The following is a 57,671-nucleotide window of genomic DNA, read 5'->3' on the forward strand; positions in this document are numbered from 1 at the left end:
TCAATTTCAAACGGTATTGGTGAACTATCTAATTCATAGCCAGCAATTGTTTCTGTCTCAACCAACTGATAATTACCTGGTTTGAGATCCTCTATCAATAGAATACCATTTTCATCGGTTACGAGATTTTCCTGAAGCGTTTCTCCCTCGGCATTTTGTAGCTCAAAGACCACACCTTCTAAGTTGTTGCCATCTTCACCTATTTTCGTTAATTCAACAGAACCGGTTGTTAGGCTATTTTCTACCTCCATTGAAAGCATTTCTTGTTGATCAAATGCTATTTCAAATTCAATAGGTGTCGCATCTAACTGATAACCAAAAGGAGCTTCCGTTTCGATGAATGCGTAATTCCCTGGTTTCAAATCCTCGACAACTAGTATTCCCTCTTCGTTGGTGGTAAGGCCTGTTTCTAGTTCTTCGCCCTCCCCATCAACTAAGGTGAATACGGCACCTTCAAGGGTTTCTCCTTCTTCACCTACTTTGGTTAATTCTACAGAACCTGTACTTAATGGATTCTCAAAACTAACTTCTGTCACTTCTGTTGGACCGAATTCAATTTCAAATTCTATTGGTGTATTGTCTAACTCATAACCCGCAATTGTTTCTGTTTCAACTAGCTGATAGTTACCTGGTTTCAGATCTTCTATGAGAAGAACACCATTTTCATCGGTAGCTAAATTTTCCTGAAGCGTTTCTCCTTCAGCATCTTGTAGTTCAAAGACCACACCTTCTAAGTTGTTACCATCTTCACCTGTTTTCGTTAATTCAACAGAACCAGTAACATATTCATTTTCCTTCGTTAATTCGATTTGTTCTTGTTGAGCAAACTCTATCTCAAACGGAATAGGTGTCTCATCCAATTGGTAACCTTCAGGTGCTTGCGTTTCTACAAATTCATAAGTTCCTGGCAGAAGATCCTCTACAAGAAGAATGCCATTTTCATCAGTAGTTAATCCCGTTTCTATTTCTAGACCTGCTTCATTTAATAGGGTAAACTGTGCTCCTTGTAAAGTTTCACCTTCTTCCCCTATCTTCGTTAACTGTACAGAGTTATTTAAATCCATATATACGCCTACTCGAAGTGGTTCGACTGGTTGTCCATGATCAGTAGCCATTGCAAATGAATTCCATGCTGCTCGTTGCTCAGGATCTATGGTAGAATCTAATACTTCCATGTCAACCTCAGATGCTTCAGGAGCCTGCATTGTAAATTCAATCATCAAATCTTGGCCTTCCAACCAATCTACATCTTCTTTCATTTCAATTTTAAAAGAATGAATAGAAGACCAATCCGTTACTTCTGCCTCAGTCATCCAATCAGGCGCTTCTGCACCGGGTGGATTGGAAAGTTGTGTTGTCGTATCTGGATAGTCCGTATGTCTTATCAAGTCATCTCTTTCAGGATTTTTAGCAGTGCTATAAAACACATCTACTTTATCCTGCCACTCTGCAGGTAACACGATAGAGTCCGTCATGATAGGTGTAAACATACTACCTCTATTCACATTATCTGTAATACCTAAATCACCAACTGATGGTAACACATCCATTAAGGTCATTTGGGAAATGTCATCACCAGTCGTGTTCGTGAATTTTAACTGATAATCAATTTGACCACCGGGAATAGTTTGGCCGAAATAAGTAAATTCTTCATCTAGCTCACCTTTTACTAATTTTTCCGTTTCCAAATTGTACTCGCCACGAATGGAATAAACATTACCAGATTTTAATCTCGGCTCCTCTGTATCACCGTTTTGATTCAAGTCTTCTTCATCTGTTTGCAAGGTTGTATCGGTGATCGCAGAACCAGTACTGTCAGGAACAAGCAAGTCACTTTCTCCAGAAAACCCATAAACATCAAATAATAATGTATTAGGCGCTGCTTCTGAAATATTCACATCTAATTCTGCATATAAACCGTTCCCAACTCGTAATAAGTCATCGTTCCAGGTTACTTTTACTAATTGACGCCCACTGTTATTATAATCATCACTGAGAATTTCATAGTTTCCTCCTTGAGCAGAGGAAGTTTCTATGCTTGAACGTCCATCACCGTCAATATAATCCGGATTTGAATCATCCTTTAATGTAACACCTGCAGGTAATAATACAGCTGTCTCTAAAGGTCCATCCATTGCTCTACTCGAACTATCAATATTATTTAAATTGATTCTCATCCGATTATCGCCAGAAGTAACTTCGCCTCCATGGTGTTCTAATAATTCGATACCAACATATGCTGTTGGTGGAGGAGAAGTTGGTGTATCCGTAATTTGAGCTGTTCTAGGACCAGCAATATGATTTAAATCTTCTTCATCATAATGGTGATCAAAACTATCGCCATTACCATCTACACCAAAAACATTGAATTCGTTTCTTACTTCACCAGTGTAACCAGAGACAACTTCAAAGAAATATTGTGGGTTCCCGACATTCAACATTCCTGAAGGAGCATAAGTAAAATCATATTTAATCATACTCACTTCATCATCTTCCGCTAATCCTAGATCTGATCTTGTATAGATTGTGTCGATATCTGCATCTTCAACCAATAGCTCTTCCGTTCCGTTCACAACCGCTAAAATATTAAATACCGGATCATTTTCTAACGGAACATCTTTTGGATGATCTGCATTTGGTCTATAAATAAAACCACCAGGCGTTTTTAATTCTTTAAAAAGCAAATTAGGATCAATATCGTATGAAGTAGTATACTGCTCGAAATCTCCATACTCACTTTCAGGTAACGGGGCAATACCATGTCGAAAACCTAATAACGCATCATCATATACAACAGGATTCGGGTTTTTCGTCTGATTATTTCCAAAATTACCCTGACCATCTGATGGTCCGATGTGATTCGGTACATACCAATTCCCCTCAATATCACCAGAAGCTGAGTCAGAATCTACAATATCAATAAAGTCAAAGGCTTCAATCGTTTCCGTTGAATCATCAATAAACGGAATATCAGCGCTGACATCATTTTGTTGTGTAGTATCTTCGGTCCCTTCATCTACCGTTAATAATACTTCGATTGTTGTAGCAAACAATTCTGAATCAGCTTGCTCTTGTTCGTTTAATGTTGATACATCAAATGTCCAAGTTAAGCTATTACCGTCTTCTTGTGGCTCTGGTCCAGTTATAGTAGAATCATAGCTTAGACCATCAGGTAATGTATCGGTAATGCTAATTTCGCCATTTTCATCTAAATACATTTGTCCAGTGGAATTTTTAGGTATATCTAATTTGATTTCCCATAACGTAGTTGAACCTGGATAAGCTAAATTCAAATCACTATCAACTACTTCTTTAAAGTTTTTAGAAATATCCATAGGACTAGAAGTATTGATAGCAACCATTGCATCATCTGAAATATTTGCTTGTTGATCTGCCTCAAACGCCGCATTAGCAGTTAATTCAGCACCATCCGGTGATATGCCATTTAATGTATCCACTTCTATTTCTGTTTCATATGTTCTCCCAGTCTGAAGAGAATCAAATTGGTATGTTAATGTATGTTCTTCTTCATCATAAACTGGCGTTACACCACTAATTGTAAGTTCATCTACATTTTGTGTGAATTCCGTATAAGACGTAATAGGTAAATCTACTTTTATTTCAGCATTAGTATAATTAGTGGTAGAACCAGTTAATTTTAATACCAAATTATAACTGGCTTCATTACCAGATAAAGTGGTACTTCGAACAGGAGAAATATCAATATCAGCATTTAAATTACCAGCCATGGGTGTAATAATACCCGATGGTTCGGTGGAATTTTGTTGAATCTCTGTATCATTATTTTCTTCTGTTCCTTCTTCTTGAGTCGAACTTTCTTGTTCCTCAAGATTTTTTGTCTCTTCTTGATTTATTTCTGATTCTTCAACTTGCTCGTCTACTTGTTCATCATTTGTTTCTTTTATCTCATTACTTTCTGGGTCATTAATAGTAAAATGAAACTCTTCAAGACTATCATCACTCTCTCCCACTTTAATGGAAGTTTGATTAGGTAATTGAGATAACACTACATCGAAATTAGTTGTAATTGGTTCCTCTTCTATGTCTCGTTCAATTAATATAGTATTATCTTCTTTAGAATACGTGAAGTCAACGCTTTCATCATTCTGTTCATTTGTGAGCTTTTCCTCGTATGAGGATTCCTCTGGTAAAACGAATGTGATTACTTCTGATTCGGTATTTTCATTGATAATGTTAAACGTTGCTTGTTCAGTAGTGGAATCTGGATCTAGCGTTACTTCAATACCTTGTGTACTTGAGCCTGATGAATTTCCAAGAAGGATTGTTTGTCCCCATTGTGTGAATACAAGGACAAAAGTCATCATCAGCAAACAGAATTTTTTCAAAGAGTAACCCTCCTAGTTGTTACAGAACTAATCACTTTAGTTGATTTTGATGAAAAGTTCCTGTACTCTATTATAGTTGAAACAATGGTTCCCCCTGCGCAAACATTCTATTTAACTATCCTCCTTCGCAGTAAAAAGATTATAGTTTTGCACTTCCAATATTATTCCTTATAACTAAACTATTTCTTAACAATATATGACAAATAGTTCCATAGTTCTGGTGAAAACGTTATCTTTTTGTGTTTTGTTGTAAAATTTTAGGTTTTTATCTAGTTTTTTGGTAGCGTAAAATAGGTGGGATTAATTGTAAAATGATTAAATAAGACCATTGGTAAATAGTGTATAACTTTGACATGACTAACGTTCCCCAACTCTGTCTTATAACTGACCAGATTGAGGAATTGTTAAGAAATTTTCATATATTCATTTATACGTTACAAAAACTACCCAAACACATCAGAGCACGATGAAATTCGATAGTTTCCCTTCTTCGTTATTTTATTGAATTACTTCTAGTTCTACACGAACAAATTCTTCTAACTTCACCCATATTATTCACCTTACATAGCGTTATCACTTGTCTAACACCTCCACCAATTCATATAACATTGTATAATGGATTCAGGAATTACTATCACTATTTCCTACCAATCCCATATACAGGTGGTGTTTAACGTGAAATTAAAAACTTTTCCAGAATCAGTTTATTATTATTACAAGGAATGGCAAGAATACAACATGAATTTACATGAACATCGTGCGATCGAAATTATGTATGTAATCAAAGGAAAGTGTAAGGTGGAGATAGATAATAAAATTGTTGAACTACGTAAAAATCAATATATATTTATCCATAGTAATGTCCCACACCGGTTAATTGTAGAAAAAAAACATCCCTGTCGAATGTTGAATGTAGAATTTGAGTGGAGAAAAGATAGAAATCATTTTACAAATATTAATACTTTAATGAAGCATGATGAAAGATTAATGGAGATGTTTTTGGATGATGAAAAGTATTTTGTTTTAAAAGATGTCGATTATGTTTACAATCATTTACGCTCACTTGTTTTAGAACTGGACCATAAAATACCCGGAAATGAGTTAATTATAGATATTTTATTTATTCAATTATTAACCTCCGTGGCCAAAAATAGAACAGATCAAAAGGAACATATAAATGCAGCAAATGAGTATTTCATTAATCAAGTACTTGCTTACATCCATGAAAATTATGATTATGAAATAAAAGTACAAGATTTAGCAAAAGTCGTACATTTGCACCCGAGCTACTTGCACCGTATCTTTAAGCAATCTATGAAAATAACCATTACCGAATATATAACAAAGCTACGGATTGAAAAAGCAAAGATGCTGTTGGTAAATACAGAGATACCAGTAACGGAAATATCAAACTATGTGGGGATTAATACTAGTCAATATTTCAGCAATATATTCAAAAAATTCACTGGTTTATCCCCTTCTAAATATAGAGAGTACTTTCAAGATTTAAAAAGTTAGAATTTTATACAACTCTCCATTTTAATTGTCAGAAAAATGAAAGCGCTATTATTTAATCGGTGTTATATTTAGGTTAAACACATAGCAGGGAGGGATTTACCATCAATTTCAAAATTCCCCTTATCAGGAAAACAGTGTTGATTTTACAAGGGGTTAATAAGTGACATAGAATCCGTCCAAGAATTTCCGAATATCGCAGTAATCTTTACGAATAGACAATAAACTAAGTTAGAAATTTGTAAAGACATCCGGCATGGTGATTTCTAAAATAAAGTGGAGGTGCGAAAATGAAAAAATATCTTTTGTTATTATTGATTATTTTCATATCAGTTGGTTGCTCATCAAATGATAGTTCAAGTAGCGAGTCTAATGGATCAAGCGATAATGGTGACGGAACAACCTTAGAAGTCTGGTGGAATGTTGATCAAGGTGAAGATCGTAGCGGCTATTACGATGCAATTGAAAAATATCAAGAACTAAACCAAGAAGTGAATATTAATGTACAAGTACTACCATATGAACAGCTAAAACAAAAATTAACTACATCATCAGCAAATGGCAATCCGCCAGATATCGCTCAAGGATTAGCCGAATGGATGGCAGATCTTAATTCCATGGGCACACTACATCATTTAACGGATTTTGTTAATGAATGGGACGAAAAAGATAGTGTACCTCAAGCAGTGTGGGATAGTGTAACAATGAATGAAGAAATTGTCGCTTTTCCTAGTTATATTGGAACAAGAGCCAGAATGTATCATGAAGATATTATCAATGAAGCTGATGTTGCGTTACCTGAAACTTGGGAGGACCTTTTAACTGTTGGTAAGGAATTAAAAGAAGCTGGGATAGAGAATCCGTTCGGAATTAGTGCTACTTCAGCACGAGCACCTCAAGAACTAGCAGTTTATATGTGGTCAAACAACCTTGAAATTGCAGAGGAGATTAGTGACGGAGCATACCAGAACACTTGGCAAGAAGACGAAAGCCAATTAGAAAGAGCAACAGAAGTTTTCCAATTCTATAAAGATATGCTTGAACAAGGTATCATCTCACAAAATCAAACTAGTTGGGGTTATCAAGAACTAGATCAAAACTTTGCACAAGGAAGAGTGGCCATTACGCAAAATGGTCCTTGGATTCAAGGATATGAAGAAGAGCAACCTGAAGGCATGGAGGATGTTAGGGTTGATGGTGTACCTCCATACAATGAAACTCCTGCTACATTCCTGGAGGTTGCACAATGGTATGTTTTCGAAGATTCTGATCAAAAAGAAGCCGCTTTAGAATTTTTAAAATGGATGGGTTCTAAAGAAGGGCAAAGCATCTATGCTAAGGGGAACCGAACAATTCGCAACGATATGGATTCAGAAGGTGAATGGAATGTTGCCTTCACAGAAATCGCTGAACATGGAAGATCATGGCCAGCTGTACCAATGGGAGGTATCATTGATGCCATGACAGAATCTATTCAAAAAGTTTTATTAGGTGACACTACACCAGAAGAAACAGCTATATGGCTATCTGATCAAATTAACCAATCGCTTGAAGAAAATAATCTGCTAAGCGAATAACATGACAGATAGAATTCAGTTATCAAACTTAACTGAATTCTATCATTTCACTACTATGAAGGAGTGTTATAATGATCAGTTTTTTAAAAAAACATACAATAGCTTATGTTTTTATGTTGCCAGCTGTTGTCTTTTTAATTCTTTTACTATTAGTGCCCATTATCAATGTATTTATTAAGAGTTTTTATGAATCCAATTTACTCATTGTTGGGGACGATCTCTTTATTGGACTACAGAACTTTATCAATGTTATGCAAGACCCTCTCTTCTGGACAAACGTAAAAAATAGTATTGTCTATACCTTTGGATCGGTTGGTGGAGAATATGTTGTAGGTTTAGGGACAGCAATATTATTAAATCAGAATATTAAAGGAAGAGCATTTTTCAGAGGAGCTATGATTATTCCTTGGGTGGTACCAATCGTCGTTGCAGGTATGACTTGGAGATGGATGTTAAATCCAGACTATGGAATTATTAATGTTTTATTAATGAATATAGGAATTCTTGATCAAAGCATTAATTGGTTAGGAAGTGAAACAACGGCCATGTTTTCTGTAATTTGGGTCAATGTGTGGAGGAGCTTCCCCTTCTATACTATTTCTTTTTTAGCTGTATTACAAACCATCAATAAAAATGAACTAGAAGCAGCAGAAATAGATGGAGCCAACATGTTTCAAAAATTTTGGAATATTACATTCCCTAAATTAAAGGGTATCTCTATTATTTTAATAGTATTACATTTAATCTGGACATTTAATAATTTCGATTTCATTTGGATCCTCACGGAGGGTGGCCCATTAAATGCTACTGAAACTTTAGCTATTGCGACTTATAAAGAAGCTTTCATGAAATATCATTATGGAACTGCCTCAGCTATTTCCGTGCTAATGGTTGTCATTTTAATTGGGATGATGGCACTTTATTTCTGGTTACAAAATAAGCAAGAAGCAAAGGGTGATAATTAATGCATTTATCAAGAAAAACAAAGAAGAGATTATTGAGTACGGTAACTTACTTTTTTCTGTTAATTGCCAGTATTTATAGCTTATTTCCAATATTTTGGGCTTTTTTAACAGCGATCAAGCCGGCTGACGAGGTGAGATCTCCTACTCCAACACTGTTTACAGCAAATCCAACATTGGAAAATTTCCGATCTGTTTTATTTGAGACTCAATTTCCTCGTTATTTTTTAAATAGTGTCATTGTTTCGGTAGGAAGTGTATTATTGTCGATTTTTATCGGAGTGCTAGCGGCATATGCTCTGAGCCGACTAAGCAAATCTCCAGGTGTCAAAACACTCGGAGTTGGTATGCTATTAGCACAAATGGTACCTGTAGTATTATTAATGATCCCTTTATACCGAATCATGATGAATTTGGGTTTACTAGACTCATACACAGGCTTAATAATATCATATACAGTTTTTGCTGTACCTATTATTACATGGATGTTAAAAGGCTTTTTTGATACTATACCAATTGAAATCGAAGAGTCTGCCATGTTGGATGGATGTAATAAATTTTATTTAATTGTTCGCATCATGTTACCTTTATCTGTCCCTGCAATTGTTTCTGCTGGTATTTACGCACTAGTTCACGCATGGAGTGAATTTGTACTAACGTTCACATTTGTGTCAGACGATTCAATGAGGACTTTATCAACTGGTGTATTTAATTTTATGGGCTTATGGATTGTAGACTGGGGTCGTTTAATGGCAGCTGCTATATTAATTATTATACCGATTGCCATAGTTTTTACCTTTATTCAAAAATATTTAGTGAGTGGCCTTACTGCTGGTTCAACAAAAGGTTAGATGGAAAATTGTTTTTAGATAGAGACCAGAACAGAAGTACTCGAATTATGACAAAACACGAACATCAACTTGATGTTCGTGTTTTTGTTCCTGGGAAAAGTGTCATTCTTCCTTGGAATAATGAATATTTCCAAGGAACAGCAGCACTTTTCCCAGGAAGAGAAAGAGAATTCCCAGGAAGCGGTGCATTTTTCCAAGGAAGAGAACTAGAATTCCAAGGAAGAAGCAACAAGCCCACGAAAAAGAGCATTGGTTCCATCTTTAATCAGTGCCAAAAATAAAAGTAGACTTCCCTTTCCTTTTCGCTTCATACATAGCAGTGTCGGCCTTTTTTAATGCTATGTGGATATTTGTCGCATTATCTTCATTGATCATACATATTCCGATACTTGCAGAAATCAACACAGTAACAGGGAAATTGCTCCATTCCGATAAAACATCAATTATGTCGTTAGCAATATCTTCCAAAGTTTTGTTATTTTCCTTCGTAATCACAATGGCAAACTCATCCCCGCCAACTCGAGCTAATATATCATTACTTTCAATTTGCTTATTAATTCGACTGGCAACTTCTTTTAACACCAAATCGCCCACATCATGACCATATGTGTCATTAACTTCTTTAAAATTATCTAAGTCCAGTAACATGACTGCTTTTTTATTTTTCATTTTCGGGAAATTTTCATACAAATAATGTCTATTATGCAAGTTTGTTAAACTATCAATACTTGCTAATCTTTCAAGCTCTAGTACATAGGAAAATAGACGAGAGAATTTTTCAAGCGTCTCTTTATCCCTCTCTGAAAAGGATCCCGTTTCTGCGCCTACTACACAAAGAGTCCCAAACATTTCCCCATCTTTATAAAAAACAGGTACACCCATATAAGAGCCTACATTTGCTTTAGCTGTCAAAGCCAACTCACTCGTAACAGGATGTTTACTTATATCATTAATTATTAATGATTTTTGTTCACCAAGATAGATAAGCTGACAAAAGGATTCTTTAAGATCCATAGTAAAATTCCTAAACGCTTCTTGTTGGCTACCATCGTTTCCTAACATTTTCACTATCGAAAATGTTTCGTCTGTTGTTTTACCTAGATAAAGTTTTTTATCTTCAAATGATTGATTGACTAACTCTAGTAGATCCTGAACTACCTTTTCTTCCAATTAAATCACCTGCTTCCATCCATTGTTTTCTACCATAACTATTGTTACTTCTATATAATTCTTTTATAAATTACTAACCAGAGGATTCCTTACTCTTACTTATTCACTTATTATAACAAATTAACAAAAAGAAGATGCGACAATCCCTTTAAATCAGGGGGACATCTAGTTGATTATTTCCTTAAAATCCTAAGAAATCAACTTCTATTTTGCTAAACAGAAGAACAGATGTCCAAAATCAATGTCCGTCTTAATACTAATTACTATACGCTCTATTATGGTAAATTTTCAAACTACGTGCGAAAGGAGGTCATGTCCGATCCGAAGTTTCTGGCACAGTAAATATCATGGTTGTTCCCAAACCTGGTGTGCTATTAACATGCAGGCCTTTGCCATATAGCCCCTTTAAACGTTGCTCGGTATTGACTAGTCCAATACCTTTTTTTCGATCAGGTTGAATGTTGAAGATTTCATTAATCTTTTCTTCGTCCATACCAACACCGTCATCGGCCACGGAAATTTCCGTATAACCGTCTCCTTTAAGGATACGTATTGTTATGAGACCTCCACCGGATCGCTTTAACACACCGTGATTTACAGCATTTTCTACCAATGTTTGGATAGTTAAAGGCGGAATCATAACATCTTCCACTTCATCTACCTCCCAATTTATACGGAGTCGATCTTTAAATCGTTCTTTTTCAATATATAAATAAGACTCAACCAAATCTAGTTCATCTTTAAGAGGAAAGACCTTGTCTACGTTTTTTAGATAGAAACTACTCTGTAAAAAATGTGTGAAATTTTCAAGAAGACGGGTCATTCTCGACGTATCTATCTCACTCAATGAAACAATCGCATTCAGTGTATTAAACAAAAAGTGAGGACGAATTTGTGCTTGAAGCCATGCCGCTTCCATCTCTATCCGTTCATTGACGGATGCTTGTAAATTCGTTAAAGCTTGAACCCGAACATTTAACTCCACTGCATCGACTGGTTTGGTGACGTAATCATTTGCACCTGATAAAAACCCAGTATAGACATCCTCTTGGTTACTTCGTGCGGTTAAAAGAAGAATAGGCAGTTCAGATATGGAGAATTTCTCCCGAATAGAACCAGTTAAATCATACCCAGACATGTTCGGCATCATCACATCCGAAATAATTAAATCCCATTCCTGCCCTTCTAATTGTTTTAATGCTTCTTTTCCACTAGTAACGGTCTCTACCATATATTGATCTTTCGAAAGAATGTTCGTTAACACTTGTAAATTCACTGGATCATCATCGACAGCCAAAATTCTTGGTCTGTAAGAGACGGGAGTGTTCTTAATAAATGCTTTTATCATTGCATGATTCATAGCAATTGGTGTTTCTTTAATAGGAAATTCGCTCATATCCATTGGTGTAATTGTTGTTTTTTCTTCGCTCTCTTCAAAAGAGCCTTCCGCTAGAGGTAAGGTAAACGTAAATACGGAACCTTCACCCAAGACAGAACTTGCATTTATTTTCCCACCATGCATTTCCACTAACTGCCTGCAAATGTTGAGGCCGAGACCATGGCCACCTCCAATTGCTGTTATACTGGAATCACCTTGTTTATAGGCTTCAAAAATCGTACGTAGTGTTTTTTTATCCATTCCGATGCCTTGATCAGTAATATGAATTTGGGCTTTTCCCTCGTGTATCTCAGCTTCGATGGTAATGATGCCTTCATCGGTAAATTTCACCGCATTATGAAGAAGATTAAACAAAATTTGAATCAGCCGGTTTTTATCCGCTGCTACACCTGGAAAATCGCTCGGTATTCGGACCTCCATTTGGATATTTTTCTTTCCAATAAGAACTTTGAGCATATCTACAACAACGTTAGTGATACTTTGAAGGTCCAGACGCTCTTTTTGCAGGTGAATCCTATGTTCTTTCAAGCGGGTAATGTCTAATAAATCTTCCAAAGTCCGTGACATATGATGTCCAATTGTCAGTTGAAGTTTCAAATCACTTTGCGTTTTTTCATCCATCTGTTCAGGTCTGTTGTGCAAAATAGATTGCGCGATGTTAATAATGCCATGCAATGGATTCCGCAGTTCATGGGATGTATTGGCAAGAAAATCATCCTTTTGCTTAATTTCTTTTTGAAGTTCAACAGCAAGATCTTCATTTGAAGCATTTAGATCGATAAGTTGCTTGTTTTGCTGCTCTGTCTTCCGAACCGAATCTGCAAAGCCTTTACTCATCAAAATAACATGAATCATTACATAGGCACCAACCGCTGGCAACATCAATGGGAATGACTGATACCAATTCTGCCCTATCGCAAAGTCATTAAAAAACGCTAGAAATATGAGCCCCATTCCGATTAGATTTATTTTTGCATAGCGGTTGTTATTGCGAATACTCTTAGATATAACATAAATCACATAGAAAAAAGTAGGGATGGTTAGATAAAACACATTGAAAAATAGAGTTTGAAAAAATACAGGTTGTGTAAATAAGGTGATAACAATAAGCGATACATGTACAGCAACTAGCCCGTACATTATTTTCTTAGAAAACTCCTTTTCATGCCATTTCCATAATAAAATAACATAAAACATCGAAGTCGCCTCTGTTAAAATATATTCTAACCTAGTCCCCCAGAGCCAAGGCATGTCTAAAAATATCAACGTATAATAAAACGGAACAGAAAATAAAGCACGAACTGATATGAGCATAGCAAACAAGCCGAATATAAGAAACAAATGCTCCTGTCTGCGATACCAAGCAAATAAAACCATAAACAAACCTATGATAAATATACTGCCATTAATAAAAAGCGTGACGATCATCTTCGTATTAAATTTTTGAGCAACAACCGAGGCTTCCCCTAAATAAATCGAGTTCTCAAATCCACCTCGAATATGATCAAAGCTAGAAACTTGCATCGTAAGTAATACTTCATCCGATTGCGCAATAAAATAACCTGTTTCCGGAGCCATTTCAGCAGTATGTGAGGCTGAATTCTCTCCCACCACACCATTTTCAGAAATCTCTGTTTGATCAATATAAAGTGTATAAGCACTGTATTGATAGGGAATATAGATAGCTAATGTTTCCCCCACATATTCTTCAGGGATTTTGATTGTTGTGCTATATGTGCCAAATGAATTAACTTCCCCCGTTTGTGTCTCAAATGAATCTGGAAGTGTAACTGCTCTTCCATTTCCATTTATTAATTGTTCTTTCACTTCACCAGGAGTTAGCAATTTTTTTTCAAAGAAACTCCATTCTCCATCTAGATCTGTATAAAATTCATCCGTGTGAAACTCATTACTAAAATCAATTGCCCGCGATGAATCTATCTGTTCCGCGAAAATACTGCTATCATCTATCACCAATATCATGAATAAGGTAACGATAAAAACTAATAAGTATAGCTTATGTTTAAACTTCAACTGACTCTCCCCGCTTTTACTATCAGAGTTGCACCACGTACCGTCAATAAACTAATTCTATCATAATCACACTAATCAAACAGCCTTGAAATGACAACGAAAAAGCGTTTCCAAAAGAGAACGCTACTCGCGATTTATGACAAAACAAGGACATTAAGTTTGATGTTCGTTTTTGTTCCCCTTTTTCTAACCTTGCATAGAAAATCCCCTGCAAGGTTTTCATTCACCCAAAATAAAGTATGTATCCTATGAAATAAAATATAGCAAATGAAAAAAGTTGATTCATGATAGCCAATAGTACAACAGGACCTTCATATTTACGGGCTGCTGTAATGTTCGGAATCCACATTAATAAACTTGAAATTACAGCAAAAACTAATACTGATAGAAATTTCATTATGTTCAAATCACCTGTTAACGCATCAAGATATCTAGTTGCCAGAAGCGACGCAATAAACGCAAACAACATGACTAGTAGATTTGCTACATAAATATACCAGTATCTAACATGAGTTATAATGTAAAATTTTATATAGACTCCCAATCATAGAACTCCTTCAGTCTAATGTATTTTTAATATTACTATAACGTAGATTCGCATCGTAAGGGTACTTTAAACTCATGAACCAACAAGAATCAAAGCGAGATGCTGAGAAAAGTATTTCAATTTTATGCCTCTATTAATTATAAGCTGAGGCCACGTTAAAGACAATTAGCACCGAGATAAATTGGTGACAGCAGAGCTACTACCAAATTTATTATTGCATTAACAATTCTTCTATTTTTGCATGGTCTGTGGGTTGTCCTCATATGTTCCCGTGTTCCGATAGGTTAACTTAGAGCTTGTTAAACTTGATCTCCAAGCAAATTAATACTCTTCTATAACGGTTATTGTTACGATAGAACGGTAAGTTACTGAAGAAAGGAAATGAAGTATGACAAATATAAATATACCTGTTTCTGTCCTTAACCTAGTCCCGATTCGCAAGGGAAATGGACCGAAAGAAGCAATTGACCAAATGGTAGAACTAGCACAAGCTGTTGATGAAATGGGCTATGAAAGATATTGGATAGCCGAGCATCATAATACAACAACATTAGTTAGTTCAGCGACAACCATTTTAATGAAACATACACTTGACAATACTAAGAAGATTCGAGTTGGTTCAGGTGGTGTAATGCTTCCAAATCACGCACCATTAACAGTTGCCGAGCAATTTGGTACTATGGCAACGATATATCCAGATCGTTTAGATTTAGGATTAGGTAGAGCTCCGGGAACAGACCAGTTAACGGCAAGTGCCTTAAGAAGGTCTAAAGAGGATCCAGTCAATACGTTTCCAAAAGATGTACAATCATTATTAACCTATTTTGGTGCAGAAGAACAACAAGGATATGTCAAAGCATTTCCTGGCATTAACACAAATATTCCGATTTATATTCTTGGTTCATCACCTGATTCTGCTCATTTAGCAGCAAAACTGGGCTTACCTTATGTGTTTGCCTCTCATTTTGCACCAAGACACATGGAAGAGGCTATTTCTATTTATCGGAAAGAGTTTCAAGCATCCCAATATTTAAATAAACCATATATGATGGTTTGTCTGAACGTGATTGCAGCAGAAACAGATGAGGAAGCACAATTTGAATCAACTACCATGCAACAATTTTTCTTAAATGTGGTTCAAGGAGCAAAAACTCCATTAAGCCCTCCAGTGAAAAATATGGATGAGTTATGGACCATGCAAGAGAAGAACGTTGTTTCCTCTATGGCAAGTGCCGTACTGCAAGGTAGTAAAGAATCGATTCGCGAACAATTAACAAATTTCCAAGAGAAATACCAAGTAGATGAACTAATGGCCATTTCTTATATATATGATACAGAAAAACAAAAAAAATCTTATCAAATATTAAAAGAAGTGGTTGATGGTAACTAATAAAATCTAATCTTCATTAACAGGCGCAGAGTTGGAATGATAATTCCTTCCCTGCGCTCTTTTTAAACAATAACTTAACATCACAATTCCTAAATAAGTACCAAATTTACGTTTTGGTAACCTAATTTGGTACTTAACACAGTATTTAGTACCAAATTAAATTTTGATAGAGGAAAAATGGTACTTAAAGCTATTTTAAGTACTAAAAACATGGAATGTAGAGGCTATTTTGGTACTTATATAAAAAATGAATAGGTGATTACAAGCAATAAAATCATTTCAGTGAAGTCCTAATAAAGAAGCTCAATATTCTCTTTAATCGCACCTGAGCCAAATAAAAAATTGAAAGTATAATTCAACATGGTGAGGTGAATTACTTTATCTTCAAACGTGGGTACGTGGTTCTTTCTGCGGATTGTTTCTTCTCACGCGATGAGGAACAATTGGGACAAATGACAGCTCGATTTGGAATGGATAAGCAGCAATACGGGCATTCTTTATTAATCATCGAGTCTTATGGATGCTGATGTGGTTTCTTCCAGCGATTCATTTGCCTCACTACTAGAACCAATAAAAACAGAACCATTACCGAACCATTATTGCGTTGAATACTTATACATAAAACGAGAGAAACTCATTTTATCCCCCCTTTTTCCGATTTTAATGCAATTTCCCCTATCCATTGCCATTAATCTTTATTTTATCTTTACATTTTTTTGTTACTATTTGTTAGAATTAAAGCACTTAAAATACGGATAAAAGCAAAATATCTATAGGAGACATTTCAAATGAAAAAAACAATTTTAATAGTTGAAGATGAACATATTTTACGGGAAATAAGTAAAGATTATTTCTTAGATGCTGGGTGTGATGTTTTGGAAGCAAGGGATGGTACAGAGGCAATAGATTTATTTGAAAACTTCAGCGTTGACTTAATTATTTTAGACATTATGATGCCTAAGTTAGATGGATGGTCAGTCTGTAAAAGAATCCGTGAAAAGTCTGTTGTTCCTATCATTATATTGACAGCTCGATCAGATGAAGAAGATACATTATTAGGTTTTGAATTAGGTGCAGATGACTATGTCACAAAACCTTATAGCCCACGTGTATTATTGGCAAGAGCCAAACGATTACTGACATCTCATTCTCCCACTCCAAACAAAAACGAGCATACATTGACTAGTCAACATATTGAAGTAAATCTTCAATCTCATTCAGTAAAAGTTGATGGAAAACAAATAGCATTAACACATACTGAATTTGAAATATTAACGTATTTAATGATGAATAAAAATATTGTTATAACTAGGGAACAATTAATCAATCAAGTATGGGGATATGAGTATGATGGAGATGATCGAACAATCAATACACACATGCGAAATTTAAGAAATAAACTTGGGACAAGTGCAAAGCAAATTAAAACAATGGTACGAGCTGGCTATAAATTTGAGGAAAAATCATGAAAAATCGAATAGTAATGAAGTTATTCCTTTTAACATCAGGATTATGTTTGTTTATCATACTAGCTATATTTATCGGTCAAACTTTATTTTTTGAACGATTTTATGCCGAGAAAAAAGTCGACCAGTTAACCGAAGCTATTGCATCTTTTCGTCAAGAATATCTAAACATTGATGAGGAGGATAGGTTGCGACAATTGGAACAAGACTTTTACCAGGAGCACAATGCTTGGATTGTAGTGTTAGATGAAAATGGCAACATAAAAGGCACAGAAGACTATTTTATTGAACTAGACAGAGCATTTATATTTACAGATACAAGCAAAAGAAATACCGAAAGAAAATATATTGAAGATGAACCGATCAACATTCCTATTTATTATTTAATCAATCAGGAGGAGCTTATTGATCAAGAGAATATTCTCAATGAATATCCAACTGTTGAAGTTCAGGGCGTAAAGAAAGAAGATGTAATTTACCCTTTTCAATTGTTTTGGAGATCTGATGATACTATTGACAGCTTTTTTGATAGGCAAGGCTCCTATTCTTATACACTATGGGAAAATAAGCAACTCTTACAAGAAGCTGAAGAGTTTGATGAAGCTCCTCTTTCGATATATGGTCACGTCAAAGATATTCATATACCAGATGTAACACATAGTATACTTTCCAATCCAATATTGACCGACAAGCTAAAGGAATTTCAGATTAACCTTTTGTTAGATAATAACGTAGAGACAGAAGTACAGGATTTTGAGCAAGATAATATTCAATATAAGTTACTCGTCAATCCAGCAAAAAATAGCAATGGTGAAACGATTTATTTCTATACGTTAGCTTCCTTACAACCAGTAAATGAAGCCGTACAAATGATTAAAGAGTACTATATTTATATTGTTCTGTTTGCTGTAGCGTTAGTTTTGTTAGCTGCGTTTTACTATTCGAAAGGGATAGCAAGACCTTTATTACGTATAAATGATGCTACGAAAAGCATGAGAAATTTGGACTTCACCGAGAGAATTACCGTTCAATCAAAAGATGAAATTGGAGAACTTTCAAACAATATTAATTTTCTCTCAACAACATTGCAGTCCTATATTGATCAGCTGCAACAAGATGTTGAGATAGAAAGACAGTTGGAACAAACACGGAAGGATTTCATTGCAGGTGTATCACATGAATTGAAAACACCATTAAGTATTATGAAAAGCTGTATGGCAATTCTTCAAGACGGTGTTGCAACAGAGAAGAAAGACCATTATTTTAACGCGATGGAAAATGAAGTGAACCGCATGGATCGGCTGATTGCAGACATGCTCGAATTAGCAAAATACGAATCAGGAACATATAAGATCGAAATGAATGCCTTTTTCATTGATGAGTTAATTCGTTCGGTCTACAATCAACTATCATTAAAAGTAATCGATCAACAAATTGACGTAAATCTAAATCTTCATTCGGTAGAAGTAATTGCTAATCAAGATCGAGTGGAACAGGTTATTACAAATTTTCTTTCCAATGCGATTCAACATACACCTGACAAAGGGAAAATAGTAGTTACAACGCTTAGCGAAGAAGATAAGGTTAAGATCACTGTTGAAAACGAAGGAAGTCATATCGAAGAAGAACAACTAGAAAAAATTTGGGATCGTTTTTATCAAGGCGAAAAATCTCAACGTTCAAAACAAGGTACAGGTTTAGGGCTTGCCATTTCTAAAAATATATTAAAGTTGCATCATGTTCCTTTTGGCGTAATTAATACAAAAAAAGGAGTCTGTTTTTACTTTTACTTAAATAAAAAATAATAATCTTTTTGTGGATAAACCATTCCTTTAATACCTTTTGAAGTATTAAGGGAATGTTTTTTTTAGTTTGATTCAATCTTTAGCTTAAATACATTTTATCTTTATCTGATCTTTATTTTACTATACTAATCTATCAACAGAAGATAAACAACATAGAATTGAGGGTTTTTATATGAAGAAGATTAGTATTATTATCTACTTCGCTTTTCTAATTATTATTTCTGCCTGTCAAAGTGAAGAAGTTACGTATCAAATCGAACTTAAAGAGAATAACGAAATAATATCATCAGCAGGTAAACAACAATTGAATTCAGAAGATACAGGAAAAGGTGTTTACCTAACCTTTGATGATGGACCTACTTCTGTAACTAAGAATATTTTGGACACACTCAGTCAATTTAACGCCAAGGCAACGTTTTTTATGTTAGAGCCTGCAATGAGGAAGTATCCAGATGTAGTTAAACGAATCGCAGAAGACGGTCATGGTTTGGGAATACACGGTGTTACGCATGACGTAAATCAATTTTATACTTCGGAACAATCTGCTCTCGAAGAAATGATCACTGCTCAGGAAACCCTTCAAGATATTACCGACGTTCGTTCCAAATTGATCCGAACACCTTATGGAAGTATCCCTTATTTAACAGAATCTTATCGAGAAGTTTTAGATAGCAATGGATTTCATTTATGGGATTGGAATGTTGACAGTAGTGATTGGTCATTATCGGGGGATAAATATATAGATTCCATTGTGAATCAAATTGAAAATTTAGCTAGTGCAGAGGAAACCTCGATTGTTCTGATGCATGATCAAGAAGAGACTGCGAACCACTTGTCATTGCTATTAACCTATTTATCTGAAAACGGATTTCAAACAAAGAAAATCGGTGAAAACATCGAACCATATAACTTTAGCTGTTATGACCGTTGTCATTCACTGAACTCATCACAAAATTAAAATTACAAACAAGGAGCGAGTATTAAATGAAAAAATGGATTCGAATTTTTATATTATGTTTATTTGTAGGTATATTGTATTTTACCCTAACCGACAAACTAGAACCTGAAACATCCAATGAGACAGAAACTCCTAAGATTTCCTCAAAAGGAGAAAAATATAAAGTTGTCATTGACCCTGGACATGGCGGTGAAGATCCTGGTGCTATCGGTGCTAGTGGTTCATACGAAAAAGATTTTACATTAAGTCTAGCTAAAAAGATCTCATTTTTATTGGAAGATGAACCACAACTTGAGGCATACGTGACGAGAGAAGAAGATGTTTTTCTATCAGCAGAAGCTCGGGAAAGGCCTAATTTTGCCAATGACATAGGTGCCGATATATATATATCATTACATGGAAATACGTTTACAGACCCTTCTGTTTCTGGTACTGAATCATTTTATTACCATAAAAATTCGAAACGATTGGCGAATATAATACACAGACATGTTTCAGAAACAACAGGTTTTCAGAATCGTGGTGTGAAGAAAGAAAATTTTTTTGTGTTAAAAGATACTTCTATGCCTGCAGTTTTACTTGAAATAGGTTATTTAACGAACCCAGAAGAGGAAAAAATATTGCTAACAGAAGATTTTCAACAATCTGTGGCAGAAGCTATTAATGATGGAATCAAAGAATACTTAAAATAAAGGTAGAAATCATCTCAATATAATATTTGAAACTTCACAAAATTTTGTTCTTCTTGCTTGAGATGACTTTTGGACTTAATTGCTATGAGAGCGCAGAATTGAAATTGAATTTTCAGCCTGCGCTTTCTTTTTCAATAGAATTATTCATTTATTCTCTTTTGATGCATTCAAAAAAAGATACCAACCACAAAACCAAAGTGATTGGTATCCTTTATTTTCATTCTTAATTATTAGTAATTTTTGTTTTTTCGTCTTTCAAGTCTTGAATTAATGAACGAGTTGAAGAGATAAAAAACAAAATGAATGCTATTGTAAGTAACCCGAACCCAGTGTTATTAAAACTCAGAGTACCTAGTATTACTGATCCTATCATTGTAATAATACTTGTAACAATACTGACTTTGTTCATCATGATACGCAAGTCCTCCGAAACTCATATTAAACATCAATCTAATTAGCAACTTTCACAGTTTAATATAACAAAAAATGAAAAGGATAACAAAACTTTGAAAGTAAGGAGAGGATTACTATTTTTCAAAAAATAACACTTTTATTTGTAGCTGATCACTTCTGCATTCTTCAACAATTAGCGGTAAAGATAGGAAGAGTGAGTTAACTTCTATTTTTCCTTAATAATCTTCTGAAAAGTTTCTATTTTTTCGTCTAGTAGTTTACTATATTTTATAGTAGTCGGAGCTGTTAAACCATCTAAAAATCCTATATTTACCAATTCATCTCGCATCTGTTCTATTCGTTCTGAGAGCAATTTTAAATTAATATCATCTCGTTCACCCTTATTCATAGCTAAACAGCCCCTCGCCTATGATAAAAAATTTTTTTATTTACTTCTCACTTCAGGGATAATGTGAGAAATATGCTCTTCTATTTCTTCAGCACTTAATATTCCTTCTTTTATACAGAATAATCTCCAGAAATAATCCCAGGAAACATCGTTTAACTCTTTTCCTATTCATCCCCTGCTGTAATTTTATTTACAACAGGAATGCCATCTACGGTAGTAGAGAGTACAGGCTCTTTTGCCATAAGACCTCCAACTTTCCACTTATCCTTTACCTTACTCATTGAGTGAATTTCTTGGTTTATTTCCTGCTTTTACTTCCAAAATTGCTTTTGCTGTCATCAGACTAACGTTGTGATATACTTCATAAGTTTCTGCAGCAGTGTGTGGAGTTGTGATTACATTGTCCAACGTAAATAAAGGATTATCCTTACTTGTTGGCTCTTCCTCATAAACATCGATAGCTGCTGCGGCTAACTTCCCTTCATTCAACGCACGATATAATGCTTTTTCGTCTACTAAAGGGCCCCGTGACGTATTTACAAAGTAAGCTTCTGGTTTCATCTGACTAAATTTATCATCATCCATAAAATGGTGTGTATCATTTAATAATGGTAAATGCATGCTGACAACATCACATTTATTTAATATCTCTTCGTAATCGATAAATTGTACATTCAACTTTTTGGCAACATCTTCATTTGGAAATTTATCATAGGCATAAATATTTACATCAAACCCTTGTAATTTTCCCGCTATATTTTGGGCAATATTGCCAAATCCTAATAAACCGACACTTCTATTTTGCAGCTCCGTTCCCACAAAACGTTCCCAATTTCCTTGTCTAGTAGAAACGTGCAAATTTGATGTATTTCGTAATGCGTTTAAAATTAAATTAATAGTAAGTTCCGCTACAGCGTTGGAATTTAACCTTGGTGCATTTGTTACTTGGATGCCAAACTCCTTCGCTTTCTCAAGATCAATATTGTCAACGCCTACACCAAATCTGGAGATAACTTTTAACCGCGGAGCTAACCGAAACACCTCTTCATTCCAAGTATCTACTCCTGCTACGACAGCATCAATATCAGATACTACTTCTTGCAGTTCATTAAATGTCATCGGACGATCATGTGGATTTTCTACTACTTCACATCCGTTTTGTTCCAGTAATTGTTTAGCTTCGGCACATAATGTCGAATAATTCGTTGCTGTTACTAAGACCTTCATTTTCATTCCTCCAATTAATTATGGTAATAATAGATTGACCTGTGGTAAGAAAGCTACGATCACAAGTGCTAATATCATTAAGAAAAACATTGGTACAATGGCCTTACTCAACTCCCAGATAGATAATCTCGAGATTCCTATTCCAACGAACAAGCTTCCCCCGATTGGCGGTGTAATCAATGCAATCGCTAAGCTTACAACAAGAATGATCCCGAAGTGAATTGGATCGATTCCGATTTCCGTTGCAACCGGTAATAAGATAGGGGTAAGAATAATGATAGATGCAATAACATCCATAAATGTTCCAACAAACAATAGAAATAGGATGATTAACAATAATAAAACGGTTCGATTATCTGAAAGACTTGTTAGTGCTGTTGCTACCATTTCAGGTATATTTTCGATAGAAAGGATTCTACCAAAGAAAGTTGCGGTACCAGTAATGATTAAAATAACTGCTGTTGTTAATGACGATACTTTAAAAACATTGTACAATTTTGATAAATTTAACTCTCGATATACAAAGACACCAATGATCAAACCATACACTGTTGCCACTACGGCAGCTTCTGTTGGAGTAAAAACCCCACCATAAATACCACCAAGGATGATAACAGGCATAGCCAATGACCATGCTGCTTCTTTAAACTCGTTCCCTAACCGTTTAAAAGAAAAAGTTTCTACGTCTTTTTCATAATTATGAAGTTTTGAATAAAAGTAGCTATAAAGAATTAACAGTAATCCAACAATTAAACCGGGAATAATACCGGACAAAAACATATCTCCGATAGATGCTGAAGCTGATACACCGTAAATAACCATTGGAATACTTGGCGGGATGATAACCCCGATCGTACCTGCTGCTACAATAATTGCGGTAGCAAACTTCTTATCATAGCCGTGCTTAACCATTAGTGGAATAACCATGCCCCCAATTGCTGCAACCGTAGCTGGACCAGAACCAGAAATAGCAGCAAAAAAGATACATGTAATGACAGTAGCAATAGCTAGTCCACCGGTAATATTACCAACAAATATTTTGGCAAATCCGAACAATCGCTTTGATATACCACCCTGCGCCATTACTTCGCCAGCCAATATATAAAACGGTATAGCCATTAATGGAAAGGAATCAGCTGATGTTACTAAACCTTGCACTAAATATTGAGGTGATACAGAACCCGTGTAAAAAATAGTTACTAGACAAGCCAGACCAAGTGAAAAACCAATCGGAACTCTAACAAGCATAAAAATGATAAATGAAACAAATAACAATAATGCAGTCACTTTAACCCCCCCTTTTTTATAGCAATTCGTCCTCTTGTAATTCTGTAATGTCTCCATCTTTGATGACACGAATAATATTTTGAGTAACTCGTATTAACGTTAAAACCATACCAACTGGGACTGACAAATATACGTATATCATATTAATTCTCATTGCTGCACTTTTTTGCCCGAAGTTGGCTATTTGTTCGATCATAAAGTAGCTATAGTAAATAACGACAACAGCAAATAGACCAATCAGGATATAGGAAAGGATAATCATTATTTTCTTAACGGGAACAGGCACTAGGTCATATACAATATCTAAACAAATATGCCTCGATTTTTTAACACCATATGCGATACCTATATAGATAAGCCAAACAAAACAATATCTAGCTAATTCCTCAGACCATGCCAATGAATTATCAAAGATAAATCGCATACATATTTGTAAGGTAATGGAAGTCAATGAAATGATAAGTAACGTAACTAGAATCCATTCTTCAATATGTTGGTTCAATTTCTTTATAATGGTCATTTTTAGACCTCCTACTCAATCATGCTTTGAATCATTTGTAAGTCTTCGTTCTTCCTACAACATATTTTAAGAAAGAAGAATAGGAAGATCATAATACTTCCCATTCTTCTTTTTTATCTATTATTCACGAGAAGCTGCTAAGAATTTATCTACAATATCTGCGCCAATTTGGTCTTTGAATTCTTCATATACAGGCAATGTAATTTCTTGCATTTCCTCAAGCTGTTCTGGTGTGAACTCATAGACTTCCATACCTTCATCTTCCAATGCTTGTCTAGCAGTCACTTCTTCTTCTTGAGCTAGTTCTCTATTAGTATCGATGGCTGCACTTATCGCATCATCGAAGATAGTTTGCAGGTCATCAGGTAAAGAATCATAGAATTCATTATTTGTAATGACGACATTAGGTGCATAAACATGGTTGGTTACGGTTAAATACTTTTGTACTTCATAAAATTTATTAGCTAGAATTAATCCGAATGGATTTTCTTGACCATCCACTGTACCTTGTTGGAGGGCAGAATATAACTCTCCAAATGCTAGCGGTGTTGGATTGGCACCCAATAATTCCCATGCACTAATGTGTGTTTGATTTTGCATTGTTCTAATGGATAAATCATTAAAATCTTCAACAGATTCTATTGGTTGAAGATTGTTAGTTACGTTTCGGAATCCGTTTTCAAAATATCCAAGACCCTTAATGCCAGACTCTTCTAATAAATCTAAAATCATTTGACCTGGCTCTCCATCTAACACTTCATATGCAGTTTCGCGATTAGTAAAAAGGAAAGGCATATCCAAAATCGCAACAGAATCATTAAATCCACCTAATGCTGCAGGAGAAGGGGAAGCTAAATGTACTTCTCCCATCTGTATCGCTTCGATAATTTCTCTATCTTCACCAAGCTCTCCAGCTACATTTAAGTCTACTTTGAATCGACCATCAGATTTTTCTTCCAATTCCTCTTTTAGAAAGTTAAAGGTTTTTGTCAAAGAGTGTTCAGGGCCTACTGCTCCTCCAGCAATTCGTACTGTATACTGTTCTTGACCTTCTTGATCATTATCTCCAGCCGCACCACTTGAATCATTTGCTCCACATCCAACAACGAACAAAATTAGTGTGATAAATAAGACACCTTGAATTATTTTTTTCATTTTTAGCCCTCTTTTCATTTTTTATTTATATTAAGAAAAAACTCATTATCAATTTGCTCAAGTTGTATTTTTAATTTTTCAATTTCTTTATCATCAATATTGATATGAGGTGTTTTCATTTCACCTGCATCAACCCCACGTAATCGAAGACCCTCTTTGAAATATGACATATTGCTACCATTCTTTAATGCATTACAATATTTAGTTGCAATTCTTTGTAATGTTTTTGCTTTTTGGAGATCTCCCGCTTTGAATGCATTATATATCGCTACAAACGGTTCCGGATAAACACCAGAAATCCCTGAAACGGTACCTTCACATCCTAATGATAGAGCTGGCAAGAACAAGTGATCTGGACCAAATACTACGTCAAAATTACCTTTGTTTACTTCTAAATATTTACTTGTCAAAGTAAAATCCGGATAGCTGAATTTAATTCCAACAATGTTCTTACACTGTGCAGCAATCTTTTTCGTTACTTCAATGTTTAGCTCATTTGCAGCACATTGAGGAATACTATATAAGTAAATCGGGAAGTCTTCTGGTAAACTCCGCGAAATCTTCACATAAAATTGCTCCATTTCTTGATCATTCACACCAAAATAGATGGGTGTTACGACACCAATACCATCTGCTCCTATTTCATGTGCATGTTGTGCTAATTCTAATGTATTCTCAAAATTAACATCCCCAACATGGATATAAACAGTAACTCTATTGTTAGCGGTTTTTACAACTGTTTCTGCTATAGTTTTCCTTTGATCTACAGATAATTTAATCATTTCTCCTGTTGTTCCAAGTGGATATAAACAGTGAACACCTTTTTCAATTAAAAATTCTGTTAAGTTCGCCACTTTATTTAAGTTAACGCTTCCATCTTTGTTGAATGGAGTGACCATTGCAGTTGTTACACCATATAACTTTTTTTTCATTATAAAAATCTCCTCTATTATTGTTAAAGTTTCTCATTGTTCTTTATAAAATATTATTTCTTCTCAAAAACACTATCACCCCCTATTATAAAATATAAAACGATTTTGCTAAAACGTTATAGCTTTAGATATAAAAATGCTATATGCTAGCACTCAGCAACTTTTCCGTACGATTATATTTGTTTCATATTGTTCTTTAGTAGCTGTCTCAATCGTTTGGTTTATCTGACCTATCAACTGATTAACGCAGGCACCCGCCATTACTTCTACTGGTAGATGTACTGTAGTTAAGGATGGTGCAGTGTATGAGGTTTGCTCATCATTATCATGACCTATTATCTTCAAATCTTCTGGTATGCGTATTCCATATTCATGACATGCACTAAGAGCACCTACTGCCATTGGATCACTTAGAAAGAAAAGTGCTTCTGGTAATGAGTTGGTTTGTTTAATTAATGATTCCATTGCATCATAACCACCCTTCTCACTAAAATCGCCATACTTAACACATAAATTATTCATCCCCAAGGTATTTACACCTTCTAAAAACCCATCCTGTCTTAGAGAAACTGCTTGTGATGATAGATTTGGAACAACTATACCTACATTCTTTTGATTTTTCTCGTATAAAAATTCAGCAACATCTAAACCAGTTTTCTTTCCGTCTACATTAACGGTACTGTATTTATCTGATTTTCTCTGATACAAGACAATTGGCACTTTAAGATTAGAATCTTCTATATATCTCAAGTCTTCATCAGATGCATTAGCAATAATTGCTCCATTATACTTATTTCCTGTGTGTAGGCTCTCTACTTCACTTAGTTTCCCATTCTCATATGGTTGTATTAAAATTTCAAAAAGATTTTCTTTAAATAATGACTTATTTTGGATTCCTTTAAGGAACCTACTTATTAGTGATGCTCTTGTATCTAATGTCCATAAAATAGCTATGACAGGAACATTCTTTGATTCACTATTTCTCAAACGCCTTGCTGATATACTTGGGAGATAACCTAATTCTTTAGCGATTTTTAGTATTTTTTCTTGTGTTTTAGCTGCAATTCTCATATGGTCACCTTTACCATTTAGCACAAAAGAAACGGTACCAGGTGAAACCTCAGCTCTTTTAGCTATATCACGAATAGTTGCCATAATTATAACTCCTATTAATTCATTTTGCTATATCGTTTTAGCAATTCTTAATGTCTATTAATTTACTATATCTTCTTGCTATTGTCAACGCTTTCTTTCTATTTTTTGATTCTTTGAAGTTTATTTTTACCCTCATTTGGAACTGCCTGCTTTAATTTATGAGGACCATTTAGCCAATAGCGGGGGCTATTTCTATTTATCGGAAAGAGTTTCAAGCATCCCAATATTTAAATAAACCATATATGATGGTTTGTGTGAACGTGATTGCAGCAGAAACAACAGTGAAAGATATGGATGAGTTATGGACCATGCAAGAGAAGAGCGTCGTTTCCTCTATGGCAATTGCCGTACTGCTAGGTAGTAAAGAATCGATTCGCGAACAATTAACGAATTTCCAAGAGAAATACCAAGTAGATGAACTAATGGCCATTTCTTATATATATGATACAGAGAAACAAAAAAATTCTTATCAAATATTAAAAGAAGTGGTTGATTGATACATAATAAGATCTAATCTTCATTAACAAGCGCAGTCGGAATGATACTCCCTCCCCTGCGCTTTCTTTATGTAATAATAAATCCATCTCCTTACATAAATACAAAAAAGGAAGCCAATCACAAAACGAATGTGATTGGCTTCCTTTATTTTCTATCTTAATCTCTACTAAACAAATCCCTAGTAAAAGTCTTATCCGCTACATCCTTAAATCATCTGTCAATCGATTCACAACAATGACATCTGATATCTTTTTACACTCGTTAAAATCGTTCACCCACTCGTGAACCATAAAACTCTTCTTCATCCAATAATGGTTCATAGACAACAACATCTACACCTTTTGCCTTGATTCGTTTCATAACACCTTGAATGACAGATTGTCTAAAGTTATCAGAGTCTGAGACGGTAATACCGACAACAGACTAGAAGAATACTAATATTGATGGTTTGTAATTAGAAGCTTATCATTTCTACATGTTGCTGTTTTTATTGGCCCGTAAGTATAAAAAAAAGATCACACTTAAGGTCTCTTTCCCCAAACCGTTAAAATACCAGGGGAAAGTTCTGTAAAATCTTTATTAGACAGTATTTCCTCAGCTCTTTTCAAGGTATCCATATTAATACTCGGATCCTTCAATAACTCATCACGAAATTGATACCATGTCTTTTTCCAAAAAACGGATGAAGGAGACTGGTTGTCTAAAGAAGGTAAGTACGCTTCCATGCCAATGTTATGAAAGCCTGTATCACGTAATCGTTGCGGTACCGTAGGAGCCCATTCTATGTCACTACCAATTACCTCTTTTAATTTAGGCCACATTACAGACATTAATTTTCGATAAGGCTCATGATTAGAATTCTGTGTCGTTAAATCCAAACTATCAGACAAAATTATCCATCCACCAGGCTTAACCCATGAAGTAAGCTTTTTAAGAACTTCAGCACGGTTTCTTAAATGCATAAGGACCAATCTAGCATGGATCATGTCAAACATACCAAATGGATAACCTTCTTCATTCTGCGTAACATCATACTCAGCTATGCGTAGGTTCTCATACCTTTGACTAAGCGATTGCGTTTGAAGTTCACGTATATCTCGGTCAACTGCTACAACTTCTCCATTTCTCAACTCTGGTTGTTCTGCAAGCCATTTTGCTATACTGCCGTTACCTGCACCTACATCTAAATAACGTCCGCCTTCTATCAATCCTCGAGTTTTAAGGTAGGTAAAGCTTACATGATCGAAGGTTTCAGATATACTTTTGAGACGGTCACTTTCATCCTCATGATCCTGACTAAAAATCCCTACACCATACTGTTCCATTATTGTCATCCTTCCCCATAACTTTCGACTATCAGGCATATGGTTTTTTTGAATGATGTGATAACTCCTATTTTTAGTGATTATTAATCCTAACTTCCTGCTGTTTCGTTTTCAGGCACCTCCAACCATTTTTCATCATAAACAGAAAACCCATACTTGAAAAGTATCATAAAAAATAGTGTTGAAGATATTAAAATAATAAGCTAATTATAATTTAGTTAGTTAAATTTATTGATAATCGTAGGATTAAATGAAGTAACAAGTGAAAAATATATAAATGATTAAAAGAAAGTTAAATTAAGCATGAAAGAATATGAAGGAGCATGCAAAAGTGGCAAAGTCAATGAGACTTTCATTTATTGTGTAAATCATCCCTTCGATGGGTGATCATGATTTATTAATGACCCCTAAAAGGAGATTTCAAAATCTCTACAGTCCCTTTTGCGAGGGGTCCTAGAAATTCTCCAAGATCAAAGTTTATAGCTTTCTCATATTTGGTTGTTTTCTAGATCTTGCTCAATAAAAGTCATCATTTCACTTTTTAATGATTGTTGGTTGAACAGTACGTAAAGGTGGGGTGAATTATTTTATCTTCAAACGTGGGTACGTGGTTCTTTCTGCGGATTGTTTCTTCTCAAGTGATGAGGAACAATTGGGACAAATGACAGCTCTATTAGGAATGGACAAGCAGCAATACGGGCATTCTTTATTAGTCATCGAGTCTGATGGATGTTGATGTGGTTTCTTCCAGCGATTCATTTGCCTCACTACTAGAAAAACGACAAATAAAATGATAAGAAACCGTATCGATGTCGAGATAAACAATCCATAATTAATCGTTATTGCCCCAGCTTCCTTTGCCTCTGCTAAAGAAGAATACGTTCTTCCACTAAGACTTATATGTAAGTTTTCTATATTCATCCTGGAATACACCAGCCCGATAGGCGGAAGCAGAATATCTCGAACCAAAGAATCTACAAAGCTACTTAAAGCAGCACCCAGTACCACACCAATCCCCATATCAATCGCACTACCCCGCATCATAAACTGCCGAAACTCTTGAAATATTCCCATTCAAAATGCCCCCTCCTTACATATAGATATGAAAGACAGGGACTAGCTATGCAACAAAGGGACGGTTCTCTTGTTTTAGTTCAAGTGCCTTTGCATCCGTCCCTTACAATCTTCATCATCTTGAATTGTTTCACACGGATAGAGGAAGTGAGTTTAAGAACCAACTTATTGATCAGGCATTAGAAACGTTTGGAATCGATCGTTCATTAAGCGAAAGAGGCAACAATTTAAATCAATTAAATTAATCTAATTGTCTCCTAGCAATATAAGCAGCGCCTATTGCTCCTGCTTTATTTTTCAATTGTGCCAGTTTTATCTTTGTTTGTGATGCTGCTTTGTCGTTGACATTTTTGGTAATATTCTTTATAAATGGTTCCATAGATTCTGAGACGCCACCACCTATAATAACGTATTCTGGATTTAATAAATTCACCATATTTACAATTTGCACCGTCAATAAATTGATAAATTGATTAATAACAGTAAAACCAGGCTCTTTCCTATTCCAATAGTGCTGAAACAAATGATATGGATCACCGTACTTACTTAACGCTGTACCAGATAATTGATCTTCTAGAGCACCAAAACCATTTGTATTTCGGCTATCAGACAATGATGAAATATTAAATCCTACCTCACCTGCAAAGCCTTTTGCACCTGTAACAAGATGACCATTTATTATAATCCCACAACCTAGACCTGTTCCGATTGCGATAAACAGGATATTATTACTTTTCTTATCAAGAGCAGTACTTTCCCCTAAAGCTGCAAAATTCACATCATTGTCTACCCAAATAGGAAATTCGAATGTCGTAGCTAAAATTTCTTTTAAAGGAACATTTGTCCATGTTAAGGAATACGCATCTAAGACCAAGCCGTTTTCACGATCTACAATACTGGGAACGCCAACCCCCATTCCGGTAATTTCATGTAAAGAGACAGGAGATTTATCTATAAAAGTACAAATCCACTCGATCAAGTCATCTATTTCAGAGTATGTATTAACTTTTCTTTCATAAACGATCTTGCCAGACAGATCTGATATGATTCCATAAATTTTTGTACCACCTATATCCAAACCTATTGTATACATTATTTATCGACCTACTCATTATTTATTCTATTACTAACGCATCATTTTATGCTATTATACTTAGTTCTGCTGCTTTAAAAGTATGCTCTTGAGTCATGGCTATTGCATTACACCTTTCATAGATTTTTAATCACAAATGTACGATCTATAGGTGACACCAGGTTCACTTTAACAACTTTCATTTGATTATTAAATTCACTCTTAGCCAATTGAGACTGCCAATGTTCATGTCCTCCTGATTCAATTTGCATCGTGTTCTTGCCTTGTGAAATCTCGAGAATACCGTCTTTCCAAAAATAATGGTGATCATCCATATTTTCCATTCCATCACCACTCAATTTTGCCTCAGCACTAAAAATAAATTCTACTTGATAAAAAACGTCTTTTAATTGATCTGTACAAAGTTGCAATTCCCAATTTTCATCATAGTGGTTCACCTTCACTTCTACATGATGTTTTTGATTATGGGTGACTTTCCTATTTTGATGAGGTAATAAATACCAAACACTTGTTTCTCCTTGATCAGGTACATCTGTACTAGGCAATGGTCCTGTATATCCTTTTTCTAACTCTTGCTTTAAATAATAACTGTTATCTCTTTTTTCAAGAGAGTAAAACTCAATAATCCCAGGTGAAAAACTGGAGGAAATTTTCACTCCCAAAAGTTTGACATCACCGTTGTGCAAAGAAAATAAAGAAGTATTCCCTCCCATAATTGTGGCACTCACATCATGATTGCGATACCTGACAACAGGTGCACCAAAAGAAGTATGCATACTACTATGTTCAATTTTGGAATGGTGTCCAACGCTCTTCATCTTCTCCAAATTGTTCTGTAATGGATAATTTCCATTAATGAATCTTTCATATGTGGTTGGTAATGGTTGTGATTTTATATTGATATTCTGAATTTCCGGGTACATTAAATAACCGAGCATGACATGGTTGTTGACTGGTCCAAGATCTTCCATACTTTCTAATGAAAGATCTGCCATAGCCATGTACAAGCCATTATCATCTTTAAGCGCCATTAATCTATAAATTAAATGGTAAGGCGATAAATCATATGTATTCGCTAAATCTTGTCGTCCCGAATAATCCGTTACTATCTCCCCATTTGGTTGAACAAGATATAGCATCATATCTAAATTTTTCCGGACGTACTCCAGAATATATGGTTTATCTAATATAGTCGCAGTATGATACAAACAGATATTACTGACCGTATTGTAGATTCCGTTACTTCTTTCTGTCCACTCACCATCTTCCGTAATATCAATACCTTCTCGTAACCATGCTTCCGCTCTGTCTATCAAGGCTTTTTCTTTAAAAACAGTATAAAGTTGTGCTAAAGCAGACGTTAGTACCCATCTGTGATTTGGTGTATGGCAACCACCTGTTAACATAGCGGGAATCGTTCGTTTTAAAAAAAATTCCACTTTGTCTGACATTGCTTTTTCTTCTTTCGATTTAAGAAACTTATAAACTTGACTTAAACCAGTTACTAAAAAGGCGGTATCAGGAGGTGAATGATAGTTCGTCCAGCCAGGTGATATTGTTCCATCTTCATGCTGTTGATCAAGCATATAATTTAATGCGAAATGTATTTTATCTTCGAGTTCAGCATTTTTAAAATACTTCGAGCGACTGTTTAGATACGAACAGACCCAAGTCGCTATTACGCTCCCTGTGCCAGTATGAGTAGGAGTTGGTATTCCTGTTTTTTGATCAATAATACCTCCAAAATATCTGCTTTCTTGATCCAAAATTTGCTGTTTCCAAAAGTAGTCTGTTGCTTTATCATTTATATAAATAATTTTCTCCAATTTATTTCTACCTCCTTTTGTAAACCAATGAGGTGCTATTATCCTTTAATCCCAGAAGTAGCACCTGTATCCATAATATATCTTTGGAAAACGATAAAGATAATAATCATAGGTACTAAGGAAATAATAGAAGATGATAGCAGTAATACCCAATCAATATTATCCGCCCCTACGATGCTTCGCAAGGCAATTTGCACTGTATACTTATTAGGATCACTTAAAACAATCAATGGCCAAATATAGTCATTCCATCTCCATTGAAAAGAGAAAATAGCCAAGGTAATAGCCACAGGCTTCGCAATCGGAAGCATTAACTGAAAGAAAATTTTCCCTTCATTCGCCCCATCAATTCGAGCAGATTCAAGCAAGTCATTCGGAACGGTCATGAAATATTGTCTAAACATAAAGATACCCGTAGCCGTACTAATGGATGGTATGACTAAACCTGCTAAACTATCATAAAGGTTCAGATTAAGAATTACAGAAAAAGTTGGATTCATAATAACTTCTGTCGGTAACATAGTTGTTGCTAACATACAGATCAGAAAGGCATTAAGCCATTTATAATTATATTTCGCTAATGCAAAGCCACATGAAGCGCTCGCTAATACTGTCAAAACGGTTGTCACCACAGCAACAATCAACGTATTGATGAAATACTTAATGAATTCCATCGTTTGCCATGAATAAGCATACCCGTCTAATGTTGGGTTATCAGGAAAAATTTTTAATGGATAGGAGAACAACTCATTTCCTGGTTTTAATGAACTTAATAAAAGCCATACAATCGGAAACAAATACATAAGAGCTATTATAAATAATGCAGCGGTTAACATAGTTGTTGCAAATTTATCATTTAACTTACTATTCATTTGCCTTACCACCCTTCGCAAAACGGAACTGTAACAAAGAGAATACTAATAGTATTACAAATAGAACCATGGAAGCAGCACTAGCGTATCCTACTCTCATCTGGTCAAAGCCGGTTTCATAAATATATTGCACGATAAAAGTAGTATCTGTACCTGGTCCACCATTAGTTAGTGATTGAACCATTGGAAACTCTTTCATTAAATTAAATACCGCCAATAATATAACTAAAAATGATGTTGAGCGAATCGACGGCAATGTAACATGCCAAAATTTTTGCCAACCTGATCCCCCATCTACATCTGCTGCTTCGTAGAGTGATCTAGGGATACTAATAATAGCACCTATAAAAATGAGCATATTAAAAGCTGTTCCCGCCCAAGCGGTAGCAAAAAGAACCACTATAAATGCAAAATCACCATTTGACGACCACGGTATTGGGTTGCCACCAATTGCCTGGATGACAAAATTCACAAATCCAAAGCTTTCTCCAAACATCCATCTCCACAACACACCAACAACAATTGGTGAAACTAACCATGGGAAAAAGAATATTATTTTCGCAATATTTTTTCCTTTTGTATGATTACTAGTTAACATCACTGACACAAATAAAGAAGTAATGTACACAAGTGGTACGCCTATCAATGTGTATAAAAATGTTCTAGACATCGCTTTGTAGAAGCTTGGATCCTGAAAAAGGTTAATGTAATTCTCTAGTCCGATAAATGTAGCAACATTTCCGTTGTATTCTGTTAATGAGTAATAAACACCCAATAAAGCAGGCCAAGCAAAAAATAACAAAAACAAAACTAAGTTTGCTGCTACAAAAATAAAAGCCCATTTTTTATTTGTATCTTTCATTTAGAATTCCCCCTCCTACTCGCAGAAAATTTTATTGTATTGTTTTTTTGGAATAGCGACCATATAAAGTGAGACTTCCATTAACAGGATGCTACTGTTCGTTTACCCCCACCTAACTTCTTTGCTTATGCCAAAATATTGAAGTGGGGATATTATGGACGGTTACGCCGTGAACAAATGGTCGCTATTCCTATAGAAAATTATTCTATATATGCTTCTGTCATCTGTGATTTTACATTCTCGACAGCTTGCTCAACAGCTTGTTCATCATTCAGTGCATTAATCATTTCTTCAGCTAATACACTACCTAAAGCTCTTTGAGAAACTAATTGCTTTCTTACTAATTCGTTTCTCTGTTGACTAGCAATTGGATCCGTTGCTGCAATTTCATCTTGATAAATTTCATATGCTTCTGGTGCTTTTTCATACTCCACTTCTGCATCTGTTGTTACAGGTAAATACCCGCCATGAGTTGCAAGTTCTTCGTAATTTTCTTTTTGGTATAACCAATCGATAAATTCTTTAGCTTGCTCTTCTTGACCAGACCCTTCAAACCCAACTAAATAGTTACCTCCAAGATTTGTTGCACGAACTTCTTCATAAGGCATATAAACGGATTGCCATTCAAAATCAGTAATATTGGTTGCAAAATCTGAAATCTGCCATGAACCTGACATATAAGCTGCTACTCTTCCACTCTTGAACATAGAAGAAGCATCTTCTCCTGCCGTCCAAACCGCTTTTGGCATGATGGTGTTATCATTTAATTCTACAAAACGTTGCAAAGCTTCTGTTGTTTCTTCATTTGTAGTATACTCGTCACCTTCTTGGTAAAAGCCCTTACTTCCATGCTGATACAAGAAAGCGTTTAATCTGTGTTCAGAATTATCCATTACCATTCCATATTGAGCATCCGTATTTTTAGTAACCGTTTCGATTGCATTGACAAATTCTTCCCATGTCCAAATATTATCTTCACTAGTTGGATACTCAACTCCAGCTTCTTCAAACAAGTCTTTATTAATAAACATTCCGACAGCAGTTAAATCTAGTGGTGGCGCTACTAATTCATCTTCTACAGTGATACCCATTTCAGCTCGTACATTATTTGCTTCCGCAACATCCGTTAGATCCATTAATTTACCTTGCCATGCAGGATTAAAACCAGTGATACGTGCTAGAGCTGGAGGTTCTTCAGCTCTCATCATATTTGTTATTTTAGTAACCATATCATCATAAGGGACATCTACAACTTCTATTTCTGTTCCGGTTTCCTCTGTATATTTTTCTGCCATTGTTGTTAATGCAGCTCCTTCCACTTTGTCGCCTGAAACATAAAATTGCATTTTTTCCCCTGAGGACCCAGAACCCGAATCATTACCTTCAGCAGAATCGCCGCTACCGGAACCGCTTTCACTTCCTGAACAAGCAACTAAAGTGGCAAATAAGATAGCGATAAGTATAAATAAAAGCTTTTTCACAATTAACCTCTCCTTTTTTAATCTTTTTGTAAGGGTTATCATTTTTTTCTAAAATAAAAGGGTTTTAATCCCTCCAATCAATATTTCAAACACAAAATAGTTAAGCGCTTTCTTTAATTATAATATCAACTTAACCAGTGTATTTCAAGTGTTTTTCATCATTTTTTATAAAACACACTCTTTTTTACAGATTCCTCTTGATAAAAACGGGATCTGCAGTACTTATTAACCAATTTTTAGATTAAGCGCTTCATTATTTGCTTATTTTTATACAAAAATAAAATGCTTGAATGGAGATACTCAAGCATTTTATTTATTGTACGTTGGGTAATAGTTTTACAAAATAATATCAGACTCGTTCCTCACTTAAGACCCTAGTGGTATCCCGTTGCATTAATTCAGGGTTATACAAAATCCGTTCTGAACCTGAATACTTATTATTAATGGAGTCAATTATGACGTCTACAACCTTCTTCCCCATCTCTTCAATAGGTTGTGCAATCGTTGTTAAGCCTGGTACAGAAGTAGTTGCTAATATCGTATTGTCAAAACCCATTAATGAAAGGTCTTCCGGAATATTTATACCTCGCTCTCTGGCACCTTGCAGGACACCAATTGCTAATAAATCATTACAAGCAAAAATAGCGGACGGCAAATTTCCATTATTAATAATGGTTTGTAAAACCTTTTTCCCATTCGCTAATGAAGCATTTGTAGTTATAACCATATCGTCTGTAAAAGTGTAACCATGTGATTCATATGCTTCTCGAAACCCATAGACACGCATCTTACTACTCAATCTATTCTCATTAATAAGTGCAATCTTTTGGTGACCCAATTCCAACAAATGATTAGCGGCATCATAACCACCCGAAAAATCATCAACAGCTACAGAGGTTACTCCTGCCATACCTGCTTCCTGTGTTAACATTACTAAAGGGATACTAGCACTTTTAATACCTTTTAATAAGTTTTTATCATTAAATGAGGAAGCAATGATAAAGCCATCTACTTGTTTTCTCCTCAATAATTCTAAATACTTCTTTTCTTTTTCGAGACTTTCATCTGTACTGCACATAATCACACTTAATCCTTTTTCATGTGCACGATCTTCTATTGTCCTTGCTATTTCAGAAAAAAAAGGATTAGAAATATCCGGAACCAATAATCCTAAAGTCTCGGTTTTTTTCCCGGTTAACGCTGATGCCATCATACTCGGATAATAATTAAGTTCTTCCATAACTGAGAGCACTCGTTCTCTAGTTGCTTGGCGCATATTACCGGTACTGTTTATCACCTTTGATACCGTTGCAATGGAGACCCCAGCTTTTTCCGCGACATCATATATGGTAACTTTCATACTCCACCTACTCTCTTAAGATGTATATCGGATAAGCAAACTATATCTAAATAAATTTACAACATGATTTTATCAATATAATGAAATAAAATCATGCTGTAAATCCTCATACATCTTTGTTGTGTATATTATTTGCTTATATTCCTGCCTTTTCTTGTATATAATTCCTAGCAATAATTGCATATTCTAAAGGATTTGCCTTCGCAGGGTCTTGTTCTGCTTCCACGATAAACCAACCTTTGTAATCGCTGTCAGAAAGCACACTAAAAATAGACTTAAAATCATAGGACCCATCACCAGGGACTGTAAAAACCCCTGCTTTGACAGCCTGTAAAAAACTTAATTGATCTTTTCTTACCATTTCGGCTACCGTATCTCGGACATCTTTTAAATGAACATGTTTAATACGATCTATATATTTTTTTAAAACAAAGACAGGATCCTCTCCAGAAAAGTAGAGGTGTCCCGTGTCAAACAGCAGATAAACCAATTGTTCATCTGTATTTGCCATTAACCTATCAATTTCTTCGGCAGTTTGTACACCTGTACCCATATGGTGATGATACACCAATTTCATATCTTTTTCTTTCGCTAATTCACCTAGTTTATTTAACCCTTTCGATAATTTTACCCATTCTTCCTCATTAAATTCTGGTTTATGTTTAAATAACGGCTCGTCAATATTGCCCTGAATGCTCTTTCCTTGTTCTGACACAACAATAACCTTTGCACCCATTTCAGATAGGAAGTCACGATGCTTGATGAATGCAATTGCTGTTTCTTCATACGGTTGAGTAGTTAAAAATGCACTAAACCATGCACTTGCTATGGATAACTTTCTTAATTGCAATGCCTTTTTCAAATCTTCGACATTGTTCGGATATTTATTACCGACTTCTGTTCCTGAAAAACCTGAAAGTGCCATTTCACTTATGCATTGTTCAAATGTTATTTCACCACCCAATTCCGGCATATCATCATTTGTCCATCCAATTGGCGCAATACCTAATTGAATATTTTCTTTCGATAGCATACGCTCACTCCTTTTCTATTACTATTTGATTGTACACACTTTTTTCAAATATAGTTAGTTATCCTATTCTACTTATATCTCATGCATTTCAACCGTGCGTTTCTCTACCCATGCTTTTTTTGCAGCAATTGCCAATTTCTGAGCCTGTAATCCATCTTCGCCTGTACAGGATAGTGACGTATTATCTAGTATTGATTGTGCGAACTCTTCAATCTCTTTCTCAAAAGCAATTTTATATCTGTCTAAAAAGAAATACTTTGGATGGTCTATGGTAACCGCTTCATTTGTTGCTATTTTCACATTAGACTTCCGCTCATTTTCTGCAAGCATTACACCATCTTCACCGAAAACTTCTATTCTCTGGTCATAGCCATATACTGCTTTTCTACTATTATCAATCGTTGCCAAAGTACCATCTTCGAATGTAAGTGTAATAATAGCCGTATCCACATCATTATATTTTTCAAATACAGGATCAACTAAGTTACTCGCTACAACCGAAACAGATTTCACTTCACTATTGGACAAATACCGCACCATGTCAAAGTCGTGAATCGTCATATCAAAAAACATACCACCAGAAGACTTAATATAGGCTTCATTTGGCGGTTCTGGATCCCGTGAAGTAATTTTTATCATATGTGTATTTCCGATTTTTCCATCATTTATGAGTTGATGGATTTTACTGAAATGTGTATCAAACCGACGATTAAAACCGATCTGCAGCTTCACGCCCGCTTCTTTTACCTTACTTAATGCTTGTTCTGTTTCTTCCAGGCTAAAGCTTATCGGTTTTTCACAAAAGATATGCTTACCCGCTTCTGCACATTGTGAAATATAGTGACAATGAGTATCCGTAGACGAACAAATAAAGATAGCATCGATCTCTGCATTATTTAATAAAACAGATACATCCTCTGTTATAACGGGTACATATTTTTCTAAATTAGTTCCTTTTAAGTGTGTAACATTTATATCACAAATACCTTTTAATTCAATTTGAGAGGAGCGTAGGATATTATTCGCATGTAATTGTCCAATTCTTCCTGCTCCAATGATTCCAACCTTAGCGTTCTGCATATGCATACTCCTTTACTTTACTCTATATTAAATTGCAAACATTTTTATTATTGAGAAAGCGCTTAACTTAATGATAATACCTTTTGTTCGTCTAGTCAATGAATTAAAGTGAAATAATACACAAAAAATTAAAAGGACTATCTTTATCAGAACACCACTGAACATATTTTTTTGCATCTTATAAAAGTCTTGTCTTTTAGCTAGTGCCGAAGTTTTACTTATACTTTGTACATTCAAAATTTCACTTCGTCGAGTTACTCCATCGCTAGTATTTTATACTTTGCTAACATAAAAAAAGAACAGCATCTATATGATACTGTTCCTTTTGATTAATTAGACTCTGTTAGCAGATCCAAATAACCTCATTTTCTCTTGAACTACTTGTGTTATCGCATCCATACCAGGTCCTAATATATCGGGCGGACTGAATAGTTTGGTATCATTTGTTAAGATGTTTCTTACAGTTTCTGCCCATGTTTTATTAGATTCTGTATTCACATTTATCTTAGCGTGTCCATACTCAATTGCTTGAATGATTTGGTGATCTGGTATGCCTGATCCACCGTGTAAGGCTAGAGGAATATCTATCCCTTCCGATATTTCCTTCATCAAATCAAAAGCAAATTTCGGTTCTCCTTTATATTCGCCGTGTACGGATCCTAACGCTGCAGCCAAAGCATCCACTTTAGTTTCTTCTACTATTCGAAAACATTCACTAGGATCTGCATATTTGATGCCACCTACAACTCCATCTTCTGTTCCACCAACTGATCCTATTTCCGCTTCCACTGATACACCAAATTTTCTGGCATATTCGACTACTTCTTGCGTCATTTTAATATTTTCTTCTATAGGATATTTAGAACCATCTATCATCACAGAACTGTAACCAGCATCAATTGCTCTTTTACATTGTTCTACCGTAAAGCCATGGTCTAAATGGAGAGCCACTGGAACAGTAATTTGCATTTCTTCCACTATTGTTCTGGTTGTACTGGCTATAAGCTTTAGACCACCAAGATAATCTACAATTCTATCAGTCGATGCTATAATAACAGGTGACCTCTCTTTTTCCGCTGCTTGAAGTATAGCTGTGACCCACTGAAAGCTGTTAATATTAAATTGTCCTACCGCATAGTGGTTTTTTTTGGCTTCTACTATCATGTCTTTCATCGAGACAAGCATATTATAACAACTCTTTTCTATCGTTTACATATAATCAATATTTAATATTGTTTAGCATGTTGATTAAGAACTTTCGCACGTTCCTCAGATGCCTTTGTGACCTTAACATCATTAGCTACTTCTGCAACACCAACATTCCACCAGCTCTCATATCCATCTGTCATTGTTTTCGGCAGAATTTTCATCTCGATCAGTGTTGAATGAGGTTGACGTTTTGCATCGATAATTGCTTCTTTTAATTCTTCTATAGAGTGAGCACGATATACTTTTGCACCGTATGCTTCACCTATTTTTGCATAATCGATGTTTAAAATTTCATTATTGACGTCGCGGAATTCGGTTTGGTAACTGCCACTGCCATTTGACATCTGTAAATTATTGATACAGCCAAACCCTGCATTATCAAAAAGCATGATATTTATTTTTTGGTTGTATTGAATGGCTGTTACGAATTCAGAATGTAATAAAAGAAAACTGCCATCACCAACCATGGAATAGACCTCTTTGTATGGTTCTGCTATCTTGGCTCCTAAGGCACCTGAAACTTCATACCCCATACAGGAATATCCATATTCGACATTATACGTATTAGGAGTCTTAGCTTTCCACATTCGCTGCATGTCTCCTGGTAGTGACCCAGAGGAAGTAACCACTACACTTTCAGGATCTATCGTATGGTTAATTGTTGCTAACGCAGCTGTTTGGGTCAAATTTGATTGAAAGGCTTCCGCATATTCATTTAATATTTCTTGATTAAAATGATCCTTCACTTCTGGATCAAAAGTGGTCTTATTAAATGCAATATTTCCTAAACGAGCTAGCTCTTGGTTCCACTGTGTTTTCCAATCTTTTATTTGTTCTCCAAATTCAGATTGATAGTCATCTAATCCAAGCAAAATTTTTTCGAGTGTGGCCTTGGCATCTGCCACTACTTGGAAACCATCTAACTTATAAGCATGCATTCTACTAACATTGATATTTAAAAACTTTGCCTCTTCTAAATTAAAAGCGGTTTTAGATGAAGTAGAGAAATCTGTATACCTTGTTCCGACACCGATAATTAAATCGGCTTGCTTAGCTGCTTTATTGGCAGCAAGCGTACCCGTCACGCCAAGACCTCCTAAATTATTATCAAAGGTCGATTCTACTGTTGCTTTTCCTGCTTGTGTTTCGACTAGTGGAATATCGTATTGCTCAGAGAGCTGGATTAGGGACTCTCTCGCTTGAGAATATTTAGCACCACCGCCAATTAAAATTAAAGGCTTTTTGCTGGATTTTATCAGAGATATAGCACCTTCTAACTCGCGCGATGTAGGTTCTTTTCGATCAAGATAATGCACTCTTTTTTCAAAAAAGGAACCATCATAGTCATAGGCTTCTCCTTCAACATCTTGAGCGATCGAAATGGTGACAGGGCCTGCTTTTGCAGGGTCTGTCAGTACGTCAAAGGCACGAATCATACTAGACATTAATTGCTCTGGACGAACAACACGATCCCAATAACGAGAGACTGCTTTTAAAGCATCATTTGTAGTAATGTTGGAACTAGTTTCATGCTCCACTTGCTGCAGCACAGGATCAGGTTGTTTGGAGGCAAAAGTATCACCAGGCAAAAATAATACTGGAATATTATTCGCTAAAGCGGTACCAGCTGCTGCTGTTAAATTTGCTGAACCGGGACCGATCGACGTTGTAACCGCAAATATCTTTTGACGTAATTTCTGTTTACTATAAGCAATAGCAGCATGTGCCATCCCTTGTTCATTTTTACCTTGATATATGTTTAATTGATTACTCTCTTGTTCCAGTGCCTGACCGATACCTAGTACATTACCGTGTCCAAAAATAGTAAAGACTCCTTCGACAAACGGAAATTCTTCACCATCTACATGAATATATTGATTATTCAAAAAACGTACTAAGGCTTGTGCAGTCGTTAGTCGAATTGTTTTACCCATTACACTACTTCCTTTCTACATTAATCAACCGATTGATCTTTGATTAATTGTTCAATTTCAGATACAGTTGGCATTGCTTCAGAAGAGCTATGTTTACTCACGACAATTGCTGCCGATGCACCTCCAAATTTAAGCGCTGTTTCGATATCCTTGCCATTCATAAGAGCATATAAGAAAGCGGAAGCATAGGAATCACCTGCGCCAAACGTTTTCAAAACCTGTGTTTTATATGCCTTGCCATGGTGGATACTACCTGTTTTTTCATAGGCATAAGATCCGTCTACTCCGTGTTTAATAACAACAAGTTCTGCCTCGTACTGGAACAGGTTGTTGACGGTTTCTTGATTGTCACCTTCTGTTTGTCTGTTTTCCATAACATCGTACTCATCTCTTGTCGCAATTACTATATCCGCCTGCTCTGCAATAGCAGAATAATAAATCGAGACTTCTTCTTGTGATTTCCATGTATATGGACGATAATCCAGTTCAAAGATAACTTTTACATCATTTTTGCGAGCAAGACTTACCGCTTTAAAAACTGCTTCCCGTGAAGGACTTTTAGCCAATGCTGTACCTGACACAAGCAGTACCTTAGATTGCTTAATATAGCTCTCATCAACTTCTGTTGGGTCTAAATATAAATCTGCTACATTATCACGGTACATTAAGATACTACACTCTTCAGGACTTAAGATCTCGGTAAAAGCAAGGCCTGCCTTACGTCCTTCTGTGTCAAATACCATATTTGAGGTATCGACACCTTTTTCCGACATATATTGTTTAATAAAATTCCCATGTTGATCTTCAGGAATCTTTCCAATAAAGCCTGTTTTCAGTCCTAATTTCGCACTTCCGATCGCTATATTAGCAGGAGATCCGCCGACATATTTGGTAAATGTCATCGTTTTTTCCATCGGTCGGTGGTATTCATTCGCATTTAGATCGATACAAGCACGACCTATTGCAATAATGTCGTACTTTTTATCAGTATTAAATGTAATCGCCATCATTATTGTCTCCTTTTATTATTATTGTCTATCTATAATCCATTCATGATCTGCTTCATTATGAAATTTCCAAACTCGTTTTGGGCCCGCCATCACGTTCAAATAATAGGATGTATAACCATCTGGAACCCCGACAGGATGATAACCAGAAGGTACGAGTACAACATTTTTATTTTCAACAGCCATTGTTTCATCAATACTTCTGTCTTCTGTATAAACTCTTTGGAAAACAAATCCTTGGGCTGGATTCATTTCATGATAATACGTTTCTTCTAGCATTGATTCATTTGGAAGGTTATCTTGATCATGCTTGTGTGGAGGATAACTGGACCAATTTCCTGATGCCGTGAAGACCTCTACTACTAGAACACTATTTGCAGTTGGATCAGAGTCAGGTAAGATATTATGAACAAGACGCTGATTATTGTATTTACCACGCTTCTCTATCTGGTTATCTTCTGCTTTAATCAAACGCGTTGGTAACGGATTTTCTGAAGGTGCATAACACAAAGCGACTCTAGCATCTGTATCAGCTTGAATCTCCATCTTTTTATCATTTGAGATGTACACACTATCTGTTGGGGTCTTTTCAAAAACACTTTCTCTTCTTCCGATTCCTTCAAACCTTTGTTCTCCATCAGAAACTGTAACCTTACCAGTTAAGGCAACTATGCAGCATTCTAGATCGGTAAGACACTCATTAATACTGGCACCAGACTTCAGTTCAACTGTCTTAAATGATACATATTGAAGATTAGAATTTGCTTTTGTTACATCATGAAGAAGTGTAACACCGTTATCTAAAGTTTTATCATTTGGCTTTCTTAGTAACTCTGACATACTAAAACCTCCATATGTGGAATGAGCTTGCATCAGATCATTACAATCTGTGCAAGCTACTATATATTTACTCGAATTCTGGTTCAGGATAACGCGCAGTCACTACTTTTTTACGCGTATAAAAATCAATACTGTCTTTCCCATTAGCATGCAATGTACCAAAGAAAGAAGACTTCCACCCTGAGAATGGGAAAAATGCCATTGGTGCTGGCACTCCCAAATTTACACCAATCATCCCAGCATCAATATTCTCACGGAAATAACGAACAGATAGTGCACTTGTCGTAAAGATACAAGCACCATTAGCAAATTCTGATTGGTTAGCTGTTTCCACGGCTTCTTTTAAATTTTTCACTCTGATTACTGATAAAACGGGAGCAAAAATTTCATCTTTCCATATCGTCATATCTGTTTTTACATTCTCAAAAATAGTAGGTCCTACGAAAAAGCCATCATCCGGCTGTTCTTGTCGACCATCGCGAATTAATGTCGCCCCTTCTTCTAAGCCTTTTTCAATATACTTTAATGTTCGCTCTTTCGCTTCTTCTCGTATCACTGGACCTAAAAACACACCGTCATCAAGACCATTTCCCATTTTAATACTGTCAGCAGACTCTTTTAATTTTGCTACAAATGCATCCGCTATATCATCTTCAACCGTTACAACTGCACATGCCATACACCGCTCACCCGCTGAACCAAATGCTGCACTGATAACATCTCTAGCAGCAAGATCTAAATCAGCGTCTTTGAGAACCGTTGTATGGTTTTTTGCACCTGTTAGTGCTTGTACTCTCTTGAGATTCTCACTTCCTCGTTTATATACGTATTCCCCTACTGACCTAGATCCTACAAATGAAACTGCTTTCACTATTGGGTGATTTAAAATCCCATTTACCACATCATGAGCACCGTGGACAATATTGAATACACCTTTCGGTAGACCTGCTTCATGTAATAATTCCGCTAATTTCTCTGCTAAAAGAGGAGCCTTTTCTGATGGTTTTAAAATAAAAGCATTCCCTACTGCTATTGCCATTGGATACATCCAGCATGGCACCATCATCGGAAAGTTAAATGGTGAGATCCCACCGACAACACCAATCGGATAGCGGTAATTAGCAGCTTCAATATCAGTTGCAATTGAAGCAAGAGAATCGCCCATGATTAACGTTGGAGCACCACTAGCAAATTCTACATTTTCAATTCCACGTTGTACTTCTCCAAGTGCTTCTTTTTTACTTTTACCATTCTCTTTGGTAATTAACTCTGCTAACTCTTCTGTATGATCTAGTAAAATATTTTGATATTTAAATAGAATACGAGCCCGTTTCGAAACGGGTACCTTTTTCCATTGCTCATATGCTTTTTGTGCAGATTGCGATGCTTCTTCAAAATCTTCACTTGTCGAAATAGGCACCTCTGCTATAACTTCTTTCGTTGCAGGATTGTATACTTTTTCATACGTTTCTGTCTTACTTTCAACCCACTCACCATTAATAAAATTTTTAAGTTTTCTGGCCATTTTTCATCCTCCTATTTGCTCCACTACAAGCATTCAAAAAAAGTTGTAGGATTTTGATTCTATATCTTAAACGATAGTATATCACAAATACTTTCATAAGTTAATAAAAACATGATAAAAAGTTAACAAAAAGATGACCATTAAAAACTTATATATTTGTTTCACATGGGGTAAATAATCTGTTTTTTAATTTCTGATGTGGTATCTAAATAATTCTTTGGAGGCTCTTGATCTGTAATAATATAATCAATTTCATCAAAATATCCATAAGTTGTTATCGAGTATCGATCAAATTTGCTGTTGTCTGCTAGTACAAAGATGGTTTCGCTTTTTTCCATTGCTTTTCTTTTAATCTGAGTTTCTAGTGGTGATGAATTAGTAAAGCCTTTATCAATTGATAATCCTGTTGTGGCCATTATCGCTTTATTAAAGTTATACTTCGCTATTGTTTCAGCACTATCCATACCAACATAGGAGCGAGTTGACCGTTCAAAGACCCCACCTGTCCCATAAATTTGGAGTTGGGGATAAGGTGTAGCATCTAATGTGAAATCCATATTATTGGTAACGATCGTAAGGCTTTTATTTTTAATGAATTCGAGAATGGCTCCTGTCGTTGTACCCGAATCCAAAAAAACGATATCACCATCTTCAATATAATCTGCTGCTAATTCCGCTATTAATGCTTTTTCTTTGAAATTTCGAATTTTTCTGTCATGATATGGTACAGTTAAAGGCTTAGGAACAGAAACACCACCGTAAACTTTTTGCAGTTTTTTTTGATCAACTAATTCTTGCACATCTCTCCTAATTGTGTTCTTTGACACGTTAAACTCTTTCACTAAATCATCTAATGAAACAGAGTGTTTCTCTTGAACATAATCTAGTATCGAAGTGATGCGTTTTGTTTTCATCATAGAATTCTTCCTTTCCAAATCAACAAGTGATTACATTCATATTATCAAAACTTACTCATAAATTCATCATTTTTATTTATTTTTTCATTTATTAGTCATTTATATGTATTACATAAAAGTGCCAGTTCGGCTTCAAGGCAATCTTAACCGCTAACATCGATTGGCACTCACGCTTTGTAATCAGTTGGACATTGGATCAAACCAAGCAGTGAATCAGGCATTTTCTCAAACTAGACCAATTATTTTCAACAGTGATCAACGTAGTCATTTTACGAGTACCCAATACATCCAAAGACTGAAAGATCATACCGTTCGAATAAGCATGGACAGAAAAGGACGAGCGCTTGATAACATCATTACTGAGCGTTTTTGGCGCAATCTTAAATATGAAGAAGTCTATCTCACGGCATGTGAAACGCCAGCAACGGCTTATAAAGAATGAATCATTATTTCTTTCCATCTTTGTGGTATTGTCTTTGGTCAAGGGACAAGAGTGATGCCCCACTTTAGATTTTTTAAAAGTACTGTCTTGACAATGGATTTCACTTTAAAGGTTTATTTTAATTATGCAACGCTAATGTAATTTCCTAAACAATAAAAAACATGCCCCATCTCTGAGGCATGCCTACCTTAAAAACTTTACAGTGGAGAAACTATCATTACTTCCATTTAATATATTACTTCCAAGCAAAATTTCCTTACCTCCAGCCAATTTAGCCTGTTGATACCACTCCTTTGTCTTTAGGTCTTGTATATTATTAAAAAAATATGTTCCTCTCTTAGAAATGCCATAACAATACGAATTATCTTCAATATCAAAAAGGCAAACAGACTCAATATATTTGGTGTTTAACGAATATGTTGAAAGAATATCATGGAGAATAATTGCAGTTTTATAATATTCAGTAGAGCCAGTTGATACAAATAATAGTTCATTTCTTATCTCTTCATTGGATAGAATCAACCTGTTTAAATTAGTTGCGCTTTCGAATGTGAGCTCAGACATTTGACTCGATGTTCTTAATAAGTCTTCATAATTCTGTACATGATTCTCCACTTCTTTAGTCATTGCACCTCACTACGATTATGATCATCAATTCTATAATATTAAAGAGATACTTGTAAACTAGAATATTCCTAATGAGTATTTGACGCTAAAAATGATGGAGGAGATAAACATCTTCTCCATCGTTTATGATTGTCGCAAAATTTTATTTCACCGATCCGCTAACTAAGCCTTCCACTAAATGCTTCTGTAGTAGCACAAAGATAATAATAACTGGTAGGACAGAAATCGTAGTGAATGCCATTAAATTATTCCATTCTATACCATAACGACCTACAGCATTAAAGATCCCAGCTGTTAATGGCCATAAGTCTTGATTACGGTTGAATGTAATACTGAAAATCAAATCACCCCATGCGAAGAAGAATGAAATAGCACCACACACTACAATACTTGGTAGAGAAATAGGAACAATTACTTGCAAGAACGCCCGTAAACGACCACAACCATCTATTTTAGCAGCCTCTTCCAATTCTTTAGGTATTCCAATAAAGAAAGTTCTTAATAATAATACAGAAAAAGGAACCCCTAATGTGGCAGTTGCCAATACTGGCGCAATATATGTGTTTAATAACCCTAAATTGTTAAATACAATAAACAAAGGTGTTAACACGACTGTTGCTGGTAACATTTGCGTAACTAAGTATACCAAAAGCATGGATTGTACACCTTTAATGCGAAATCTTGCTAAACCGTATGCCGAAGGAACCGAAAGTACTAAAACTAGAATAGTTGCCAGGGAAGAAATAATCACACTATTTAAAAAGTACTGACCAACATCTCCTTGAATTACCGTAATAAAACTATCTAGTTGAAACTCCTTAGGGAAAAAAGTTGGTGGAGTTTGAAATATCTCTGTTTGTGTTTTAAAAGCTGTAATAATCATCCAATAAACAGGAAACAAGAATGCTCCCACAATGACAACTCCAATAATACTTAAAATCCAGTTTTTCCGATTACTCATCTTAAATCGCCTCATCTTTCTTGATCATTCTCAAGTAAACTAAACTAATAGCGAAGAGAATTAAGAATAATACATTGGCAACAGCAGCACCTAAACTAAAGTCAAAATCCGTGAATGAATATCGGAAAGCTAAAGTCGACAAGACCTCCGTCGAATTGATAGGCCCTCCACCTGTCATGACATAGACAATATCAAACACCTTAAATGTATAAATGAAACCTAGCATTAGTACTACCATAATTACTGGGCGTAACAATGGAATTGTGATATGAACTAGCTTCTGCCACCAACTTGCTCCATCTAAACTTGCACTTTCATATACATCCTGTGGCAAACCACTTAAGCCAGTCGACAATAACAACATGTTAAACGGTATTCCGACCCAAATATTTGCTATAATAACACTCCACAACGCTACATCTGGGCTAGATAACCAACCAATTGGTTCATTGATTATATTGAAGGAAAGCAACATTTGGTTGAAAATCCCATCACTAGATCCCATGATAAACTTAAATAATAGGGCTGTTACTGTCATTGGTATCAGCCAGCTAATCATCATAATCCCTCTCAGAAATCCTGCCAATCGGAATTTCATACTGAAGAAGGTTGCCAGGAAAAAGCCAATAATCACTTGAAAGATTACACTTGCGAACGTGTAAATAAGTGTATTTTTAATGGAGATACCAAAAGCTTCTTCTCCAGAAACATTCCGGTAATTATCAAACCCTACAAATGATTTATCGCCTCCACCTAGATTACTTAGATCAACATTTTGAAAGCTAAGCACAATATTGTATATCAGAGGATAACCAATCAGTAATAACATAAAAATTACTGCTGGTAAAACAAATATATATCCCTCTATTTTATCACCAAATTTCTTCCGCACTAGAAGCACCTCATTCCTTTCATTATCTTTATTGCTTCAAAATAAGGATTAGTTGTTTATAGGTAATTGAGCATCATCTTTCAAGAACAATGGAATAGTGTCTAAATCTGCCTTCACTTCCACACTAGTGCCACCTTGATAAACTTTACTTGTATTAGTATCTGTCCATTTTGCACCCTCTGGCAAATAGACCTCACGACTCCGTTGTCCTTCATGTAAAACTGGTGCTACAAGTAGATCTGGTCCGAACATATATGCATCTTCTATATTCCAAGCTTGTTTATCTTGTGGGAAATCATAGAACAATGGACGCATAAGAGGCGTACCTTTTTCGTGTGCTTCCTGCATTAACTCCCTAATATATGGTCTTAAGCGTTCACGCATCTGCATATATTTTTTGAAGATTTCGTATGCTTCTTCACCATAACTCCATACTTCATTCGGCGCCCCACTTGGGCATAAACCGCCACCACTTGTTCCTAATGGCTTAGAGTGTGGCTCACGATCACCATGAAGACGGAAAACCGGACAAAATGCTCCGTATTGGAACCAGCGTATCATTACTTCTTTAAAGTCCGGATCATCAGTATGCGCGCCTTGGAATCCACCAATATCTGTTGTCCACCAAGGTAAACCTGCTAGTCCCATGTTCAATCCAGTATTAAATTGGTTTCGCAATGATTCAAAACTGGAGTCAATATCTCCAGACCACACAAGGGCTCCATAACGCTGACTGCCTGCCCATGCACTACGAACAAGGTTTACTATATTTTCATGGCCTTCTTTTTTCATTCCATCATAAAATGCTTTGGAAAACATGGCTGGATAAATATTTCCTACTTGTGCATTGGATCCAACATGGTAACGGTAATTCTCAAAATCATACACATTATATTCTGGCTCTGCTTCATCTAACCAAAATAGTTTAATTCCCATATCATAATAGTTTTTCTTTGCTTTTTCCCAAACAAATTCTCTGGCACCTGGATGTGTGGTATCAAAATAAACGGTATTTCCTAAAAAGTCATGCGTAATGCGTATGCCTTTTTCAGTGCGTGTTAAGTATCCTTTTTGCAGCATCTCATCATAATTTTCACTTTTTTTATCCACAGTTGGCCAAATAGAAACCATTAATTCTATTCCCATTTCTTTTAATTCACGTACCATTCCTTCAGGGTCTGGCCAATAATCTTTATCAAACTTCCAATCACCTTGCATTGGCCAATGGAAGTAATCTACTACAATTACATCAATTGGTAAGTTTCTCTTTTTGTATTCTCTGGCAACTTCTAAAAGCTCATCCTGTGTTTGATAACGAAGTTTACATTGCCAAAAGCCTAAACCATACTCTGGCATTTCCGGAACTGTGCCCGTTACATTAGCATAAGATTCTTCTATTTCAGCTGGAGAGTCACCCGCTGTTATCCAAAAATCAAGTTGTTTAGTAGACTTTGCAACCCATTCGGTTACATTCTTTCCAAAGGTAACTTGACCGATAGCAGGATTATTCCAAAGAAAGCCATAACCGAGACTTGAAAGTGCAAAAGGCACACTAGCTTGTGAGTTTCTATGAGCTAACTCTAGCGTACAGTTTTTCATGTCTAGATATGGTTGTTGATATTGTCCCATCCCGAAGATTTTTTCATCTGGATTGGATTCAAATCGGTATGTTAATTGAAAATCTCCACCTAGATTCGCCTTAAACTCACGCGCATCAATTTTTAAAGCACTTGTGAATTCTTTTAAGTTTTTACGATTACGCACATACTCTTCTAGTAAAATTTCTCCTTTTTGATTATAAAAAATAATTTTTCCCGCTGCTGCCGCTGACACAACTGCTTTTATTTTGCCGTTTTCAATGGTTGCTTGTCCTTCTTCTATATTAATTGTGGTTTTGATATCTTCTTGAGGCAAAAGCGCCCAATCTTTATCTATAATAGTTTCTAAATGAGTAGAACGAATACGTAAACTGTCCTCTCCCCATGGTTCAATCCATAATTTCTCACCATCATATTGACGTACTAAACGATTGCCGTCTTTTTCAAAAACACTTTTCATTGTGTCAACTCCTCCACTCTGTTTCTGTTACATTCTTGTTGTGTGGCAGTTAAGTCTCCTTGTAAACTGCCACATAGTAAATAAACACTTACTCAGACTCCTGAATTTCTTCAATTTTAGTAGAAGCTTCTTCGAGAGCTTCTTCTATTGTTGAATCGTTTGTCATTGCTTTTTGAATTGCTAACTGAATGGCTTCTGACACACTAGGCCAATCCGAAGAAGGTCCTCGTGGCTCAGCAATTTCCATGATAGGAACAAAATCCTTCACATGCTCTTGATTTTGCCAGTATTCAGCTTCATTTAGTACATCGGACCTTGTTGGATAATATCCTGTTTCCATAGCAAAGCGCTCATTTTGTTCTGGTTCAAATAACCATGTAATGAAGTCCCATGCTTGATCAACCTCTCCACTTTTTGTAATGGCAATATTGTCCCCACCTGTAGTCGACTTAAATTCGTTGCTTTTCGGAATGTATGTAATACCGAAATCAATATTTTCATTTTCTTGGATTCGATCAATCATCCAGGGACCATTGATCATCATGGCCAGGTTACCTTCTGTAAACATTCTCGTTAAATCATCTTGTGTTGATGTCAGCACGTCCTGACCCATATAACCTTTATCTAGCAGGTTGTGAATGAGAGAAAAAGCTTCCATCGCTTCTGGTGAATCTAAATTCTCGTAAGTTGCACCAGCTGATAAGAGGAACGGATACATCTGAAATGTTGCTTCTTCTGAACGGACAGCAGACATACCAAATCCTTTTACATTATCTGTCGTTAAACTAGCAGCCACCTCCTCTAATTCTTCCCAAGTTGTTGGTGGCTCTTCGATTCCGCTTTCCTCTAGTAGCTGTTTATTATAAAAAAGTCCTAATGCGTTGGTCGTTAAAGGTAAGCCATAATTTTTGTCTTGATAAACGGTTGAATCCATTGGTCCATCAAGAAATTTATCTTTGTTTCCCCATTCATCAAGCTTATCTGTAATATCTGCTAGAATCCCCATCGAAGCCATTGATACATTATTTACTGTATCGGAAATGACTATATCCGGTAGCGTATCCCCTGCGGTGCCCACTGATAATTGTCTATTCATTTCATCAAAGGGAACATATTCTGCAACTACTTCATAGTTCTCTTGAGAATCATTATAATCTGCTAGTATTTCATTTAATGCGTCTTCAGACCCTGTATAATAATGCCACAGTAATAGTTCTTGTTTCCCGCTACTATTTTCAGAGTTTGATTGATCCTCATTATTTCCACAGGCAACCATTACCAGAATACATACTATACTTATAGTTAACATGAACTTTTTTTTCATTAAAAACACTCCTTTTTAAATGCGCTTTCATTTTGGTTATTATTATTACATTTAATTAAAATTCTTTTGTCATTCCTCCCTTCAATGAAATGAGGAGCGTTCCTCATTTTTGGTGAAAAAAACAGATAAGTATTCCCAAGTTAATAGAACAGCAATAGTTCTATTAACTTGGATTATTGTACATAATACTTGGCGTTTCCTGTCGTAACAATTTCTAATTTTACAATATGTTCCTTGCGTTCTGGTTCTTTATCGAGCATTAAATAATCAAAAGCGAGACGTAATGCCATACTTCCCTGGTAAAAGGGATCTTGGCATATAGCAGCTGATACAATATCTTTCTCTAAATATTGATAAATTGTTTTACTCATATCATGTCCAATTAAAATAGGACGTGTGTCTCCTGAATTCTCTATTAAACCTGACATTTCCGCTAACGCACCACAAGCTACATAAATTCCATCCACGTCATTGATGTTTGACTTAATGTTGGCTAACGATTCTTCCGCATTCCGATTGTCATATTTAAGTATTTTCACAAAATCAATACTCTTATTTTCAAGAGCATATTCCTCAAATCCGCTTCGCTTTTGTTTCATTTGAAATGTATCTTGCTCATCAGTTATGACGGCGAACTTCTTGGAATTATTCGTGAATTTAACTAATAACTCTCCTGCTAATCTCCCTGCATCATAATAGTTTGCTCCCACATACGAAATCCTTTTGCTTGTTGGGGAATCATTGTTAAAAGTAAAGATAGGAAATTCTTCTTTAATCCCTGTTTCTATAATATTTGTTAAAGGGATACCATCTGTAGGGCAAATCACTAACCCGTCAAATTTTTCTGACTGAATAACCTCTTGAACAACTTCTAATTGCTTTTCAATTGTGTGAGGTGGCTTCAATACTTCAATATGAAAACCATAATCCTGTAAATCATCAAGTGCTTTCTTTATCCCCATTTCAATTTCGCGCCAAAAATATTCTGGATATTTTGGAAATACAAATGCGACGTTTACTTGCTTTTTCTTCGCCAGAAAGCTGGCAGATTTGTTGGGAGTATAATTTAACTCCTTCGCCTTTTCCATAACTTTCTTAATTGTTTTAGGGCTTACTCCACCTCTATTATGTAATACCCTGTCAACGGTAGCATGGGATAGATTCAATTCTTTTGCTATTGATTTTGCTGTTACTTTCATCATATTTCACCATATTCCTTATTAAACTATTCATTCAGCAATATGAGGATCGTTCCTCATTTTTATATAACGCTTACACTGATTTGTATTTTAATTATATTTTTATCATTTGTCAAGGTGTATTAAAAATTATTCTTGGTATGAAAATATAAGAGAGAGGCGCTAGTTGCTTTGCTAAAAAAGGAATGGAAACAATAATAATATGAGAGAAAGAATCCCTACTAAGATAAACCATGCCTCCCCCATATCTGCAACCAAAAATATAATGTGTTCCACATAACGAATTGCGGCTAAATCATCAAGAAATATCCAAGACAAAATTACCACTGCGGTTGTGAATGTTAGCATAATTAACTTTAACGAACTATTACCAATATTTTTCCACAAGATAATTGCTAAAGCACAAAATGCGGTTACTTGCCCTGCATCTGGTTGAAATAGAGAAGAACGTCGTTTCCTCTATGGCAAGTGCCGTACTGCAAGGTAGTAAAGAGTCGATTCGCGAACAATTAACAAATTTCCAAGAGAAATACCAAGTAGATGAACTAATGGCCATTTCTTATATATATGGTACAGAGAAACAAAAAAATCTTATCAAATATTAAAAAAAGTGGTTGATGGTGACTAATAAATGAATTAAGAGCGCAGAGTTGGAATGATTATTCCTTCCCTGCGCTCTTTTCAAACAATAACTTAACATCACAATTCCTAAATTAGTACCAAATTTACGTTTTAGTAACCTAATTTGGTACTTAAAGCAGTTTTTAGTACCAAATCAAACTTTGATAAAAGAAAAATGGTACTTAAAGCTAATTTAAGTACCAAAAACATGATATGTAGAAGCTATTTTGGTACTTATTTTGAAAATGGATAGGTGACTACATTATGTTTTTAATCGCTCTAATGATAAACCTTAACAACATTCGGTAAAACACAAAAAATGGCCCACCTCCTTTAATGGAGATGAGCCTATTAATCTTAGTTCATTTACAACGATTTAGTAAGAAGCAGTTAAATCAACGTTAATCTCGGCTAAACAAATCCCTAGTATAAACCTTATCCGCTACATCTTTAATAACATCTGTCAATCTGTTCGCCACAATGACATCTGATATTTCTTTAAATTCGTTCACTACTCATGACTAGGTTCAAGGGGAGACAAGTACCCTATATTATAGCGTTTAGATACTGTTGAAGACTATTTTCTACACACTCTGCTATCAGACCTACAAAAGGATCGACATTTTGTTGAATACTTGCCACTTCTAGAGTTTTATAGTGTTAAGACGTTGTTCATTTTCTGCTTTTACAATAGCTGGTGGATAGCCTGCTTGCATCAATATAAAATTCATCAAAAGTCTTGCGGTTCTTCCGTTTCCGTCAACAAATGGGTGAATATAAACAAACTTAAAATGAAATAATGCAGCTAACTCAACGGGATGTAGTTTGTTTTTTGCATGTTTATACCATTCGAAAAGATTTTTTATCTTCTGCTCTACTTGAAGGAAATGCGGAGGCATATGCTCACTTCCAGATATTTTTACGTTAATGGATCGGTAAACACCAGCATTCTTATCGTCAATATTTTTGAGAATAAGAGCATGTATACTTTTTAGTAACGGTTCATCTAAATGACTCTGACCACTGACGTTTTCATCAATATAATCAATAGCTTCGGCATGATTAATGGCTTCAAAATGCTCTCTTAATTGCTTACCACCAATCGTTAAACCTTCTTCTAACACCATTTTGGTTTCCATTAGTGACAACGTATTGCCTTCAATTGCATTGGAATGATATGTCCATTCTACTTTGTAAACATCTTTGAGATTGTTTACAACTTCTGGTGGTAGTGGTTTTTGTTGATCTAAGGTATTTTTTAATTTATCAATCCGTTGAAATTCATTCATATTCAACACCTACTTTAAGTTATATTATATCATATAGTTAAATTATAATTACAATTATTATGGGTACTAAGAGAACAGACTTAGTGTCTGTCCCCTTTCACTATATTCAGGTGTTAAATTCAGAGATGAAATATCCTAAGAATAGATATATCGCGATAAATATCGGTAGCATTAACATAAGTTGACTCCATAAGGTAGCGGTAATTATCAGGATAATATTCTTATTTTTAATCGTTTTTTTCGCCACTTTATAATTTGGTATCAGAAATAAACAACTAGTAATCGTTGTAAATAGCAAAGCACTAACAAAATGGGCCGCTTCATTTGATTCCAGATTCGCTACTATATACACACTTAAAATTAGCGTGATGAAAAACGCTATTGGTGTCAACACTAGTAAACCCAAATAAAGATACCAATGCTTTGAATGTATGTGAAAGAAACATGTAATATACTCTCTCATAATAACCTTCCTTTAATTCAACGTTAATCCAATACGTATATATTCGGA

46 protein-coding genes and 2 pseudogenes are annotated in these 57,671 nt (G+C 35.4%); 12 read left to right on the plus strand and 36 right to left on the minus strand.

Annotation, left to right across the window (positions count from 1 at the left end):
- The coding region (locus BM121_RS00005; RefSeq protein WP_091479267.1) for a SpaA isopeptide-forming pilin-related protein at nt 1-4,367 on the minus strand (4,367 nt) is incomplete at its 3' end.
- Nucleotides 4,368-5,042: 675 nt separating this feature from the next.
- Here BM121_RS00005 and BM121_RS00010 point away from each other — a divergent pair.
- From BM121_RS00010 to BM121_RS00030, 5 genes are all read left to right on the plus strand, one after another.
- The gene (locus BM121_RS00010; protein WP_175495247.1) at nt 5,043-5,885 is read left to right on the plus strand and encodes an AraC family transcriptional regulator; all 843 of its coding nucleotides are present in this window, start codon (nt 5,043-5,045) and stop codon (nt 5,883-5,885) included.
- Nucleotides 5,886-6,172: 287 nt separating this feature from the next.
- Nucleotides 6,173-7,459, plus strand: coding sequence for an ABC transporter substrate-binding protein (locus BM121_RS00015; RefSeq protein ID WP_091479272.1), 1,287 nt, complete (start codon nt 6,173-6,175; stop codon nt 7,457-7,459).
- A 71-nt stretch (nt 7,460-7,530) separates the two neighbouring features.
- Entirely contained in the window at nt 7,531-8,424 is an 894-nt protein-coding gene (locus BM121_RS00020; RefSeq protein ID WP_091479275.1) for a carbohydrate ABC transporter permease, read from the plus strand.
- Nucleotides 8,424-9,272 carry a carbohydrate ABC transporter permease gene (locus BM121_RS00025; RefSeq protein WP_091479278.1) on the plus strand — a complete coding sequence of 283 codons (849 nt, stop codon included), beginning with the start codon at nt 8,424-8,426 and terminating at the stop codon, nt 9,270-9,272. Before BM121_RS00020 ends, BM121_RS00025 begins: the two co-directional genes overlap by 1 nt.
- A 47-nt stretch (nt 9,273-9,319) precedes the next feature.
- On the plus strand, nt 9,320-9,553 hold the full coding sequence (locus BM121_RS00030; protein WP_091479280.1) for a hypothetical protein: 234 nt from the start codon (nt 9,320-9,322) through the stop codon (nt 9,551-9,553).
- Here BM121_RS00030 and BM121_RS00035 read toward each other — a convergent pair.
- The 3 genes from BM121_RS00035 to BM121_RS00045 all read right to left on the minus strand — a co-directional run bounded on the left by BM121_RS00035 (nt 9,534) and on the right by BM121_RS00045 (nt 14,419).
- On the minus strand, nt 9,534-10,442 hold the full coding sequence (locus BM121_RS00035; RefSeq protein WP_091479283.1) for a sensor domain-containing diguanylate cyclase: 909 nt from the start codon (nt 10,440-10,442) through the stop codon (nt 9,534-9,536). The genes BM121_RS00030 and BM121_RS00035 overlap by 20 nt on opposite strands.
- Nucleotides 10,443-10,752: 310 nt before the next feature.
- A complete protein-coding gene (locus BM121_RS00040; RefSeq protein WP_091479285.1) occupies nt 10,753-13,875 on the minus strand; it encodes a hybrid sensor histidine kinase/response regulator in 3,123 nt (1,040 codons plus the stop codon).
- A gap of 223 nt (nt 13,876-14,098) precedes the next feature.
- A complete protein-coding gene (locus BM121_RS00045) occupies nt 14,099-14,419 on the minus strand; it encodes a hypothetical protein (RefSeq protein WP_091479287.1) in 321 nt (106 codons plus the stop codon).
- 391 nt (nt 14,420-14,810) lie between these two features.
- On the opposite strand from BM121_RS00045, the gene BM121_RS00050 reads away from it, so the two are divergent.
- The 5 genes from BM121_RS00050 (at nt 14,811) to BM121_RS00075 (ending at nt 20,733) form a co-directional block, all read left to right on the plus strand.
- Complete coding sequence (locus BM121_RS00050) at nt 14,811-15,812, plus strand: LLM class flavin-dependent oxidoreductase (protein WP_091479288.1); 1,002 nt, start codon at nt 14,811-14,813, stop codon at nt 15,810-15,812.
- 788 nt (nt 15,813-16,600) lie between these two features.
- Nucleotides 16,601-17,281 carry a response regulator transcription factor gene (locus tag BM121_RS00060; RefSeq protein ID WP_091479289.1) on the plus strand — a complete coding sequence of 227 codons (681 nt, stop codon included), beginning with the start codon at nt 16,601-16,603 and terminating at the stop codon, nt 17,279-17,281.
- Entirely contained in the window at nt 17,278-19,083 is a 1,806-nt protein-coding gene (locus BM121_RS00065; RefSeq protein WP_091479291.1) for a sensor histidine kinase, read from the plus strand. Before BM121_RS00060 ends, BM121_RS00065 begins: the two co-directional genes overlap by 4 nt.
- 172 nt (nt 19,084-19,255) lie before the next feature.
- Nucleotides 19,256-20,041, plus strand: coding sequence for a polysaccharide deacetylase family protein (locus tag BM121_RS00070; protein ID WP_091479292.1), 786 nt, complete (start codon nt 19,256-19,258; stop codon nt 20,039-20,041).
- Nucleotides 20,042-20,067: 26 nt separating this feature from the next.
- Nucleotides 20,068-20,733, plus strand: a complete 666-nt coding sequence (locus BM121_RS00075; protein WP_091479294.1) for an N-acetylmuramoyl-L-alanine amidase family protein — start codon at nt 20,068-20,070, stop codon at nt 20,731-20,733.
- Nucleotides 20,734-20,956: 223 nt separating this feature from the next.
- Here the strand turns inward: BM121_RS00075 and BM121_RS00080 are convergent, their stop codons facing one another.
- The 8 genes from BM121_RS00080 to BM121_RS00115 all read right to left on the minus strand — a co-directional run bounded on the left by BM121_RS00080 (nt 20,957) and on the right by BM121_RS00115 (nt 27,811).
- Entirely contained in the window at nt 20,957-21,145 is a 189-nt protein-coding gene (locus tag BM121_RS00080; protein ID WP_091479297.1) for a hypothetical protein, read from the minus strand.
- A 207-nt stretch (nt 21,146-21,352) separates the two neighbouring features.
- On the minus strand, nt 21,353-21,535 hold the full coding sequence (locus BM121_RS00085; RefSeq protein WP_091479300.1) for an aspartyl-phosphate phosphatase Spo0E family protein: 183 nt from the start codon (nt 21,533-21,535) through the stop codon (nt 21,353-21,355).
- Between the two features lie 273 nt (nt 21,536-21,808).
- Nucleotides 21,809-22,762 (minus strand): phosphoglycerate dehydrogenase, encoded by a 954-nt coding sequence (locus BM121_RS00090; protein ID WP_245780689.1) that lies wholly within the window; start codon nt 22,760-22,762, stop codon nt 21,809-21,811.
- Between the two features lie 18 nt (nt 22,763-22,780).
- A complete protein-coding gene (locus BM121_RS00095) occupies nt 22,781-24,049 on the minus strand; it encodes a TRAP transporter large permease (protein WP_091479308.1) in 1,269 nt (422 codons plus the stop codon).
- A 16-nt stretch (nt 24,050-24,065) separates the two neighbouring features.
- Nucleotides 24,066-24,569 carry a TRAP transporter small permease gene (locus tag BM121_RS00100; protein WP_091479312.1) on the minus strand — a complete coding sequence of 168 codons (504 nt, stop codon included), beginning with the start codon at nt 24,567-24,569 and terminating at the stop codon, nt 24,066-24,068.
- 120 nt (nt 24,570-24,689) lie between these two features.
- Nucleotides 24,690-25,724, minus strand: coding sequence for a TRAP transporter substrate-binding protein (locus tag BM121_RS00105; RefSeq protein ID WP_091479316.1), 1,035 nt, complete (start codon nt 25,722-25,724; stop codon nt 24,690-24,692).
- A gap of 14 nt (nt 25,725-25,738) precedes the next feature.
- Nucleotides 25,739-26,656: a dihydrodipicolinate synthase family protein gene (locus tag BM121_RS00110; protein WP_091479319.1), complete on the minus strand. Its 918-nt coding sequence runs from the start codon at nt 26,654-26,656 to the stop codon at nt 25,739-25,741.
- Nucleotides 26,657-26,809: 153 nt separating this feature from the next.
- Nucleotides 26,810-27,811, minus strand: a complete 1,002-nt coding sequence (locus tag BM121_RS00115) for a LacI family DNA-binding transcriptional regulator (protein ID WP_091479323.1) — start codon at nt 27,809-27,811, stop codon at nt 26,810-26,812.
- A 254-nt stretch (nt 27,812-28,065) separates the two neighbouring features.
- Between BM121_RS00115 and BM121_RS00120 the strand changes: the two genes are divergently transcribed.
- Entirely contained in the window at nt 28,066-28,308 is a 243-nt protein-coding gene (locus tag BM121_RS00120; RefSeq protein ID WP_175495248.1) for an LLM class oxidoreductase, read from the plus strand.
- 157 nt (nt 28,309-28,465) lie between these two features.
- Here BM121_RS00120 and BM121_RS00125 read toward each other — a convergent pair.
- The 23 genes and pseudogenes from BM121_RS00125 to BM121_RS00240 form a co-directional block, all read right to left on the minus strand.
- Nucleotides 28,466-28,708: pseudogene (locus BM121_RS00125) on the minus strand (UDP binding domain-containing protein); the annotation flags it as partial.
- Nucleotides 28,709-28,830: 122 nt separating this feature from the next.
- The gene (locus BM121_RS00130; RefSeq protein ID WP_175495249.1) at nt 28,831-29,634 is read right to left on the minus strand and encodes a class I SAM-dependent methyltransferase; all 804 of its coding nucleotides are present in this window, start codon (nt 29,632-29,634) and stop codon (nt 28,831-28,833) included.
- Between the two features lie 582 nt (nt 29,635-30,216).
- Nucleotides 30,217-30,708 (minus strand): large conductance mechanosensitive channel protein MscL, encoded by a 492-nt coding sequence (mscL, locus tag BM121_RS00135; RefSeq protein WP_091479330.1) that lies wholly within the window; start codon nt 30,706-30,708, stop codon nt 30,217-30,219.
- Between the two features lie 241 nt (nt 30,709-30,949).
- Nucleotides 30,950-31,801, minus strand: a complete 852-nt coding sequence (locus BM121_RS00140) for an ROK family protein (protein WP_091479333.1) — start codon at nt 31,799-31,801, stop codon at nt 30,950-30,952.
- Between the two features lie 116 nt (nt 31,802-31,917).
- Nucleotides 31,918-33,627, minus strand: coding sequence for a prenyltransferase/squalene oxidase repeat-containing protein (locus BM121_RS00145; RefSeq protein ID WP_091479335.1), 1,710 nt, complete (start codon nt 33,625-33,627; stop codon nt 31,918-31,920).
- Nucleotides 33,628-33,665: 38 nt separating this feature from the next.
- On the minus strand, nt 33,666-34,499 hold the full coding sequence (locus tag BM121_RS00150) for a carbohydrate ABC transporter permease (RefSeq protein ID WP_091479339.1): 834 nt from the start codon (nt 34,497-34,499) through the stop codon (nt 33,666-33,668).
- A complete protein-coding gene (locus tag BM121_RS00155; protein WP_091479342.1) occupies nt 34,492-35,361 on the minus strand; it encodes a carbohydrate ABC transporter permease in 870 nt (289 codons plus the stop codon). The genes BM121_RS00150 and BM121_RS00155 overlap by 8 nt, the downstream gene beginning before the upstream one ends.
- A gap of 200 nt (nt 35,362-35,561) precedes the next feature.
- Nucleotides 35,562-36,842, minus strand: coding sequence for an ABC transporter substrate-binding protein (locus tag BM121_RS00160; protein ID WP_245780690.1), 1,281 nt, complete (start codon nt 36,840-36,842; stop codon nt 35,562-35,564).
- Nucleotides 36,843-37,191: 349 nt separating this feature from the next.
- Complete coding sequence (locus tag BM121_RS00165) at nt 37,192-38,202, minus strand: LacI family DNA-binding transcriptional regulator (protein WP_091479348.1); 1,011 nt, start codon at nt 38,200-38,202, stop codon at nt 37,192-37,194.
- A gap of 136 nt (nt 38,203-38,338) precedes the next feature.
- Entirely contained in the window at nt 38,339-39,235 is an 897-nt protein-coding gene (iolE, locus tag BM121_RS00170) for a myo-inosose-2 dehydratase (RefSeq protein ID WP_091479351.1), read from the minus strand.
- 72 nt (nt 39,236-39,307) lie between these two features.
- Complete coding sequence (iolG, locus tag BM121_RS00175; RefSeq protein WP_091479354.1) at nt 39,308-40,315, minus strand: inositol 2-dehydrogenase; 1,008 nt, start codon at nt 40,313-40,315, stop codon at nt 39,308-39,310.
- Between the two features lie 333 nt (nt 40,316-40,648).
- Nucleotides 40,649-41,500, minus strand: a complete 852-nt coding sequence (gene fba / locus BM121_RS00180) for a class II fructose-1,6-bisphosphate aldolase (RefSeq protein WP_091479357.1) — start codon at nt 41,498-41,500, stop codon at nt 40,649-40,651.
- 41 nt (nt 41,501-41,541) lie between these two features.
- Nucleotides 41,542-43,458, minus strand: coding sequence for a 3D-(3,5/4)-trihydroxycyclohexane-1,2-dione acylhydrolase (decyclizing) (gene iolD / locus BM121_RS00185; protein ID WP_091479360.1), 1,917 nt, complete (start codon nt 43,456-43,458; stop codon nt 41,542-41,544).
- 20 nt (nt 43,459-43,478) lie between these two features.
- The gene (iolC, locus tag BM121_RS00190) at nt 43,479-44,465 is read right to left on the minus strand and encodes a 5-dehydro-2-deoxygluconokinase (RefSeq protein ID WP_091479363.1); all 987 of its coding nucleotides are present in this window, start codon (nt 44,463-44,465) and stop codon (nt 43,479-43,481) included.
- 21 nt (nt 44,466-44,486) lie between these two features.
- Entirely contained in the window at nt 44,487-45,305 is an 819-nt protein-coding gene (gene iolB / locus BM121_RS00195; RefSeq protein ID WP_091479366.1) for a 5-deoxy-glucuronate isomerase, read from the minus strand.
- A gap of 67 nt (nt 45,306-45,372) precedes the next feature.
- Nucleotides 45,373-46,830, minus strand: coding sequence for a CoA-acylating methylmalonate-semialdehyde dehydrogenase (locus BM121_RS00200; protein ID WP_091479369.1), 1,458 nt, complete (start codon nt 46,828-46,830; stop codon nt 45,373-45,375).
- A gap of 161 nt (nt 46,831-46,991) precedes the next feature.
- Nucleotides 46,992-47,747: a DeoR/GlpR family DNA-binding transcription regulator gene (locus BM121_RS00205; protein ID WP_091479373.1), complete on the minus strand. Its 756-nt coding sequence runs from the start codon at nt 47,745-47,747 to the stop codon at nt 46,992-46,994.
- Nucleotides 47,748-48,372: 625 nt separating this feature from the next.
- The gene (locus BM121_RS00215) at nt 48,373-48,816 is read right to left on the minus strand and encodes a hypothetical protein (protein ID WP_091479381.1); all 444 of its coding nucleotides are present in this window, start codon (nt 48,814-48,816) and stop codon (nt 48,373-48,375) included.
- A gap of 142 nt (nt 48,817-48,958) precedes the next feature.
- Complete coding sequence (locus BM121_RS00220; protein ID WP_091479384.1) at nt 48,959-49,777, minus strand: carbohydrate ABC transporter permease; 819 nt, start codon at nt 49,775-49,777, stop codon at nt 48,959-48,961.
- A gap of 1 nt (nt 49,778) precedes the next feature.
- Complete coding sequence (locus BM121_RS00225) at nt 49,779-50,669, minus strand: carbohydrate ABC transporter permease (RefSeq protein ID WP_245780691.1); 891 nt, start codon at nt 50,667-50,669, stop codon at nt 49,779-49,781.
- A 48-nt stretch (nt 50,670-50,717) separates the two neighbouring features.
- The gene (locus BM121_RS00230; RefSeq protein ID WP_091479387.1) at nt 50,718-52,727 is read right to left on the minus strand and encodes a glycoside hydrolase family 31 protein; all 2,010 of its coding nucleotides are present in this window, start codon (nt 52,725-52,727) and stop codon (nt 50,718-50,720) included.
- Between the two features lie 88 nt (nt 52,728-52,815).
- The gene (locus BM121_RS00235; protein WP_091479391.1) at nt 52,816-54,051 is read right to left on the minus strand and encodes an ABC transporter substrate-binding protein; all 1,236 of its coding nucleotides are present in this window, start codon (nt 54,049-54,051) and stop codon (nt 52,816-52,818) included.
- A 173-nt stretch (nt 54,052-54,224) separates the two neighbouring features.
- Entirely contained in the window at nt 54,225-55,253 is a 1,029-nt protein-coding gene (locus BM121_RS00240) for a LacI family DNA-binding transcriptional regulator (protein ID WP_091479393.1), read from the minus strand.
- Nucleotides 55,254-55,711: 458 nt separating this feature from the next.
- Here BM121_RS00240 and BM121_RS21700 point away from each other — a divergent pair, with 458 nt between their 5' ends.
- Entirely contained in the window at nt 55,712-55,855 is a 144-nt protein-coding gene (locus BM121_RS21700) for a hypothetical protein (protein ID WP_217649284.1), read from the plus strand.
- A 562-nt stretch (nt 55,856-56,417) separates the two neighbouring features.
- Here the strand turns inward: BM121_RS21700 and BM121_RS00245 are convergent.
- Nucleotides 56,418-57,160 (minus strand): annotated as a pseudogene (locus BM121_RS00245) (Fic family protein).
- Nucleotides 57,161-57,671: the final 511 nt, after the last annotated feature.

Source organism: Gracilibacillus orientalis (genome assembly GCF_900114645.1).
GTDB classification, from domain to species: domain Bacteria; phylum Bacillota; class Bacilli; order Bacillales; family Amphibacillaceae; genus Gracilibacillus; species Gracilibacillus orientalis.

Excerpts from the sequence above, each read along its gene's own strand:
- BM121_RS00080 (WP_091479297.1), bottom strand. The coding sequence starts at position 21,145 with ATGATGAACAAAGTCAGTATTGTTACAAGTATTATTACAATGATAGGA.
- mscL (WP_091479330.1), bottom strand. The coding sequence starts at position 30,708 with ATGGGAATATTTCAAGAGTTTCGGCAGTTTATGATGCGGGGTAGTGCG.
- BM121_RS00105 (WP_091479316.1), bottom strand. The coding sequence starts at position 25,724 with ATGAAAAAAATAATTCAAGGTGTCTTATTTATCACACTAATTTTGTTC.
- BM121_RS00240 (WP_091479393.1), bottom strand. The coding sequence starts at position 55,253 with ATGATGAAAGTAACAGCAAAATCAATAGCAAAAGAATTGAATCTATCC.
- BM121_RS00200 (WP_091479369.1), bottom strand. The coding sequence starts at position 46,830 with ATGGCCAGAAAACTTAAAAATTTTATTAATGGTGAGTGGGTTGAAAGT.
- BM121_RS00050 (WP_091479288.1), top strand. The coding sequence starts at position 14,811 with ATGACAAATATAAATATACCTGTTTCTGTCCTTAACCTAGTCCCGATT.
- iolC (WP_091479363.1), bottom strand. The coding sequence starts at position 44,465 with ATGGCGATTACATTTAATACTGATAAAAAGTACGACATTATTGCAATA.
- BM121_RS21700 (WP_217649284.1), top strand. The coding sequence starts at position 55,712 with ATGGCAAGTGCCGTACTGCAAGGTAGTAAAGAGTCGATTCGCGAACAA.
- BM121_RS00070 (WP_091479292.1), top strand. The coding sequence starts at position 19,256 with ATGAAGAAGATTAGTATTATTATCTACTTCGCTTTTCTAATTATTATT.
- BM121_RS00020 (WP_091479275.1), top strand. The coding sequence starts at position 7,531 with ATGATCAGTTTTTTAAAAAAACATACAATAGCTTATGTTTTTATGTTG.
- BM121_RS00150 (WP_091479339.1), bottom strand. The coding sequence starts at position 34,499 with ATGAATAGTAAGTTAAATGATAAATTTGCAACAACTATGTTAACCGCT.
- BM121_RS00165 (WP_091479348.1), bottom strand. The coding sequence starts at position 38,202 with ATGAAAGTTACCATATATGATGTCGCGGAAAAAGCTGGGGTCTCCATT.
- BM121_RS00030 (WP_091479280.1), top strand. The coding sequence starts at position 9,320 with ATGACAAAACACGAACATCAACTTGATGTTCGTGTTTTTGTTCCTGGG.
- BM121_RS00090 (WP_245780689.1), bottom strand. The coding sequence starts at position 22,762 with ATGAAGGTCTTAGTAACAGCAACGAATTATTCGACATTATGTGCCGAA.
- BM121_RS00060 (WP_091479289.1), top strand. The coding sequence starts at position 16,601 with ATGAAAAAAACAATTTTAATAGTTGAAGATGAACATATTTTACGGGAA.
- iolG (WP_091479354.1), bottom strand. The coding sequence starts at position 40,315 with ATGCAGAACGCTAAGGTTGGAATCATTGGAGCAGGAAGAATTGGACAA.
- BM121_RS00015 (WP_091479272.1), top strand. The coding sequence starts at position 6,173 with ATGAAAAAATATCTTTTGTTATTATTGATTATTTTCATATCAGTTGGT.
- BM121_RS00100 (WP_091479312.1), bottom strand. The coding sequence starts at position 24,569 with ATGACCATTATAAAGAAATTGAACCAACATATTGAAGAATGGATTCTA.
- BM121_RS00235 (WP_091479391.1), bottom strand. The coding sequence starts at position 54,051 with ATGAAAAAAAAGTTCATGTTAACTATAAGTATAGTATGTATTCTGGTA.
- BM121_RS00110 (WP_091479319.1), bottom strand. The coding sequence starts at position 26,656 with ATGAAAAAAAAGTTATATGGTGTAACAACTGCAATGGTCACTCCATTC.
- BM121_RS00115 (WP_091479323.1), bottom strand. The coding sequence starts at position 27,811 with ATGGCAACTATTCGTGATATAGCTAAAAGAGCTGAGGTTTCACCTGGT.
- iolD (WP_091479360.1), bottom strand. The coding sequence starts at position 43,458 with ATGGGTAAAACAATTCGACTAACGACTGCACAAGCCTTAGTACGTTTT.
- BM121_RS00230 (WP_091479387.1), bottom strand. The coding sequence starts at position 52,727 with ATGAAAAGTGTTTTTGAAAAAGACGGCAATCGTTTAGTACGTCAATAT.
- BM121_RS00215 (WP_091479381.1), bottom strand. The coding sequence starts at position 48,816 with ATGACTAAAGAAGTGGAGAATCATGTACAGAATTATGAAGACTTATTA.
- iolE (WP_091479351.1), bottom strand. The coding sequence starts at position 39,235 with ATGCTATCGAAAGAAAATATTCAATTAGGTATTGCGCCAATTGGATGG.
- BM121_RS00155 (WP_091479342.1), bottom strand. The coding sequence starts at position 35,361 with ATGAAAGATACAAATAAAAAATGGGCTTTTATTTTTGTAGCAGCAAAC.
- BM121_RS00065 (WP_091479291.1), top strand. The coding sequence starts at position 17,278 with ATGAAAAATCGAATAGTAATGAAGTTATTCCTTTTAACATCAGGATTA.
- BM121_RS00205 (WP_091479373.1), bottom strand. The coding sequence starts at position 47,747 with ATGATGAAAACAAAACGCATCACTTCGATACTAGATTATGTTCAAGAG.
- BM121_RS00130 (WP_175495249.1), bottom strand. The coding sequence starts at position 29,634 with ATGGAACAGTATGGTGTAGGGATTTTTAGTCAGGATCATGAGGATGAA.
- fba (WP_091479357.1), bottom strand. The coding sequence starts at position 41,500 with ATGCTTGTCTCGATGAAAGACATGATAGTAGAAGCCAAAAAAAACCAC.
- BM121_RS00085 (WP_091479300.1), bottom strand. The coding sequence starts at position 21,535 with ATGAATAAGGGTGAACGAGATGATATTAATTTAAAATTGCTCTCAGAA.
- BM121_RS00075 (WP_091479294.1), top strand. The coding sequence starts at position 20,068 with ATGAAAAAATGGATTCGAATTTTTATATTATGTTTATTTGTAGGTATA.
- BM121_RS00140 (WP_091479333.1), bottom strand. The coding sequence starts at position 31,801 with ATGTATACAATAGGTTTGGATATAGGTGGTACAAAAATTTATGGAATC.
- iolB (WP_091479366.1), bottom strand. The coding sequence starts at position 45,305 with ATGTCAGAGTTACTAAGAAAGCCAAATGATAAAACTTTAGATAACGGT.
- BM121_RS00025 (WP_091479278.1), top strand. The coding sequence starts at position 8,424 with ATGCATTTATCAAGAAAAACAAAGAAGAGATTATTGAGTACGGTAACT.
- BM121_RS00220 (WP_091479384.1), bottom strand. The coding sequence starts at position 49,777 with ATGAGTAATCGGAAAAACTGGATTTTAAGTATTATTGGAGTTGTCATT.